The organism is Pseudomonas sp. TJI-51 (assembly GCF_000190455.2).
GTDB classification, from domain to species: Bacteria; Pseudomonadota; Gammaproteobacteria; order Pseudomonadales; family Pseudomonadaceae; genus Aquipseudomonas; species Aquipseudomonas juntendi.
Genome location: NZ_AEWE02000094.1, coordinates 16,922 through 59,633 on the forward strand (window position 1 = coordinate 16,922; position 42,712 = coordinate 59,633).

Genomic DNA, 42,712 nt, shown 5'->3' on the forward strand with positions numbered 1-42,712 from the left:
AGCCCCCCGCCAAGCCGGTGTTCCTGATTACCCACGACATCGAAGAAGCGGTATTCCTGGCCAGCGAACTGGTTCTGCTGGCACCCAACCCGGGGCGCGTGGTGGAACGCCTGCAACTGGACTTCGGCCAGCGTTATGCCGCTGGCGAATCGGCCCGGGCGATCAAGTCCGACCCGGCCTTCATCGAAACCCGCGAGCACGTACTGGCGCGGGTGTTTTCCCAACGCCAAAGCCTGCAGGAGCGCGCATGAGCAGCCTGGACCTGCCGGTTACCGGCAAACACGACGCCCAACCCCGGCCAGCCATCAAGCTGCGCCGCCCGCGTTCCACCCGCTGGATCAGCACCCTGACCCTCGCCAGCCTGTTGCTGGCGTGGTGGCTGGTGACTGCCGCCGGCTGGGTCGAGCCGCTGTTCCTGCCCTCGCCCGGCGACATCCTGGCCAAGGGCTGGACCTTGCTGACCCAGGGTTACATGGATGCCAGCCTGTGGCAGCACCTGGGCGCCAGCCTGGGGCGCATCGGCGTGGCCCTGCTGGCCGCCACGCTGACCGCCATCCCGGTGGGCATCGCCATCGGCTACAACCGCGTGGCACGCGGCATCCTCGACCCGCTGATCGAGTTCTACCGGCCGATCCCGCCGCTGGCCTACCTGCCCCTGATTGTCATTTGGTGCGGCATCGGCGAGCTGTCGAAGGTGTTGCTGATCTTCCTGGCGATCTTTGCGCCGATCGCCATTGCCACCGCCACCGGCGTACGTACCGTCGACCCGGCCAAGTTGCGTGCAGCGCAGTCGCTGGGCGCAAGCAAGGCTCAGCTGATCCGGCACGTGATCCTGCCGAGCGCGCTACCCGACATCCTCACCGGGATCCGCATCGGCCTGGGGGTTGGCTGGTCGACGCTGGTCGCCGCCGAGCTGATTGCCGCCACCAGTGGCCTGGGCTTCATGGTGCAGTCGGCGGCGCAGTTTCTGGTTACCGACGTAGTAGTGCTGGGCATCCTGCTGATCGCCTTGATCGCCTTCGCACTGGAAATGAGCCTGCGCGCCCTGCAACGCAAGCTGGTGCCCTGGCACGGGCAAAGCCACTGAACCCCATTGTCCACGCCAGCACACTGGCGCCTGATTGAAGAGACTGACATGAGCCTGACCATCACTCCCCTCAGCCCGGCGCTCGGCGCCCAGATCAGCGGCGTGGACATCAGCCGCGACATCACCGCAGCACAACGCGACGCCATTGAACAGGCGCTGCTGCAGCACCAGGTGCTGTTCTTCCGCGACCAGCCGATCAACCCGGAACAACAGGCGCGCTTTGCCGCCCGCTTCGGCGACCTTCACATTCACCCGATCTACCCCAACGTGCCGGACACCCCGCAGGTGCTGGTGCTCGACACGGCGGTCACTGATGTGCGCGACAACGCCGTGTGGCACACCGACGTGACCTTCCTGCCAACCCCGGCACTGGGTGCGGTGCTCAGTGCCAAGCAGTTGCCGGCCTACGGTGGCGATACCTTGTGGGCCAGCGGCATCGCTGCCTTTGAAGCCTTGTCGGCGCCGCTGCGGGGCATGCTCGACGGGCTGACCGCCACTCACGACTTCACCAAGTCGTTCCCGCTGGAACGCTTTGGCACCACCGCTGAAGACCTGGCGCGCTGGGAAGCCACGCGGCGCAACAACCCGCCCCTGTCGCACCCGGTGGTGCGTACGCATCCGGTGAGCGGGCGCAAGGCGTTGTTCGTCAATGAGGGGTTTACCACGCGCATCAATGAGCTGAGCGAGCTGGAGAGCGAGGCGTTGCTGAAGCTGCTGTTCGCCCATGCCACACGGCCGGAGTTCAGCATTCGCTGGCGCTGGCAGGAGCATGACGTGGCGTTCTGGGACAACCGCGTGACCCAGCATTTTGCCGTGGATGACTACCGGCCCAATCGGCGGGTGATGCACCGGGCGACGATCCTCGGGGATGTGCCCTTTTAGTTGTTGCCTGTTCTGGCCTCTTCGCGGGCACGCCCGCTCCCACAGGTCCGGCACCGGCTTCGAAACCTGTGATGAACCTGTGGGAGCGGGCCTACCCGCGAAGAGGCCAGAGCAGGAACGCCTGGTCAGCGGACCAGATGCAGGAACTGCATGTGCCGCTCGTACTGGTCGAGGATGTCGTTGATGATCTGCTCCTTGCTGTAGCCCACCAGGTCGTAGTTCTGGCTGCCTTCGCTCAGGTACACCTCCGCCCGGTAGTAGCGGCGGTTCTTCAACTCCTGCGTGCCCAGCCCACCCAGGGCGAACGATGGCGTGAAGTAGCCACGCATCTGCACCTGGTAAATGAACGGCTGTTCTTCACCATGCCCCACTTTCAGGCTGACGTTGTCGTGGCTTGGGTCATCCTGGGTAATCAGCACCAGGCCTTTTTGCTCGAACACCTCACGCACATCGGCAATCGCCGGGCGCACCACATCGTCCATGAAGCGGTACACCTCGTCACGCGACGGGAAGTGCACCGCCTGGCTCAAGCGCTGGCGCCAGCCGCCGCGGCCGCGGCGTGACTGGGCGAACGGTGCCAGCGAGTGCATTTGCGCGATCTGCCGTTGCGACTCCAGGTAGAACGCCTTGTGCAACCCCCACATCATGCACAGCAAGATCAACGAGAACGGCAGCGAGGTCAGTACCACCGCCGACTTCAGCGAATCGATGCTGCCCGCGAACAACAGCGCACTGGTGACCAGCGCGGTCATCGCGCCCCAGAAAATGCGCAGCCAGTTCGGCCCGTCCTCATCGGCATCCCCACCGGTGGCCGACAAGGTCGACAGCACCACGGTGCCAGAGTCGGCCGAGGTGACGAAGAACACGAAACTGATGAACACCGTGGTGGCGATCACCACCTTGCTCCAGGGGTAGGTTTCCAGCAGCAGGTACAGGCTCATGGACGGGTTGTCCAGGGCCGACTGGCCCAGCGCGGTCATGCCGTGGTTGATGACCTGGTCCAGGGCACTGTTGCCGAAGATCGACATCCACGCCAGGGTGAAGCCCAGCGGGATCAGCAGCACGCCAAAGACGAACTCGCGGATGGTACGGCCGCGGGAAATGCGCGCAATGAACAAGCCCACGAACGGCGCCCAGGCAATCCACCAGGCCCAGTAGAACACTGTCCAGCCACCCAGCCAGTCGCGGTTCTCACCGTAGGCATACACGTCGAAGCTCTTGCGCGGCAAGGCGCCCAGGTAATCGCCAAGGTTCTGGATGAGGGTGTTGAACAGGTGCTGGGTAGGCCCGGCGAACAGCACGAACAGCAGCAATGCGCAGGCCAGGAACAGGTTGATGTCGCTCATTACCCGCACGCCCTTCTCTACCCCGGCAACGGCTACGGCCACCGCCGCGCCCATCATCAGGGTGATGAGGATCACCTGCACCCACTGGCTGTGGCTGATGCCGAACAGGTAATCCAGGCCGGCATTCAGGTGCAGCACGCCAAAGCCCATGTCGGCGCCGAGGCCGAACACGGTGGCGATGATGCCGAAGCCGTCCACCGCATAACCGATCGGCCCGTTGATGCGCTTGCCGATCAGCGGGTACAGCGCCGAACGCAACGCCAGCGGCAGGTTATGGCGGTAGGCGAAGTAGGCCAGCGCCATGCCGACGAAGGCGAACACGCCCCAGCCATGCAACCCCCAGTGCAGGAACAGGATCTGCATGGCTTGGCGCCCGGCCTCGGCAGTGCCCGCTTCGCCTTGGGGCGGCTGCAGCATATGGGTCAGCGGTTCGGACACACAGAAGAAGAACAACGTAATGCTGATGCCAGCCGCAAACAGCATGCCGGCCCATGACAGGTAACTGAACTCGGGCTCGTCGTGGTCGGCACCGAGCTTGATCTTGCCGTAGCCGGACAAGGCGGTGACCACCACGAAGACCAGGTACAGGGTCATTGCCAACATGTAGTACCAGCCGACCGTATTGGCCGCCCAGTTCTGCGCCGCCAGCAACCAGTCGCCTGCGGTTTGCGGGTTGGAGATGACCACCAGGCCGAAGATAAGGATGAAGCTTGCCGCAAAGTAGAACACCGGCGGGTTCATGCGGATCTTGCTGGTGGAAAGGGATGGGGTCGGTGCACTCATGGGGCAGGCACCTCGTCAACAGACGTGAGGTTCGGAATGAACGGGTTCAGCAAAGGAATCCTCCTGTTGAACACCGGCAGCGGACCAGCGTTTTTTCATTGAACAAGCGTTCAAGTTAAACATGGATCGGTGTTCAATGCGAATTGGGGCGCCGACTGGCGCGCTTCTGGCCCGGCCTTTTCGCGGGCAAACCCGCGCCTGGCGCGCACATCGGTCGCTCGCTGTGCGGTCCTTGTAAGAGCCCGTTTCACCTTGAAAAGTGCCGGTGCACGCCAGGCAAATTTCAGGTCAATGCTTGTCTTGGCAATCCAGCTGCAAGTTGGCCTGGGTGATGTTGCTCTCGGCTGGCACACTGCGGGTCAGCCACACGTTGCCGCCAATGGTCGAGCCTTTACCGATGGTGATGCGCCCCAGTACCGTGGCGCCGGCATAGATCACCACATCGTCTTCGACGATTGGGTGGCGTGGCAGGCCTTTGTGCAAGGTGCCCGACTCGTCGCTTGGGAAACGCTTGGCGCCAAGGGTCACAGCCTGGTAGATACGCACGCGCTCGCCGATGATCGCGGTTTCGCCGATGACCACCCCCGTACCGTGGTCGATGAAGAAACCCGGCCCGATCTGCGCGCCAGGGTGAATGTCGATACCGGTGGCTGAATGCGCCAGTTCCGAACTGATGCGCGCCAGCAGTGGCAGACCTGCCCGGTACAGATGGTGCGCCAGGCGGTGATGGATGATCGCCAGCACGCCGGGGTAGCACAGCAGCACCTCATCGACGCTACGGGCCGCCGGGTCGCCGTGGTAGGCAGCCAGCACATCGGTGTCGAGCAACACCCGCAGCGCTGGCAAGGCTGCCGCGAAATCCTGTACCAGCCTCAGCGCGTGAGCATCCACACCGGCCAGCTCGGCCTGGCTTTGCCGGGCGGCGTAACGCAGCTCCAGTCGGGCCTGGGCCAGCAAGGCGGTCAGGGCGGCATCGAGGGTGTGGCCCACGTAGAAATCTTCACTTTCTTCGCGCAGGTCGACCGGGCCCAGGCGCATAGGGAACAGCGCACCACAGAGTTGCTCGAGTATCTGCCGCATCGCCTCGCGCGACGGCAGCTCGCGGCCACCCTGCTCGCCGCTGCTGCGGCCATTGCGGGTGCGCCACTGCTCACGCGCGCCGCGCAGGCCGGTTACGATGCTCTGCAACTGCCAGCGCCCGGATAATGGTTGTTCGCTCACGGTTTTCTCCTGCCGTATAGGCCATCGGGTTGTTTCGCCATGCCCGCGAAAGGGCCGGGCGTGCCTGCGTGCAATCCACTCTACGGCAAATCCGCCTCTTGGAAAAAACTACGCTTTATTCCATCCTGCGCCATGTCGGGCACACCCTGCGGTGACGGCGCAGGCAACCTCGCCTACCCTCAAAGCAATCACGCTCTGATAACGAACAAAATGGAAATAACAAAATAATTTTTTATTATTTCCAGGCCTAAAAAGCCAATTCTATAGTCGCCACCCTCTCCCTACACAACACGCGCGGGGCTCTGCCATGTCGAAGTTCGCCAAACCGCTACTCAATGCCAGCCTGGCCCTTGTGCTGGGTGCTGGTCTGCTCTGCCAGGCCTTCGCCGGCGAAGAGCTGAAAACCATTCAGGAAAAAGGCGTGATCAACGTCGGCCTCGAAGGCACCTACCCGCCGTTCAGCTTTCAGGATGAAAACGGCAAGCTGACCGGTTTTGAAGTCGAGCTATCCGAACTGCTGGCTAAAGAGCTGGGGGTCAAGGCCAAGATCCAGCCAACCAAGTGGGACGGTATTCTCGCCGCGCTGGAGTCCAAACGGCTGGACATCGTGGTCAACCAGGTGACCATTTCGGAAGAACGCAAGAAGAAGTATGACTTCTCCGAGCCTTACACCATCTCCGGCATCCAGGCGCTGATTCTCAAGAAGAAGGCCGAGCAGCTGAATATCAATGGTGCACAGGATCTGGCCGGCAAAAAAGTCGGCGTGGGTCTGGGCACCAACTACGAACAGTGGGTGAAACAAGACGTACCGAAAGCCGAGGTGCGCACTTATGAAGACGACCCGAGCAAATTCGCCGACCTGCGCAACGGCCGCATCGACGCCATCCTGATCGACCGCCTGGCGGCGCTGGAATACGCGCAAAAAGCCAAAGACACCGAACTGGCCGGCCCTGCCTTCTCGCGCCTGGAAAGCGGCGTGGCTCTGCGCAAGGGCGAGCCTGAACTGTTGGCGGCCATCAACAAGGCCATCGACAAGCTCAAGGCTGACGGCACGCTGGCCAAGCTGTCGGAAAAATATTTCGGTGCCGATGTCACTAAATGATCGCCGAAAGCCTGCAACTCGTAGCCGACTCCGCGCCCTTCCTGCTCAAGGGCGCGGGTTACACCGTACTGCTCAGCGTGGGCGGCATGTTCTTCGGCCTGGTGCTGGGCTTTGCCCTGGCGCTGATGCGGCTGTCGAAGGTATTGCCGCTCAACTGGCTGGCGCGGATCTATGTGTCGTTCTTTCGCGGCACGCCGCTGCTGGTGCAACTGTTCGTGATCTATTTCGGCATGCCGCAGATCGGGATCGAACTCGACCCTATCCCGGCCTCGCTGATTGGCCTGTCGCTGAACATGGCGGCTTACATCTGCGAAATCCTGCGCGCGGCGATTTCATCGATTGACCGTGGCCAATGGGAAGCCGCGGCCAGCATCGGCATGACCCGGGTGCAGGCCATGCGCCGGGCGATCCTGCCCCAGGCCCTGCGCACCGCCCTGCCACCGCTGGGCAACAGCTTCATTTCGCTGGTCAAGGACACCGCCCTGGCAGCCACCATCCAGGTACCCGAGCTGTTCCGCCAGGCCCAGCTGATTACTGCACGCACCTTCGAAGTGTTCACCATGTACGTGGCGGTGGCGGTTATCTACTGGGTGCTGTGCAGCATCCTCGCGCACTTCCAGAACCGTATGGAAGCGCGGGTCAACCAGCATGACCAGGAGCATTGAGCATGATTGAAGTCAAAGGCCTGACCAAGCGGTTCAAGGGCCAGACCGTGCTCAACGGCATTGACCTGACCGTACAGCCCGGCGAGGTGGTGGCCATCATCGGCCCCAGCGGCTCGGGCAAGACCACCTTCCTGCGCTGCCTGAACCTGCTGGAAACGCCCGACGCCGGGCAGATAAAGATCGGCGCCATCAGCATCGATGCCAACCACCCACTGGGGGGGCAGCAAAGTGCGATCCGCCGGTTGCGCCAGCAGGCCGGGTTCGTGTTCCAGAACTTCAACCTGTTCCCGCACCGCACAGCCTTGGAAAACGTGATCGAGGGGCCGGTGATCGTCAAGAAGACCCCGCGCGAACAGGCTGTCGAACTGGGCCGCCGCTTGCTGGCCAAGGTTGGCCTGGCGGGCAAGGAAGATGCCTACCCGCGTCGCCTGTCCGGTGGCCAGCAGCAGCGGGTGGCCATCGCCCGCGCCTTGGCCATGGAGCCCGAGGTGATTCTGTTCGACGAGCCGACCTCGGCGCTGGACCCGGAACTGGTGGGTGAAGTGCTGGCGACCATTCGCGGCCTGGCGGAAGAAAGGCGCACCATGGTCATCGTCACCCACGAAATGAGCTTTGCCCGTGACGTGGCTAACCGGGTGATCTTCTTCGACAAAGGCGTGATCGTGGAGCAAGGCGAGGCCAAAGCGCTGTTTGCTGCGCCGAAGGAAGAGCGTACCCGGCAGTTCTTGCGCAAGTTCCTTGGGACTGCTGCTTCCGAGTAGGCCTGCTCTGGGCCCTTCGCGGGTTCATCCGCGAAGAGGTCGGCGTAGCCGCGGAAATCTCTCCTTCTATATATATTCCAAAGAGTTAGTTCATTAAATTTTTATAAAGCATTAGGGTATATCAACCGGACCACCGGACCAGCACACGTTCGCCGCGACCAGCTGTAGCGGCTTTACTTTTCGCGAGGTCAGGAATGGTCAGCATCACAATTTCCCCAGTGCGTAACGCCAGGGCATTGAGTACAGCCAAGGAGCGGTACTGATGTCCAGCCAACCCAACAGCCTATTACACAGCGATCTCGACAGCGCTCCCCCGTTGCTGCCAGCCAAGGTGTTGCGCAACGACGCCGAAGCCTTGCAAGTGGCACGCGAACTGGCCGAGGTCGCCCGCAAGCATGCCGCCCGCCGCGACCAGCAACGCAAGCTGCCATGGGCCGAGGTCGAGCTGTTCACCCGCAGCGGGCTGGGTAGCATCAGCGTACCCAAGGCCCACGGTGGCCCCGATGTTTCGTTCGCCACCATCGCCGAAGTGTTCCGCCTGATCAGCGCCGCCGACCCGGCCCTGGGGCAGATCCCGCAGAACCAGTTCGGCATCCTGCAATTGCTGCGCCTGACGGCAAGCGAAGCGCAACAGGCGTTTGTTTTCCGCAGCGTGCTCGAAGGCTGGCGCATCGGCAATGCTGGGCCCGAACGCGGCACCAAGGACACCCTCACGCTCACCGCGCGTATCACCCGCAACGGCGACGGTTATCGCATCAGTGGCGAGAAGTTCTATTCCACCGGCGCCCTGTTCGCCCATTGGGTGGCGGTCAAAGCCCTGGACGACGACGGCCGTCAGCGCCTGGCGTTCGTACGTAGAGGCAGCTCGGGGTTGCGCATCGTCGATGACTGGTCCGGGTTTGGCCAGCGCACCACCGCCAGCGGCACGGTACTGCTGGACCAGGTGCCGGTGGAGGCGGCGCTGGTGATCGATAACTGGCGCCAGCGCGATATACCCAATACCCAGGGCGCGGTGTCGCAGTTGATCCAGGCAGCAATCGATGCAGGTATCGCTGAAGCGGCCATCGAAGATGCGATCAAGTTCGTTCGCGAGAAGTCGCGGCCTTGGGTCGACGCCAATGTCGAGCGCGCCAGCGACGATCCTTACGTGATCGCTGACGTCGGGCGCCTGAAGCTTGAACTGCATGCGGCGCAAGCGTTGCTGCGCAAGGCCGCGCAGGTGCTTGACGAGGTCAGCGCCGCGCCCGTGGATGCCGCGAGCGCTGCGCGCGCGTCCATTGCGGTGGCCGAAGCCAAGGTGCTGACCACTGAAATTGCCCTGCAGGCCAGCGAAAAGCTGTTCGAGCTGGCTGGCAGCCGCGCCACCCTTGCCGAATTCAACCTCGACCGCCACTGGCGCAACGCCCGGGTGCACACGCTGCATGACCCGGTGCGCTGGAAGTACCACGCGGTTGGGGCTTACCACCTTAACGGGACCTTGCCCGCGCGGCATTCCTGGATCTGAATTCAATGGCCTTGGGGGCTGCTTTGCAGCCCATCGCGACACAAGGCCGCTCCTACCCGTGGCGCGGACCGGCATGGAACCGCGTATCCCTGCAGGAGCGGCCTTGTGTCGCGATGGGCCGCATAGCGCTCCCAAGGCCCGGAGAAACCCATGACCATCAGAATCATCACCAGCGACACCCAAGCCCTGCATGTCGCCGACGAAATCGCCCAACAACTGCGCCGCGACAGCGCCCTGCGCGACCGCGAACGCCGGCTGCCGCACAGCGAACTGGACCTGTTCACCCGCTCCGGCCTGTGGGCCATCAGTGTGCCGAAGGCCTTCGGCGGCGCTGGCGTGTCCAACGTCACCCTGGCCAAGGTCATCGCCCGCATCGCCCAGGCCGACGGCTCGCTGGGGCAGATCCCACAGAATCATTTCTACAGCCTGGAAGTACTGCGGGTAAACGGCAGCCCCGAACAACAGAAGCGGCTGTATGGCGAAGTACTGGCCGGCCGCCGTTTCGGCAATGCCCTGGCCGAACTGGGTACCAAGACCGCCAACGAACGCACCACCCGCCTGAGCCGTGACGGTGACGGCTTTCGCATCAATGGCCGCAAGTTCTACGCGACTGGCGCCATCTACGCCCAGCGTATTCCTACGTCGGTGGTCGATGAACAGGGCGTGCAGCACCTGGTGTTCGTGCCGGCCGATAGCCAGGGCGTGCAGGTGATCGACGACTGGAGCGGCTTTGGTCAGCGCACCACCGGCAGTGGCTCGGTTCTGCTGGACAACGTTTACGTCAGCGCAGCGGACGTGGTGCCTTTCCAGAGTGCCTTCGAGCGCCCCACCCCGGTCGGCCCGCTGGCGCAGCTTCTTCACGCCGCCATCGACACCGGCATCGCCCGCGCCGCCTACGAGGATGCCCTGCACTTCGTGCGCACCCGCAGCCGACCATGGGTCGACGCAGGCCTGGACAAGGCAAGCGATGACCCACTGACGCTGAAAAGCTTCGGCCACCTGGCGATCCGCCTGCACGCGGCCGAAGCCCTGCTGGAACGCGCTGGCGAATACCTCGACCGCGCCCGCAACGACAGCACCGCCAACACCGTCGCCGCGGCGTCCATCGCCGTGGCCGAAGCGCGTGCCATCAGCACGGAAATCGCGCTTGCCGCCGGCACTGCCCTGTTTGAACTGAGTGGGAGCCAAGCGACGCTGGCCGAGCACAACCTCGACCGCCATTGGCGCAACGCCCGCGTGCACACCTTGCACGACCCGGTCCGCTGGAAATACCACGCCATCGGCAATTACTACCTCAACGACGTCAATCCGCCACGCCGGGGGACGCTCTGATGGCCAAGCAAATCCTGCTCAATGCCTTCAACATGAACTGTGTCGGGCACATCAACCACGGCCTGTGGACCCACCCACGGGACACTTCGACCCAGTACACCAGCCTGGAGTACTGGACCCAGCTCGCACGCCTGCTGGAGCGCGGCCTGTTCGATGGGCTGTTCATCGCCGATATCGTCGGTACCTACGATATCTATGGGCAATCGCTGGACGTCACCCTCAAGGAGGCCATCCAGTTGCCGGTCAATGACCCCTTGCTGCTGGTTTCGGCCATGGCCGCCGTCACTCGCCACCTGGGTTTTGGCCTTACCGCCAACCTGACCTACGAGGCGCCGTACCTGTTCGCCCGACGCCTATCCACCCTGGACCACCTGAGCCAGGGCCGGGTTGGATGGAACATCGTCACCGGTTACCTCGACAGTGCCGCCCGCGCCATGGGCCTGGCACAGCAACCCGAACATGACCGCCGCTACGACCAGGCCGACGAATACCTGCAGGTGCTGTACAAGCTGCTGGAGGGCAGCTGGGCTGACGACGCGGTGGTCGCTGACCGCGAGCAGCGCATCTATGCCCGCCCCGACAAGGTGCGCAAGGTGCAGCACCATGGCGAGTTCTACAAGGTCGACGGTTACCACCTGTGCGAGCCCTCGCCGCAGCGCACCCCGGTACTGTTCCAGGCAGGCAGTTCGCAACGCGGCCTGGGCTTCGCCGGGCAACATGCCGAATGTGTCTTCATCAGCGCTCAGGACAAGACCGCGGCCCGCGCCCAGGTCGAGCAGGTACGCGCGGCTGCCTCGGCTGCCGGGCGCGCCCCGCAGGCGGTCAAGGTCTTCATGGGCATCACGGTAATCGTCGCGGCGACCGAGCAACAGGCCCAGGCCAAGCATGCCGAGTATCTGCAGCACGCCAGCGCCGAGGCCGGCGTCGCACATTTTGCGGCCTCGACCGGCATTGACTTCGCGGCCTATGCACTGGACGAGCCGATCCCCTTCAGCCAGGGCAACGCCATTCAGTCAGCCACCCGCCAGTTGCAGGGCAACGCCTGGACCCGCCGGCGCCTGTTGCAACAGCACGCGCTGGGCGGGCGCTACGTGAAGGTGGTCGGCGACCCCGAGCAGGTCGCCGACCAGTTGATCGCCTGGCTCGACGAGACCGGCCTGGACGGCTTCAACCTGACCCGCACCGTCACCCCGGAGAGCTTTGAGGACTTCATCGACCTGGTCGTTCCTCAACTGCAACAACGCGGCCGCTACAAGACCGCGTACGCCGAGGGCACCCTGCGCCAGAAACTGTTCCAGGCCGACCACCCGCACTTGCCCGCCGACCACCCTGGTTCGGCTTACCGCTTTACCCGCACCCCTACCCCTGCACCGACTGGAGCCCTGCACCATGCTTGAAAAACTGTTCCGGCCCGTCGTGGCCATCGCCCTGTCCCTCGGCCTGTGCGCCACTGCCCAGGCCGCCGAACCCCTGAAGATCGGCACTACCTCGGCCTTTGCGATCCCGCTGGAAGCCGCCGTGGAAGAAGCCCACAAGCAAGGCCTGGAGGTGAAGCTGATCGAGTTCAGCGACTGGATCGCGCCCAATGTCAGCCTCAACAGCGGCGACATCGACGTGAACTACTTCCAGCACATCCCGTTCCTGGAGAATGCCAAGGCGGCTGCGGGCTTCGACCTGGTGCCCTATGCACCGGGCATCATCAACAACGTGGGCCTGTACGCGAAAAAGTACAAAAGCTTCGCCGACCTGCCTGAAGGGGCGAGCGTGGCCATCGCCAACGACCCGATCAACAGCGGCCGCGGCCTGCAACTGCTGGCCAAGGCCGGGTTGATCACGCTCAAGCCAGGGGTTGGCTACAAAGCCACCGAGGACGACATTGTCGCCAACCCGAAAAAGCTGAAGATCCTGCAAGTCGAAGCCGTGCAGCTGGTGCGTGCCTATGACGACGCCGACCTGGTGCAGGGGTACCCGGCATACATTCGCCTGGCCAACAGCTTCGATGCCAGTTCAGCGCTGCTGTTCGACGGTCTGGAAAACAAGGAGTACGTGATTCAATTCGTGATTCGCCCGCAGAGCAAAAACGACCCACGCCTGGCACAGTTCGTCGACATCTACCAACATTCGCCTGTCGTACGCGCAGCGTTGGACAAGGCTCACGGCAAGCTGTACCAGGCCGGTTGGGAAGGCTGACATGAGCCAGGCCAGCGCATTCAAGGCGCCCACCCCCCAACCGCGAGCGTCAACGGCCAGGGAGCACGCCCTGCACCCGGAAATCAATCAAGCCCATGTACGCTTCATCGGCCTGGGCAAGACCTACCCTGGGCAGGCGCAACCCGCTTTGCACGGCATTGACCTGAACATTCGCCAGGGCGAAGTGTTCGGCATCATCGGCCGCAGCGGCGCCGGCAAATCTTCGTTGCTACGCACCATCAACCGCCTGGAACGCCCCAGCCACGGCCGGGTACTGATCGACCAGGTGGACATCGCGGCGTTCGATGACGACCAGCTGGTGGCGCTGCGCCGGCGTATCGGCATGATCTTCCAGCATTTCAACCTGCTGTCGGCGAAGACAGTGTGGCAGAACGTCGAGCTGCCCTTGAAGGTGGCGGGCGTGGCCAAGGGCGAGCGACAACGCAAGGTCCGGGAGCTGCTGGCACTGGTCGGCCTGCAGGAGAAACACCACGTGTACCCCGCGCAATTGTCAGGCGGGCAGAAACAGCGCGTGGGCATTGCCCGGGCACTGGTGCATGACCCCGAGATCCTGCTGTGCGACGAAGCCACCTCCGCGCTGGACCCGGAGACCACGGCCTCGATCCTGGAACTGCTGCGCGATATCAACCGGCGCCTGGGCCTGACCATCGTGCTGATTACCCACGAGATGGCGGTCATCCGTGATATCTGCCACCGGGTGGTGGTGCTGGACCGCGGCGAGGTGGTTGAGCAGGGCGAAGTCTGGCGTGTCTTCGGCGCCCCTCACCACGAGGTCACCCGAACCCTGCTTGCGCCGCTGCAAGCGCGGCTGCCTGCGGCGCTGCAAGCCAGCCTGCAGGCCCACCCCTCAAGCCGTGACTGCGCCGTGGTATTGCAACTGAGTGTACTTGGCGAGCCTGAACTGTCTGCCCTGTTCCACGACCTGGGCGGTCGCGTGCGCTTGCTGCAGGGCGGCGTGGCGACCATTGGCGAGCACGCCCTGGGCCAGTTGATCCTGTCGGTGCAGCACGCACCGCACGATACCCAACAATTGCTGCAACGCGCCCGCCGTTGGGCGGACAACGTGGAGGTGCTGGGCCATGTGGTTTGATCGTCTGCTGGAAGGCTTGCTCGATACCCTGCTGATGGTTGGCGTGTCGTCGCTTATCGCCTTGCTGCTGGGGGTACCCCTGGCACTGCTGCTGGTCACCAGCGGCAGGGGTGGCATATTCGAGGCAGCCTTGCTGAACCGGGTACTGGGCGCCTTCGTCAACCTGTTCCGCTCGATCCCGTTCCTGATCCTGATGGTCGCGCTGATCCCGTTCACCCGGCTGGTGGTGGGTACGACCTATGGTGTGTGGGCGGCGGTTGTCCCGCTGACCATCGCCGCCACGCCGTTCTTTGCCCGGATCGCCGAGGTCAGCCTGCGCGAAGTCGACCATGGCTTGGTGGAAGCCGCGCAGGCCATGGGTTGCCGGCGCTGGCACATTGTCTGGCATGTGTTGTTGCCCGAAGCGTTGCCGGGTATTGTCGGCGGTTTCACCATCACCTTGGTGACCCTGATCAACTCCTCGGCCATGGCCGGGGCGATCGGTGCCGGAGGGCTGGGCGACATCGCCTACCGGTATGGCTACCAGCGCTTCGACAGCCAGATCATGCTGACCGTGATCGCCATGCTGGTGGCGCTGGTGGCGTTGATCCAGCTGGGTGGCGACCGATTGGCAAAAGGCTTGAACAAGCGTTGAGTTCTTCGCGGGCAAACCCGCGAAGAGGCACTCAATCCCAGTGCAAATCCGCAGCCGGCACCGGCCGCCCGAACCAGTAGCCCTGCCCCAGCTGGCACTGCTGCTGCAGCAGGAAGGCGGCCTGCTCTGCCTGCTCGATACCCTCGGCATGGACCTGCATGCCCATGCTGCGGGCCAGGGCGATGATCACCCGCACGATCGCGATGTCATCCTCATCCAGCGGCAACCCGGCAACGAAGCCCTGGTCGATTTTCAGCTTCTGAACGGGCAAACGCTTGAGCCGCAGCAGCGAAGAGTAGCCGGTGCCGAAGTCATCAATGGCCAGGGTCACGCCAAGCTCACGTAAGCGGTGAAGTTGCTCCAGCGCCACCTCCGGGTCTTCCATCACAGCGCTTTCGGTCACTTCCAGCTCCAGCAAGGCGGGGGCCAGGCCGGTGTCGTGCAGGACGTCGGCCACTTGCCGGTACAACTCATGTTGGCCAAACAGCCGGCTGGAGATGTTCACCGCCACGAACGCCAATTGCCGGCCTTGCGCCTGCCACTGCACCATTTGCCGGCAGGCCTGGCGCAGCACCCAGGCATCGATTTCGGCAATCAGGCCGGTACGCTCGGCGATCGGGATGAACTCGCCTGGCGGCACCAGGCCGCGCTGCGGATGCTGCCAGCGCACCAACGCTTCGACCCCGACCAGGCTGCCGGTCGCCAGGTCGTGTACCGGCTGGAAAAACACCCGCAGTTCGTCATGCTCCAGTGCGCGGCGCAACTCGCCCGCTGTTTCAACCCGGTGCTGGGCGTGGGCCGTCAGTTCTTCGGTGTACAGCGCATAGCAGGCTCGCCCATTGCCCTTGGCCTTGTACAAAGCCGAATCGGCGTTGCGCAGCAACTGTTCGGCACACAAGGCATCGCTGGGGAACAGGCTGATACCGGCACTGACACTGATGAACAACCGATGGCCATCGAACAGGAACGGCTCGCGCATGCGCTCGATGATGCCCTGCGCCAGTTTGCCTGCCTGGCCGACTTGCTGGCAGCCTTCGGCCAGCACGCCGAACTCGTCACCGCCCAGCCGGGCCAAGGTCACACCATTGCCCAGTATCTTGCCCAGGCGCTCCCCCACCAGCCTCAGCAACTGGTCACCGATGGTGTGGCCAAGGCCATCGTTGATGCTCTGGAAGTGGTCCAGGTCCAGCAGCAGCAGGGCGCACCCACGCTTGTTGGCCTGCGCCGCGGCCAGGGCCTGCTCGACGCGGTCGTTGAACAGCAAGCGGTTGGGCAGGCCGGTCAGCGGGTCGTGGTGGGCCAGGTAGGCCAGTTCCTGCTCCGAATGCTTGATCGCGCTGATGTCACTGAACACGGCCACGTAATGGCTCAGCTCACCCTCGTCATCGTGAATAGCGCAGATGGTCTGCCACTGCGGGTAGATTTCGCCGCTTTTGCGCCGGTTCCAGATTTCGCCGCTCCACTCGCCCTTTTCAGCCAGGGTGGCGTAGACCTGCTGGTAGAAGGCCTGGCCATGGCGGCCCGACTTGAACTTGCTCGGGCGCTGGCCGATCACCTCGTGCTGCTGGTAACCGGTAATGCGCATGAAGGCACGGTTGACGTGCACGATCAGGCCCTGGCGGTCGGTTACCAGCACCCCTTCCAGGGTACTGTCGAACACCGCGGCGGCCATGCGCAGGCGTTCCCGGTCTTCGCAGCGCAACCGCGCGCCATGGCCGATGAAATGCAGCAGCCGCACCCGGGACAGGTAAATCAGCAAGGCACTGCACAGCACCCACACCACCACGTTGATCTGCCGCCCCACGGTCAATGCCAGGGGGTCGTCGGTCATGCTCTGAAGCATCACCTCGGCCAGCACCAGCCAGAGGATCGAGAGCACCACATAGAGCGCGGCCATGCGCAAGGCGTCGCGAACGGAAACAGACATGTCGGGTGGGATAGCCCATTGAAAAGAAAGGGGCATTATAAAGGCTGAAACATGTCGTGACCTCCTGTCTGAACAGTTGACTGGTTTTATTTCCCCACCAAGGGATAATCGACCCTTCCCCCCCGCATTTCGAGGGCATTTACATCTATGTGGTACAACGGCCTGCTCGACTTGTCGGCCTGGCAACTGGTCGGCATCACCCTGTTGATGACCCACGTGACCATTGTCAGCGTCACGGTCTACCTGCATCGCTACTCTGCGCACCGGGCCCTTGAGCTCAACGGCGCGCTCAAGCATTTCTTCCGCTTCTGGCTGTGGCTGACCACGGCGCAGAACACCCGCGAGTGGACGGCGGTCCACCGTAAGCACCACGCCAAGTGCGAAACACCCGACGACCCGCACAGCCCCGTGCACAAAGGCCTGAGCACGGTGTTGCGCAAAGGCGCCGAGCTGTATCGCGAAGAGGCCCGCAACCCAGACACCCTGCGCATCTACGGCAAGAACTGCCCTGATGACTGGATCGAGCGCAACCTTTACTCGCGCTACAAACTGGGCGGCATCGCGTTGATGGCCGTGATCGACCTGCTGCTGTTCGGCACCCTCGGTATCACCATCTGGGCGGTCCAGATGATGTGGATCCCGTTCTGGGCTGCCGGTGTCGTCAACGGCCTGGGCCACGCGTTCGGCTACCGCAACTTCGAATGCCGTGACGCGGCCACCAACCTGGTGCCGTGGGGCATCGTGATCGGCGGTGAAGAGCTGCACAACAATCACCACACCTACCCCAATTCGGCCAAGCTGTCGGTCAAGCGCTGGGAGTTCGACATGGGCTGGGCGTGGATCCGCCTGTTCTGCCTGCTGCGCCTGGCCAAGGTGCAGCGTGTGGCGCCGATTGCCCATCGGGTGGAAGGCAAAGGTAGCCTGGACATGGACACCGCCATGGCGATCCTCAACAACCGCTTCCAGATCATGGCCCAGTACCGCAAATTGGTGATCGCCCCACTGGTCAAGCTGGAACTGGCGCGTGTCGACGCCTCGGTGCGCCACCACTTCCGCCGTGCCAAGCGCCTGCTATCCCGTGAAACCAGCCTGCTCGAAGACCGCCACCATGTGCGCATCGAATCGATGCTTGCGCACAGCCAGGCCTTGAAAACCATCTACGAAAAGCGCCTGGCCTTGCAGCAGATCTGGGCCCGCACCAGCGCCAACGGCCATGACATGCTGGCCGCCATCAAGGACTGGATACACGAAGCCGAAACCAGTGGTATTCAAGCCCTGCGCGACTTCGCGGCACAGCTGAAAACCTATTCCCTGCGCCCGACCGGCGCCTGATCGCCGTTGATCGGCACGCCCCAGCATGGGGCGTGCCAGCTGGAACTTCCCCACCTCGCCCCCACTCAAACCCCGCACATCGCCCGCGTGGCGGGCAGGATGCTGGCCGCACGCTTTCACGTCGAGACTCGCTACGTGCACATGGCCAAGAATATTCCAATGACATCGCCAGGCCCGGTACCACCGGGAGCCGCCCGCACTTTACTGGCGCTCCTTCATGCGCAAGGTGAAGTCGCCCGCCTGAGCGAACGCGAACAGCTGTTCAGCTCGTTGCTCGAGAGTGTCAACGCGGTGCTCTGGGCCTTCGATTGGGAAACACGCGAAGTGCTGTACGTAAGCCCCGCCTACGAGCGCATCTTCGGCCGCCCGGCCAGCCTGGTACTGGCCGACTTCAACGAGTGGCGCGACAGCATCTACCCCGACGACCTGGAATACGCCGAGCGCAGCCTGGCCCAGGTGCTGCTCAAAGGCGCGGTCGAGGACCGCGAGTACCGTATCATCAATGCCGACGGGCAAGTGCGCTGGTTGAGCGACAAGTGCTACATCAACCAGCAGCATGACGGCGACCGCGTGATCATCGTCGGCATTGCCGAAGACATCACCGAGAAAAAGCAGCTGGAAGGCGAGTTGCAGCGCCTGGCCACCATTGACGTGCTGACCCAAAGCAGCAACCGCCGGCACTTCTTCGAATGCGCCCAAGCGGCGTTTGACAGCGCCCGGGAAAACGGCACGCCGTTGGCCTTCCTGTTACTGGACATCGACGACTTCAAACAGATAAACGACAGCTATGGCCACCAGGAAGGCGACCAGGTGCTGCAGCACATCGCCGACAGCGGCAAGGCCGTGTTGCGCCGTGGCGACCTGTTCGGGCGTATTGGCGGCGAAGAGTTCGCGGCAGTCTTCCCAGGGTGCAGTGCCGAGCTGGCCGGGCAGATAGCCGAGCGGCTACAGCGGCAGATTCAGCGTTTGAGCTTCAGCCATGGGGCGCACACTTACGGGGTAACGGTGAGCCAGGGGCTTACCGGGTTGACCGCTGAAGATGTGGCGCTGGACAGCCTGTATGCCCGCGCCGATGCGGCGATGTACCAGGCCAAGCGGCAGGGCAAGAACCAGATCGTGCGCGGTTGAACCCCCTTACGCCTGCCCGGTTCAAGGAGCATCGTCGGCTTGTATCGGGCCTTCAGCCGCGGGCTGCGAACTGGTTTCGGGGTTCTCCACCTTGCGCAACCGGGTCAGCTCCGGCAAGCCCATCTTCAGCAAACGCGCCGTCTTGCCACTGGCAATCTTCGCCAGCCCCTGCCCAGCCGGTAGCCGCGCCAACTGCCCGGCCAGGTTCATGGCCAGAATATCGCGCGAGTACACCCCGCCACCGAGTTGATAGATCGCCGCGATCAGCTCGCGTAAAGCCAACGGCAAGCGCCAGCGGGTGCGCAGCGCCGAGCCGAATGCGGCACCGAACTCGTTGAGCGACAACTGGACCTTGTCTTCGTCCAGCTCGCCGCCCGCCAGGCGCCATTCCTGCAGGCAGCGCAGCACCGCCAGGTCGCCCAGGCAATGCAGCAACCCTGCGCAATAGCAAAGCCCTTCGTCCAGCGCCAGCAGGCGCGCCAGCGTACGGCCATATTCGGCGGTGTGCAGGGACAAATCCCAGTACTGCGCCGCATGCTGCGCCAGCAAGGGGTCGCTGAGGCGGGCACTGCGCTTGAGGGTCATGCCCAGAATCAGGTTCATGCTTTGCGTGCTGCCCAGCTTGTTCAGGGCTTGCAGCAGGGTTTGCACCGGTGCTTCACGGTGCAGCGCTGCGCTGTTGGCAGCCGCTATCAGCACCGCGGTCACTTGCGGGTCACGGCAGACTTCTTCTTCCAGCACTTTCAGGTTCAGGCCCTCAGGGTTCAGGGCTCGCTTGATCGCCACCTGCAAATCGGCCAGCAGCGGCCCGCCATCGGCAGTAGCCCGGCGCTGTTCGAGGTAAGCGCGCAGGCTGGCACCGGGCTGCAAGGGCGGCACCGGGCAGGCGATTTCTTCGCCCACGCCCAGCAGCAACTGTTCCAGGCGCTTGCGCAGGTTACCCAGGTTCAGGGGCTTGCTCAGGTACGCCGTGGGGTGCAGCGGCAGGGCTTCACGCACACTCGCACTGTCGCTGCGGTTGCTCATGAGGATGAACGGCAACCCCGACCCTTTGGCGCGTACTTTGCGCAGCAGGTCGAGGCCGTCGATGCCAGCCAGCTCACGTGCTGCAATGATCAGGTCCGGCTTGGCGGCCAGGGCGCTGAGCGCTTGCGAGCCGTCGGCGCAGACCTGAAGGCGGGCATCGCAGCGAACGCTCAGCAGCATCTCGCTGAGCATGTCGCGTACCCATGGGTCGCCTTCGACGATCAGTACGCTCGGTGGGGTGGGCTCTGCAGCGTTCATCGCCAACTACTCCTGTAAATCCTTGCCTCAGCCTTTTACAACGTGCTGGGCGCATCATCCAACAACCATAGCCTCCGACGCATCACCGGGCATAAAAAAACCCGCCGAGGCGGGTTTTTTCTGAAGCGCATCACATCAGGCAAGTTCAGCGAAGCACTCTTCGATGATGGCCAGGCCTTTGTCCAGCAGCGCGTCTTCGGCGGTCAGCGGAACCAGAATCCGCAGAACGTTGCCGTAGGTGCCGCAAGACAGCAGGATCAGGCCTTTTTCGCGGGCTTTGGCCACAACCTGGCCAACAGCAGCGGCGTCAGGAGTGTGGGTGCCTTTCTGGAAGACTTCGACGGCAATCATCGAGCCCAGACCACGAACGTCGCCAATGATCGGGTGCTTCTTCTGGATTTCACGCAGGCCGGTGGTCAGGCGCTCACCCACTGCCTTGCTGCGGTCCAGCAGTTTCTCTTCTTCGAACACTTCGATCACGGCCAGGGCTGCGGCGCAAGCGATCGGCGAGCCGGCGTAGGTGCCGCCCAGGCCACCCGGAGCGATAGCGTCCATGTACTCGGCCTTGCCACATACACCGGCCAGCGGGAAGCCGCCGGCGATGGACTTGGCAAAGGTGGTCAGGTCAGGCGCAACGCCCATCTGCTCCATGGCGAAGAAGGTGCCGGTGCGGCCAGCGCCGGTCTGAACTTCGTCGGCGATCAGCAGGATGCCGTGCTGGTCGCACAGGGCGCGCAGGCGCTTCATCAGCTCTTTAGGCGCTGGCAGGAAGCCGCCTTCGCCTTGTACAGGCTCCAGGATGATTGCAGCGATGTCGCGTGGCTCTGCGTCGTTCTTGAAGATGCGCTCGACCGAGGCGATGGCGTCGTCAACGCTGACACCGTGCAGCTCGCTCGGGAACAGGGCGCGGAAGATGCCGCCTGGCATCAGGCCCATGCCTGCGGAGTACGGCACGACCTTGCCGGTCAGGCCCAGGGTCATCATGGTGCGGCCGTGGTAGCCGCCGGTGAAGGCGATAACACCGGCACGGCCAGTGGCGGCACGGGCGATCTTCACGGCGTTTTCAACGGCTTCGGAGCCGGTGGTGACCAGCAGGGTCTTCTTGTCGAAGTCGCCTGGGACCAGCTTGTTGATCTTTTCGCACAGCTCGACGTAAGGCTCGTAGGCCAGCACCTGGAAGCAGGTGTGGCTGACCTTGGTCAGCTGCTCTTGCACGGCTGCAACCACTTTCGGGTGCAGGTGGCCGGTGTTCAGCACTGCGATGCCGCCGGCGAAGTCGATCAGTTCGCGGCCTTCAACGTCGATCACGGTCGAGTTCTTCGCGCTGTCGACGAAGATCGGGTGAATCTGGCCAACGCCACGCGGGACGGCAGCTACACGACGTTGCATCAAGGATTCGTTGGTCTTGCTCATAATGCCCTCATTGCGCCGACAGTAATGGCGCTTTTATTCGGGGGTGGCTGGGAGTGCTCGCGAACAGTATTCGTTGATCGACTGCCACAAGCGCCCTGGCCACCAGGTACTGCAATGTAAAAAAGGCCAGCGAGACGTCGCTCTCGCGCCCCGCTGGCAGAGGTAAAGCCGTTACCGTGCGATCAAACGCTGATGCACAGGTATTTGATTTCGAGGTAGTCCTCGATACCGTACTTGGAACCTTCGCGGCCCAGGCCAGAAGCCTTGATGCCACCGAATGGCGCCACTTCGTTGGAAATCAGGCCGGTGTTGATACCCACCATGCCGTACTCCAGGGCTTCGGCAACACGGAACACACGGCTCATGTCGCGGGCGTAGAAGTACGAAGCCAGGCCGAATTCGGTGTCGTTGGACATGGCGATGACTTCGGCTTCGTCCTGGAAGCGGAACAGCGGCGCCAGTGGGCCGAAGGTCTCTTCCTTGGCGACAGCAGCAGTTTTCGGTACATCAACCAGGATGGTCGGCTCGAAGAAGTTGCCTTCGATCAGCTTGCCGCCGGACAGTACCTTGGCGCCTTTGGAAACGGCGTCTTCGATGTGCTCCTGAACCTTGGCGACAGCCTTGCCGTCGATCAGCGGGCCAGTGGTGGTGCCATCTTCCAGGCCGTTACCGATCTTCAGCTTGGCCACCGCAGCCGCCAGCTTCTCGGCGAACGCGTCGTAGACGCCGTCCTGCACGTAGATACGGTTGGCGCAGACACAGGTCTGGCCGTTGTTACGGTACTTGGAGATGATCGCGCCCTCGACCGCCTTGTCCAGGTCGGCGTCGTCGAACACGATGAACGGGGCGTTGCCACCCAGCTCCAGGGAAACCTTCTTGATGTCCTTGGCGCATTCTTCCATCAGCTGGCGACCGATTTCGGTCGAGCCGGTGAAGGACAGCTTGCGTACCAGGGAGTTGCCGGTCAGTTCGCCGCCCACTTCACCAGCGCTGCCGGTAACCACGCTCAGCACGCCAGCCGGGATACCGGCACGGTGGGCCAGTTCGACCAGGGCAAGGGCGGAGTACGGGGTTTGCGAAGCAGGCTTGAGCACCATGGTGCAGCCAGCGGCCAGGGCCGGGCCGGCTTTACGGGTGATCATGGCAGCCGGGAAGTTCCACGGGGTGATGGCCGCGGTTACGCCGATTGGCTGCTTGATGACGATCAGGCGCTTGTCTGGCTGGTGGCCCGGAATGGTGTCGCCATAAACACGCTTGGCTTCTTCGGCGAACCACTCGATGAACGAGGCGGCGTAGGCGATTTCGCCCTTGGCTTCGGCCAGCGGCTTGCCTTGTTCGGTGGTCATCAGGCGAGCCAGGTCGTCCTGGTTCTCGATCATCAGTTCGAACCAGCGACGCAGCTTGGTCGAGCGCTCTTTGGCGGTCAGGGCACGCCAGGCCGGCAGGGCCTTGTCGGCAGCTTCGATGGCGCGGCGGGTTTCCGCGGTGCCCATCTTAGGCACGGTACCGATGACTTCACCGGTGGCCGGGTTGGTCACCTTGATGGTCTGGCCATTGTCCGCATCCAGCCACTCACCGTTGATGTAGGCTTGCTGGCGGAACAACTGAGCGTCTTTGAGCTGCATGTCGGCTTCCCGAATTGTTGATTGTTGAAAAGCGCCCAAGGCAGGGCATCGAGCGTTTGAAATCTCAAACGAATGCTAAGCGGCTGCTGGGGTGTTGGACAATAGGCTGTTCGAAAAAAAGAACGAATGGTTGAACAGCCTGGCGGAAAAGTCATCATTTGCGTACTGGCAACCGGCCCTTTCGCGGGCACGCCCGCTCCCACTGGGTGGAAGCGGCTTCAGCCGCGAACCGGCCGGCACAGGCAACCGGGAAAAAAGGCTACAGATCAAGGCGATGGACGCGACCGGCGCAGATGGGTATCATGCGTGCGCGTTGCACTCGTAGCTCAGCTGGATAGAGTACTGCCCTCCGAAGGCAGGGGTCGTGGGTTCGAATCCCGCCGAGTGCGCCATATCAAAAAGCCCTGGGCCTGTGCCCGGGGCTTTTTCATTTGTGCGACATGTCGCGTTTCTGGCACTCCCGTGCCACTGGCCATTGATGTTAGCGTGGGCGTCCTCCCGTTGCTCCAACGGGTACCCCATAACAATCCATGGCGAAGGAATGCGCGCAACCATGCACCTGAAAAAACTCACCGCCACCACCCTGTTGCTGGCCAGCATCGGCCTGTTCACCCAACCGGCCCAGGCCAACCTCACTCAGCAACAGGCCGCGGCAATCGTCAAAACCTTCGACGGCAGCGACCCGCGTGACTTCAAGCAGTTCCTCGGCAAGCTCAAAGGCAGTGACCTGGCCAAGGCCGATAACCTTGAGGCGACACTGCAGGCCTACCTGAACGGCAAACCGCTGGCCGCCGGGCAACAGGACGAGATCAACCGCCTGCTTGGCCTGTATACCCGCATCAAATACGGCAAGGCTGCCACTGAAACCCTGCGCGAACTGGTGGCTATTCCAACCTACAACGTCGAGGGTACGCCGCAGTACGAAAACCCGGCGTTCCTGAAAATCGCCGACAAGATCAAAGCACTGGCCGACAGTTTCGGCCTGGCGTTCCGCAACATCGATAACCGGGTTTACGAAATTTCGCTCGGCAGCGGCAAGGAAGTGATCGGCATCCATGCCCACGCCGATGTGGTGCCGGTCAATCCGGACAACTGGAAGCTGGCCGACGGCACCCGCCTGGACCCGTTCAAGGTCACCCTGGTTGGCGACCGCATGTATGGCCGCGGCACCGAAGACGACAAGAATGGCATCGTTGTCGCGATGTATGCGTTGAAAGTGGCCAAGGACGAAAACCTGCCACTGGCCCGCCAATTCAAGCTGCTGATCGACACGACGGAAGAAACCAGTGGGGATGCGATCCCCTATTACTTCGAGCGCAACCCCACGCCTGATTACAACCTGGCGCTGGATGGCGGCTACCCGGTGGTCATTGCCGAGAAGGGCTACGGTACGATCATGGCCAGCTTCAGCAAACGCCCGGCCACGGGTGAAGGTGCTGAAATCATCAACCTGACTGGCGGGCTGGCCACCAACCAGATCCCCACCACCTCGGTCGCAACCCTGGCCACCGACAACCCGGCAGCACTCGCCAAACAACTGCAGCAAGCCGGCGCCGGGTATGTAAAGCAGCACGGTGGTGACTTCAGCATCGACGCCAAGGCCGACGGCAAGCAGGTGGTGCTGACAGTAACCGGGGTTTCCGCGCATTCCTCGGAGCCGGAGTCCGGGGTAAACCCGGTTGCACGCATGCTCGACTTCCTTGCTGGCGTGGGCCAGCAAGTACCGCTCAAGCACAACCAATTCACCGACGCCGCCCGCTACGCTGCCGACAACTGGGGCCTGGACTACCTGGGCAACAAGCTGGGCGTGGCCTTCAAAGACCCGTTCATGGGCCCGCTGACCGCGTCGTTGACCTATGTAGGGGTGGCCGACAAAGGGTTGAAACTGGCGGTGAACCTGCGCATTCCCAAGGGCAAGCCGCTTGCCACCATCAAGGACGAACTGGCCACCAGACTGGACAAATGGACCCGGCAGAGCCGCACCTCGGTGGCCTTCGACTATAGCCTGGACGAACCGATGTATCGCAACCCCGAGGGCGAGTGGGTGAAGGCTCTGCTGGCGGTGGCCAGCGAGAACCTGGGCATGAAGCATGAGTTCGGCACCTCGGCGGGTGCCACGTCGGTACACGACCTGCCCAATGGCGTGCAGTTCGGCCTGGCCATGCCAGACGTGAAGTACACCGGGCACAACGACAACGAGTTCAAGACGGTAGAGCAGTTCATGCTGGACCTGCAGGTCGTCAGCGAAATGGTCGCGCGGATCGGGCAAATGCCGAACCTCTGATCGGCTGCACCGGTAAAGCCGCTCCCATAGGGTGCATCACAGGCTCTGAGGCCAATGACACACCTGTGGGAGCGGCTTTAGCCGCGAAGAGGCCCGCATAGGCGCACACCGATGACGTTTTTCAATCGACTCCATGCCGTTTCCTGCATTGCCGTGCAGAGCGCCGTACCGGATGCTTTAGTTACACCGAGACAGCGCTTTTCCACCCGCAGAGGCCCGTATGAAGACCGTCGAACAAATCCTCAAGACCAAGTCCCAGCACCAGACCGTGTACACCATCGGCCCGGATGACTCGGTGCTCGACGCCCTGAAAATGCTGGCGGAGAAAAACATCGGTGCACTGCCGGTAGTCGAGGGCAAGCAGGTGGTGGGTATCGTCAGTGAGCGCGACTATGCACGCAAGCTGGTGCTCAAGGGCCGCTCTTCTGCCGCCACCCCGGTACGGGAAATCATGAGTGCACCAGTGGTCACGGTCGAGCCCAGGCAGAACCTCGAGTACTGCATGAACCTGATGACCGACCGCCACCTGCGCCACTTGCCGGTCGTGAGCAATGGCGAGCTGCTAGGGCTGTTGTCGATCGGCGACCTGGTGAAGGAAACCATTGCCGAGCAAGCCAGCCTGATCAAGCAGCTGGAGCAATACATACGCGGCGAATAAGCGCTTTCAGTGGTAGCCGCGCTCCAGTTCGTCCAGCTGGTGGTCAAAACTGCGCAGGCGCGCCGACCAGGTGTAGACCAGCACTTCGAGGTCGCGATTGAGCACAGCGGTATTGCCATGCCCGCTTTGCGTGGGTTCGCCCAGGTCCAGCTGGTAGCGCTCGCGGGCCATGGCCTGGGCCACGCTGGACAGGTCGCGGGCGTTGGCCAGCCAATGATGATGGTGGTCGTGGATTTCGCGGTCGAGCACCCGGCACTGGCGCTTCAGCGCATCAAGGCTTTGCTCCAGCGGGGTGCCCTTGAGTTCGCCCATGACCTCTTCGAAAGTGCGCCCCGAATGCCAGTAGCTCCCCCAGAAATAACGATCGAAGACCGTTTCGACGCGGCGTAGCGCAACTTTGGTGTTCCAGATGGTCAGCAACGTGCGCCCCTGGATCACTTCGCGCTTGTTCAGGTGCAACTGCTGCCAGGCGACCCAGGCCAGCGCCACCACGGCGACAGCCACGGTGACCGCGGCGGCGGCGTAGAGGAACTGCACCGCCTGGTTCAGTTGATGCGCCTGCCTGATGCCGTAGAAGTAACTGGCCGTCAGAATGCCCAGGATGGAAACGGAGCACCAGAAACCTGATACGTAGGGATCTTTCATCGCGCTATCCCCGGTTGTTTTCCTGAGCATAGCAACGGCCATTCACTCGTCAGGTGCCGCTCGGCGCTTTATTTTTTCAGGGGGTGAAGCGCCTCGTTGAGTTGGTCGATCATCGGGATCCAGTCGTCATCGGCGATGTATTTTTCTTTCAGGAACGCGCGCTGCGAGTCGCTCCAGAAAGGCGCATCTACCAGTTTCACATCGTCCTCGAGCGGTGAGTGTGTCGTGATAAAGCGGTCGATTTCGACCGGGTCGTCAGACAGCCCCAACTGTTTGAAGATTTCCGACAAAGGATGAATCGGCTTGTCCATGTTTCCTCCTCGGTGCCGGGGCGTGCATCGAAGCTGCCGGCCCGGCATGGGTTGAGAGCACCAGTTGCAAGTTCGGCTCCATGCTCATGTGAAACGGATGATCGTGATCATCCGCCCCCTGATAGACAGCACCCCGACGGACAAGACTCGATCGAACCTGCATTTATCGCAGCGCGCCTGTCAGACGGGTGCGCGGCGCAAGGTCGCCAGGAACGCCGCCGCACCGATGAACAACCCGGCAAACGTGCGGTTCAAGCGCTTCTGCTGCCTGGGAGTACGCAACAGGCGCAATACCCGTGCGGCCAAGCCGGTGTAGCCCGCCATTACCAACAGGTCGACACTGACCATGGTCAGGGTGATTGCCACATACTGCGGCAGCAGCGGTGCATGCGGGTTGATGAACTGCGGCAGCACCGCAAGCATGAACACCAGCGCCTTGGGGTTGCTGACGTTGACCAGGAAACCGCGGAACATCAGGCTCAACGGCCTGCCGATGGGGCGCACGCCCGACTCATCGGTCATGGCCATTGGCAGCGCACGCCATTGCTTGTACGCCAGGTAAACGAGGTAAGCGACGCCAAACCACTTGATGAACTGGAACGCCGTGGCCGAGGCGGCCAACACGGCGCCCACGCCGGCGGCGATGATGGCGATTTGCAAAATCAGGCCCAGTTGCAGGCCCAGGGCATTCCAGTAACCGCGCCAGAAGCCGTATTGCAGGCCACTGGACATCGAGGCAATCGCCCCGGCGCCAGGGGAAAGGCTGATCACCCAGCAGGCGGCAAAAAAGCCCAACCATACTTCCATCGACATCACACACCTCGCTCGCACTAATGTTGCAAAAGATTAAGCTAAGGTGTTGGTGAAAATATGACCAGCAAATTTTGCAGAATTTAGCGTGCTTGTGCGGGCTGTGTCAGTCCGCCTCGAGCAACACGTCCTTGTGCATGGCCTGCACTTCGGCCCCCCGCCAGCGCCGCACCGACTTCTGGAAGAACTGGCTGTTCGGCACCTGCACCAATGCCCCGCCTGCCTCGGGCACTTCCAGCAGGGTAGTGAACAGCAGGTTGATGGCGATTACCCGGCCCTTTACGCCCGGCTTGTCGAGGGTGTCGACCAGCTCGACCACATCACCAATACGAAACGGCCCGACCGTGAAGATCAGCACCGCGCACAGCAGGTTGGACAGTACGCTCCACATGGCGAAGAACGCCACCGCCGCCACCGCCACGAAACCGGACAGGGCCGTCCACAGCACCGTTGCCGAAACCCCCAGGCGCTCCAGCACGAACAGCAGCGCGCTGCCCATGATCAACCAGCGCAGGCCACCGCGCACGGGCACCAGCAACTCCGGTGGCAAGGGGTAGCGCTGGCCCAGGCGGCTGAGGCCACGGGCCACGATGCGCTGCAGGACAAAAGCCACCGCCAGGATAAGGAGGATCTGCAAGCCCAGCCATAAGGTGTCCATCCACTGCCCAGGCAGCAACCCACGCAGCTCCTCCATCAGGACAGCGCCTCAAGCTCGGCTTGCATGCTTTCGAGGGTTTCCAGCGCTTCCATCCAGCCCTCTTCCAGCTCCCCTTCACGTTGCTTGAGCTTGGTCTGGCGCGCCAGCAGGTCACGCAATTGATCCTTGCGCGCCGCATCGTAAAGGCCGGCGTCGCCCAGCGCCGTCTCGATTTCGGCCAACTGCGCGTGCACCTGATTGAGCTCGGCTTCCAACTTGTCAGCGGCCTTCTTGTGAGGGGCCAATTGCTGGCGCAAGGCCGCGGCGGCCTGGCGCTGGGCTTTCTTGTCGGTCTTGTCCGGGTTGACCGGCGCAGTACTGGCCGGCGCGCTGCGCTGGCGATACTCGACCAGCCAACGGCTGTAGTCGTCCAGGTCACCGTCGAAGGTGTCGACCTTGCCGTCAGCGACCAGCAGGAAGTCGTCGGTGGTGCTCTTGAGCAGGTGACGGTCGTGGGATACCACTACCACGGCGCCGGCGAACTCCTGCAAGGCCATGGTCAGCGCCAGGCGCATTTCCAGGTCGAGGTGGTTGGTGGGTTCGTCGAGCAGCAGCAGGTTCGGCCGTTCCCAGGCGATCAGCGCCAGCGCCAGCCGTGCCTTCTCGCCACCGGAGAAGTTCACCACCGGCTCGTCGCAACGGGCGCCATGGAAATCGAAGCCTCCCAGGAAGTCGCGCAGGGTCTGCTCGCGCTCGGCGGGGGCAATGCGCTGCAAGTGCAGCAGCGGGCTGGCCTTGTCGTCCAGCGAGTCCAGCTGGTGCTGGGCAAAATAACCCACGGCCAGGTTCTCGCCGCGGACCAGCCGGCCGGACAACGGCGCCAGCTCACCGGCAAGGTTCTTGATCAGCGTCGACTTGCCTGCGCCATTCGGGCCGAGCAGGCCAATACGCGCGCCCGGGGTGAGTTGCAGCTTGACCTTGTCGAGGATGGCTTTGTCGCCATACCCCAGGCGGCCTTCGGACATGCTCAACAGCGGGCTGGAAATTTTCTGCGACTCGCGGAAGACGAAGTCAAATGGCGAATCGACGTGCGCCGCCGACAGCTCCTCCATGCGCTCCAGGGCTTTGATCCGGCTCTGCGCCTGGCGCGCCTTGGTGGCCTGGGCCTTGAAGCGGGCGATGTACTTTTCCATGTGCGCGCGCTGCGCCTGCTGCTTCTCGTAGGCCTGTTGCTGTTGCGCCAGGCGTTCGGCACGGGTGCGCTCGAAGGCGGTATAGCCGCCCTTGTAGAGGTTCAGCTTGCGCTGCTCTACATGCAGCACATGGTCGACCACGGCATCGAGGAAGTCACGATCGTGGGAAATCAGCAGCAGCGTGCCAGGGTAGCCCTTGAGCCAGTCTTCCAGCCACAGAATGGCGTCGAGGTCCAGGTGGTTGGTGGGCTCGTCGAGCAGCAGCAGGTCGGACGGGCACATCAGCGCCTGGGCCAGGTTGAGGCGCATACGCCAGCCGCCAGAGAAGTCACCGACTCGGCGGTCCATCTGCTCGTTGGTAAAGCCCAGGCCGGCCAGCAGCTTGCGGGCGCGAGCGTCGGCGGTGTAGCCGTCAGCGCTTTCCAGCTCACTGTGCAGGCGCGCCAGGGCGGTGCCGTCGTGCGCTTGCTCGGCAGCCGCCAATTCGGCCTGGACCTTGCGCAGGCGCACGTCACCGTCGAGCACATAGTCCACGGCCAGGCGATCGAGGGTATCAACCTCCTGGCGCATGTGGGCGATGCGCCAGTCGCCGGGCAGCTGGCAGTCGCCGGCATCGGGCGACAGCTCACCGCGCAGCAAGGCGAACAGGCTGGATTTGCCGGCACCGTTGGCGCCGATAAGACCGGCCTTGTGACCGGCGTGCAGGGTCATCTCGGCGCCTTCTAGCAAGCGCTGCGGACCACGCTGTAAAGTGAGGTTGGATAGTCTGATCATGATGGTCGCGGAGTCTACCAGCTTCCTCGGCCCATAGCGCGAGTGGAACCATGCACACCGACCTGTGGAATCACGCCCTGGCCTTGTACGCCAGGCCTGGCGTAGAAGCCGCCTGCCTTGAACTGCAAACACTGGGTGGCGATGTCTGCCTGCTGCTGTGCGCCACGTGGTTGCAGGCGCGTGGGGTTGCCGTGACGGACCAGCGCGCGCAGGCATTGCACGGCATTGCCGACCCCTGGCAACGGACAGTGGTCACCCCGCTACGCGACCTGCGCCAGCAATGGCGCGCGGCAGCACAGCTGGATAGCCGGCTGGCACTTGTGCGCGAGCAAGTGAAAGGGTTGGAATTACAGGCAGAAAGAGCGTTGCTGGAACGCTTGCAAGAACGTGCCCAGCAGTGGCCCGCGGACTCTGCTGAGCCCACGGGCGACTGGCTGGCCCGGCTGGTGCCGGACCAGGGCCGACAACATGACGCGTTGCTGCAGCTACGCGCCGCGGCTGCAGCGCTTCAGGACGCCGAAGACGGTGCCTGAGCAGGCGTGCTGGCCGGCGCCGATGGCGCTACCGAAGTGGCCGAGTTGGCATCAGCGGCCGGAGTGCTGGGGGCAGGTGTAGCCGGTTTGGCAGCGGCTGGCTTGCTGGCGGCAGGCTTGGCAGCCGGTTTCGCTGCGGTACGTGCTGGCGACTTGGCTGCAGCTGGCTTGGGCGCAGGTTTAGCGGCGGCTGTTGCTTTGGCGACTGGCTTGGCTGCGGGTTTTGCGGCGGCAGTGGCCTTGGCGGCTGGCTTGGACGCAGGTTTTGCGGCGGCAGTGGCCTTGGCGGCTGGCTTGGCCGCAGGTTTAGCGGCGGCAGTGGCCTTGGCGGCTGGCTTGGCCACAGGTTTCGCGGCAGCAGTGGCCTTGGTGGCTGGCTTGGGCGCAGGTTTTGCGGCGGCGGTGGCCTTGGCGGCTGGCTTAGACGCAGGTTTTGCGGCGGCGGTGGCTTTAGCTGCTGGCTTGGCTGCGGTAGTGGCTCGACCGGCTGGCTTGGTCGCCGGCTTGGCAACAGCTGGCTTGGCCGTTTTGGCTGCACGCTGGTCAAGGGCCTTGGTCGCGGCTTCACGCACTTTGCCTACACCTTGGGCCAACTTGATGCTGTCTTGGGCATCGCGCTTGAGTTGCTGAATGTAGGCGCGCGTCTGGGTTTGACGCTCCTTGAGGGAGTCCAGCAGTTCTTCAAGTTCAGCGCTGGCTTTTTGCGCTTTGGTCTGTGCCTTGGCTTTACCGGCCTTGGCTGCACCTTGCAGTTTCAAGCGAGCGTTGTGCAGTTTTTCCTGCGCTTTGCCACGCTGCTTTTCCAACTTTGCCAGCAGTTTTTCCGCATCAGCCAGCGCTTGCGAGCAGGCTTCTTCCAAATGTTCGAGCAAGCTACCCGAAAGTTGCTGGAGCAGGTGTAACGGCGTACTTACTGGCTTCTTTTTGGCCGACATGGTTTACCTCCTGGCTGACGAGAGTGCGGCTCATACTATGCTTCTGCTGCTACAGCCGCTAGGGCATGTTGACCGTAATAGTTACGCCGCGTTGCATGCCTGGGCAACGTTGTAAGCTTGCAGCTGCGGGTAAGTGTAGATGCTGGACAAAGCCTTGCCGCGCCGCTGCCCTGTTGCGACTCAAAGCCGCGCCCACGCAAAGCCGCGAAAAAGCCAATACACCTATTCAACACTGGCATACTTCCACGCTCATTGGCGCAGGAACTGACCATGCCTCGATTTCTTGTTTTAGGTTTATGCCTGCTGGCGCCCCTCGCCCTGGCCGACAGTGATGAACGCGATCTCGCCTACAGCCTTGGGGCCAGCCTGGGCGAGCGGCTGCGCCAGGACATGCCGGGCCTGCAACTGGATGCCTTGGTCGATGGCTTGCGCCAGGCCTACCAAGGGCAGCCGCTGAAGCTCGACAAGGCACGCATGCAGGCCGTGCTGCAGCAGCATGATGCACAGGAAAGCGATGACCAGGCGCAAAAGCAGCAAGCGGCGGAAAAACGCTTCATGGCTAATGAGCGGGGGCGTTTTGGCGTGCATGAGTTGCCAGAGGGCGTGCATTACAACGAGCTGCAGGCAGGAAGTGGCGCGCAGCCGAAAGCCGGTGGCAAAGTGCAGGTGCGCTACGTAGGCAGGTTGCCGGACGGCTCGGTATTCGACCAGAACCAGACGCCACAGTGGTTCAGCCTGGGTTCGGTGATCGAGGGGTGGCAGGTAGCGTTGCCGCAGATGCACGTCGGCGCCAAGTGGCGCCTTGTCATTCCATCCGCACAAGCCTATGGGGCCGAGGGCGCAGGCGACTTGATTCCACCCTATACCCCCTTGGTATTCGAGATCGAACTGCTGGGGGTTGGCGACTGACGCCAACCATCAGGCCTGTACCGCGCCCTCTTCCTTGTGCGCGTTGTGCAGCACTTCGATCAGGCAGTCTTCCAGTTCGAAGCGCTCATGCAGCAGGCCACCGAGCTTGCCCAGTTTTTCGCCAAAGCGCTCTGTGTCCTTGCACTCAGCTTTCGCACAATGGTCGTTGAAAGCCAACGCGATCTGCGTGATGTCATTGATGCGTGGGTTGATCTCTTCGGCCAGCTTCAGTGCCTTCTCGTCACCGAAAGCCTTGGCTTCCCTGACCAGCTGCTCGCAGACCTCGAAGTGCCACGCCGAACAGTAGTCCACAAGCAGGCCACAGAAATCCCCGTTCGTATCCTTGTCGGCGAAGGCCAGCTCTTTGGCGCGCAACGCGCGGAAAGACTGCACCAATTCCTTGCGCTCCTCCAGCCAACGATCAATAAGTTCGTGAACCCCACCCCAGCGTTCCTGAGCGTTCTGACAACTATCGAGCATGGCGATCTCTTCCCTTCTGGGTAGATGCCGCTGCACCTCGCGCTGCGAAGGCGCGCACAAAGGTGATATCAGCAGGACGGCATCGAGCAGTTGTGTTTTGAGTATCCGTGCTGCGAGATTATTCCCGCACGTGTTGCCCTTCAAGGTACGCAGTGGACAAACTTCATACAAGTGTTTAATACCGTGTTACATGGCCATTGGTCATTCTGATGACTCAACCTTGCGCCAGGTCAAGCGCCTGCCAGCGTGCGGAAACGATACGCCAGCAGGCAACTCGCGGGCAGCGCCGCCAGCAGCAGGAAAGCCAACAGGCTCCACTCGGGAAGGGTCAGGTCGAGAAAACTCCAGCTCAGCGCGCTGCACTCCGGGCCGCCGAATAGCAGTTGCCGGGCCGCCTCCACCCAACCCTGCTCGAATACACGCCCGATCGGCAGCGGGCATGCATCTACAACCCTTTCAGCACCCTGCAGCCAGACCTGCCGCGCGGCCAGCGCCGCCCCGCCCAGCGAGCAGGCCAACGTCGCCCATGCGTAACGCCGCAGGCCACGTGCACGCGGTGCCTGCAGCACGCTGGCCAGGCTCAGCAGGGCATACAGGGCTAGCAGCAACCGCTGGCTCAAGCGCAACGGGCATGGCACCAGCCCAAGCATGTTATCCAATTGGAAGGACGCAGCCAGCACTGCCAGTGCGGCCAGGCAAGCAGGAAGAAACAAGGTGCGCAAACGGGCCAGCAGCATGGGTGGTGAAGGTCCCGGGATGAGAGTGTGGCCTGGAACGGTAGAGGAAAGACGGGCTTTGTTTCAAGGCGCTACAGCAACGACAAGTCGCTGAAACGCGTAAGAAATTTCCGTCTATTCAATAGGAGGCGACTGAGGACTGGGAATGCAGATTCAGCATGCAACGGAAGATAAATCACCAGCCCCCATAGCCCGCGCCTTGCCGCGGGCTATGGGGTAGGTCAGGCGCGTACGCCTTCTGGCAGCGGCAACGCCAGCAGGCGTTCGTCGAGCAGGCCAAGGCCCTCCTGGAACAGTTGGTTGCTGCGCTCCGTCTCACCCAGGCCGGCGAGCAGGCGCGCCAGTTCGGCGCAGGCCTCGGGGTTGCGCTCCATGCGCAGGCTGCTTTCCAGGTAATCGCGCGCCTTGCCCCACAGACGGTTCTGCAGGCTGAGGCGGCCAAGGGTGAGCAACAGGCTGGCATCTTGTGGGTGGTCTTTGAGCCAGCCTTCGGCGGTTTGCAACTGGCGCACCGGGTCATCGCCACGCACCAGGCCATACAGGCGAGCCAGATGGCTTTCGTAGTTCCGCTTGAGAGCCGTGCGCAATGCCTGTTCGGCATCACTCTCGGCACCTACCTGGCGTAGCTGTTCAGCGTAGGCCAGCACGAGTTGCGGCTCCTGACGCTGGGCGGCAGTCAGTTGCTGCCAGGCGCGCTCCAGGGCCTGCCGTGCACTTTGCGCGTCCTCGCCACGGGTTGTCGCCAGGCTCAGGTTCTGGCCCCAGGCGCGCTGCTCGAGGGCAGCAAGCTCGGCGGCCGGTAGAACCTTGCCCTTGCGCAGGTCGGGCAACAGGCGAATCAAGGCGGACCAGTCACCGCGCTCCAGGTACAGGCGCTGCAACAGCCGCAGGACCTGGCTGTTGTGCGGGTGGCGCTCCTGCATGGCCAGCAAGGTCTCCAGCGCGCCATCGCTTTCACCCCGGTCCATCTGCAGTTGGGCATGGGTCAGGGCAATGGCCAGTTCTGCCTGTGGCTGGCGCTCCAGGGCACGCTCCAGCAAGTTGTCGCTGTCTTGGCTGCGACCTTGCTCGTTGGCGGCACGCGCTGCACCGAGGTAGTACAGCAGGGGATGGCGCTCGGCCTCCGCGGCACGATGCAAATGGCGCTGGGCGCTGGCCCAGCGACCCTCGGCCAGGTCCAGCTGGCCCTGTTCGATTGCCAGGCGAATACGCCGGCGGCGGTTGCGCCGCGACCAAGGGTTGACCACGCCGCTGGAGGTCAGCAACAGCCCCACCAGGTAGCGCAGCAACCACAACACCAGAACGACCGCCAGCAGCCCACCCAACGCCGCCCACAGCCCCGATTGATAACGGAAACCACCGTAGGAAACCAGTACGTAACCGCTGTGCTTGGCGACGGCGACACCCAGCGCAGCAGCGACCACGATGGCCAGTACGGCCAGCAGGTAGACCCGCTTCATGGCTTGCCCCCCTCGGCCTCAGCCGGCAGATGGCGGCGCTGAATGTAGGCCTGCACGGCTGCCAGGCTCTCGCTGAGGTCAGGGGTGACCACCGACACTGGCTGCTCGGCCAAGGCATTCAGGCTGTCGAGCATGGCCTTGCTTTGCGGGTTGTCGGCATTGAAGTTGGCCAGCAGCACGCTGCGGGCATCATCCAGCGCCTGGGTATAGACCTTCGCGTCGCCATTGAGCGCCGCCCACTGGGCCTGCTCGATGGTCAGGCTCAATGCCAGGCGCAACTGGTTGAGTTGCTGCCCGGCCAGCAATGGGCGCACGTTTTCGTCGGCATTGAAGTCAACCTGGAAATACTTGGAGATTTCCGCCCACCACTGCGACAGGCGGCTGACACCGTCGCCATCGGCGGTCAAGGCGCCGAGGGCATCGGCATTGCTGTCGAACTCCGGCGACTGCGCGCTCAGTTGCTGGACCAAGTCACGCTGCGCAGCCAGCTTCAGGAACAGGCCCGTGCGGTCTGGTTGCTGGGTGCTGTTGAGCGTGGCCAGGCTGCGGTTCAGTTGCTCGCGAGCGGCAAAGGCACCTGGGTCGCTCTGCTCGCGCAGGATCTCGTCGGCACCTTCGACCAGGGCCTTGGCGCTGGTGATGTCCTGCAAGGCCGACAGGCGCAGGGTAGCCAGGCGCAGCAGGTGCTCGGCTTCTGCCAGGCGCCACTCCTTGCGGCTTTCGCCGAGCACGGTTTCCAGGCGCTGGCTGAGGCGCTGCTGGTCGCCCTGCAATTGCGCTACCAGCCGCCGGCGGTCTTCCAGTTCGCTGGCGGCTGGCAGGCTGGCCAGTTGCGCACTGATCTGCTGCTCACGCTGTTGCAAGGCCTCGGCGCGCTGGTTAAGCGCCTCGATGTGCTGGCCCTGGTCGAACTCGCTGCCTTGCAGTTGACGCACCTGCCAGGCACCCCAGCCACCTACCGCCACCCCGGCCGCGCCGAGCAGCAAGGCCAGCGCAGCAAGGCCATTGCCGGAGCGCTTGGCAGGCGGGGTGGTAACGGGATCCGCCGGCGTTTGCGCCGACGGCTGATCGTTATTGGACAAGACAGTCTCGCTCACGTATCCATCCTTTGCATGGGGGCGCATCGCGTTCAGCTTAGCGCCTTAAGAGGCAGGTGCAGTGCAAGACTGCACAGCTGCCAGCAAGGCCGCGGCACTGGCGCCACGGCAATCCACAACCTGTTGGGCCCCAGCGGCCCTGGCCTGCCCGGCTACCCGCGGGCTCGGCACGAACAACGGCAACCGGGCCAGCTGTGGCCAATCGGCGCCAGCCAGTTGCTGCAAATGTTCCAAACCCTGCCCACTGCTGACCACCAGGCCATTGAGGCGTTCCGCTTCGATGCGGCGCATCAGCGTGCCTGCGGGATAAACCGGCAGGCAGCGACGATACAGTTCCAGATAATCGACACTAGCACCTTGCTCTGCAAGACGCTCTGCCAGCAGTTCGCGACCTCCAACGCCGCGAACGATCAATACCCGCGCTGCTGGCACGGCAACCGCCTGGCGCAGTGCCGGCAGCATCAGCAGTGCTTCGCTGTCGTCGCCACGCGGCGGGCAATTCACCCTCAGACCCGCCTGCTGCAACACTGCGGCAGTGGCCTCGCCTACGGTGAACCAGCCTTGAACGGGCGGCTGCAGGCTGGCGTTGGCCAACTGTTCCAGCAACAGCCGTGCAGCTGGCTTGCTGACCACGATGATCGCCTGGAAGCCACCAAGGCCCTGCAGCAACGCGCGCTGCCCAGCCTGGATTTGCACGGGTTCGATCTCCAGCAACGGCAGGCAGTGGCTGGCCACCCCCGCTGCCGCCAGGCTTTGCGCCAGCGCCGCACAGTCCTCGGCAGGCCGGGTCAGCAACAGGCGCCATTGGCTCACGGGTGGCCGGCCTCGCCATAGACCTCTTTGAGGATGGCCTCGGCACCCTGCCCCAGCAGATGTTCGGCGACCTCTACACCAAGGGCCTCGGCAGTTGCACGGGGGGCCCGGGCATCGGCCACCAGCAGGGTGCCGCCACTCGGTTGGCCGACCAGGCCGCGCAACCACAGTTGGTCGCCTTCCAGCACCGCGTAGCAAGCGATCGGCACCTGACAACCGCCGTTCAGGCGCTTGTTCATGGCGCGTTCGGCCACCACCCGGTCAGCCGTGTCATGGTGGTGCAGCGGCGCCAGCAAGGCATGGATCGCGTGGTCGGCGCTACGGCATTCGATGCCTACCGCCCCCTGGCCACCGGCAGGCAGGCTGTCGTCGACACTGATGGTGGCGGTGATGCGGTCTTCGAAACCGAGGCGGATAAGGCCGGCGGCCGCGAGGATGATGGCGTCGTATTCGCCGGCGTCGAGCTTGGCCAGGCGGGTGTTGACGTTGCCGCGCAGGAAGCGGATCTGCAGGTCGGGGCGACGCGCCAGCAGTTGGGCCTGGCGGCGCAGGCTGGAGGTGCCGACCACGCTGCCGGCAGGCAACGCTTCAAGGCTGGCAAAATGGTTGGAGACAAAGGCGTCACGTGGGTCTTCCCGCTCGCAGATGCAGTACAGGCCCAGCCCCTCGGGGAAGTCCATGGGCACATCCTTCATCGAATGCACGGCGATGTCGGCTTCGTTGTCCAGCAGGGCGGTTTCCAGCTCCTTGACGAACAACCCCTTGCCACCGATTTTTGCCAGCGGCGCGTCGAGCAGCTTGTCCCCGCGGCTGACCATGGGCACCAGGGTCACCCGCAGCTCAGGGTGGGCCTGCTCAAGGCGGGCTTTGACGTATTCGGCCTGCCACAGGGCCAAGGCGCTTTTACGGGTGGCAATGCGGATTTCGCGAGTGGACATGAAACGCCCCGATCCAGAGAAATGCCGTGGATCATAACAGCATCGCAAGGATCGCTAGCAGATGTGGATCAGCTAAGGGCCCCTTCAGGGCTGCCCTGCACCCTGACGGTGGGGCCGACCTGCCGGCCAGCAAGGGCCCAGCCCTTGCCATGCGGGCACCGGTTCAGAGGGCCTGCATCATCTTGCGCACACCGGCCACATGACGCCGGCTTACGGTAAGGGCATCGCCGTTCAGGCCTTTTAGGAACAGTTGGAAGTGGCCCAGGGGCGTGCGCTGAAGGCGTTCGATGCGTTCCCGGGCAACCAAGGCATTGCGGTGAATACGTACAAAGCGGTCGCCAAACTCGTCTTCCAGCGCCTTGAGCGGCTCGTCGAGCAGTACTTCCCCACCGTCGTGGCGCAAGGTTACGTACTTGTGGTCGGCAATGAAGTAGACCACCTGGTCCAACGGAATCAGCTCGATACCTTTGCGGGTGCGGGCGCTGATATGACTGCGCGGGCCACCGCCTTCATTGGCCGGCCGCGTCAGTGCCGCCAGTTGCGCCCGGTTGGGTTTATCGGCCTTGCGCAGTGCATCCCGCAGGGCCTGAGGGTGAACAGGTTTGGCGACATGGCTGAGGGTACTGTCCTTGAATGCCTCGGCACTGTATTGGTCATCCCCGGTGCAAAACACCACCGCTGGCGGCGCCTCGCGCTCGCACAGGCGGGCCGCGACCTGCAAGCCGTCCAGGCCTGGCATGGCGATGTCCAGCAGCACCACGTCGGGCTTGAGGCTGTCGATCAGGGTCAGGGCCTCTTCCCCGTTGGTAGCGCTGGGCTCCAACACGGTGTAACCCTCCAGTTCGCCGAGCAGCCGGCTAAGGCGGTCACGGCCTTGGGGTTCGTCATCAACGATCAGGACATTCATAATTGCGCTGGATTCCTGAATGAGTCTCGCACAGGTATAGCGTAGACAGGTGTGGTTCGAGCGACACTGCGGTCACGCTCTAGACCGGTGCGATGGCCAAAGATTCACTCGGACGGCAGATTCACTGCCAGTCTTCTGTCCAACTGTAGACGGTCCGTGGAACACTGCCGTTCATTCCTTCAAATGATTCACTGCCATTTTCCGGGCATTTCTGTCGACCGGCGCCCTGCGGCAGCCGTCCCAACCCTGTTATTATCGGCGCCACTTTTTCGTTCACGCCTGCAATGAGTGAATCCATGAGCACCGACAAGACCAATCAGTCCTGGGGCGGCCGCTTCAGTGAGCCCGTCGACGCCTTCGTCGCCCGCTTCACCGCCTCGGTCGATTTCGACAAGCGCCTGTACCGCCACGACATCATGGGTTCGATCGCCCATGCCACCATGCTGGCGCAAGTCGGCGTGCTCAGCGATGCCGAGCGCGACACCATTATTGATGGTTTGAAAACCATCCAGGCCGAGATCGAGGCCGGCAACTTCGACTGGCGCGTCGACCTTGAAGACGTGCACATGAACATCGAGGCACGCCTGACCGACCGCATTGGCATCACCGGCAAGAAGCTGCACACCGGCCGTAGCCGCAACGACCAGGTGGCAACCGATATCCGCTTGTGGCTGCGCGATGAAATCGACCTTATCCTGGCCGAAATCACCCGCCTGCAGCAGGGCCTGCTGGAGCAGGCCGAGCGCGAAGCCGAAACCATCATGCCGGGCTTCACCCACCTGCAGACCGCGCAGCCGGTCACCTTCGGCCACCACCTGCTGGCCTGGTTCGAAATGCTCAGCCGCGACTACGAGCGCCTGGTCGATTGCCGCAAGCGCACCAACCGCATGCCGCTGGGCAGCGCCGCACTGGCCGGTACCACCTACCCGATCGACCGCGAACTGACCTGCAAGCTGCTGGGCTTCGAGGCCGTGGGCGGCAACTCGCTGGACGGCGTTTCGGACCGTGACTTCGCCATCGAATTCTGCGCTGCAGCCAGCGTGGCGATGATGCACCTCTCGCGCTTCTCCGAAGAGCTGGTGCTGTGGACCAGCGCGCAGTTCCAGTTCATCGACCTGCCGGACCGCTTCTGCACCGGCAGCTCGATCATGCCGCAGAAAAAGAACCCCGACGTGCCAGAGCTGGTACGTGGCAAGACCGGCCGCGTGTTCGGCGCCTTGACCGGCCTGCTGACCCTGATGAAAGGCCAGCCGCTGGCCTACAACAAGGACAATCAGGAAGACAAGGAGCCGCTGTTCGACGCTGCCGATACCCTGCGCGACTCGCTGCGTGCCTTTGCCGACATGATCCCGGCGATCAAGCCCAAGCACGCCATCATGCGTGAAGCGGCGCTGCGTGGCTTCTCCACGGCTACCGACCTGGCCGACTACCTGGTACGCCGTGGCCTGCCGTTCCGCGACTGCCACGAAATCGTTGGCCATGCGGTGAAGTATGGGGTGGATACCGGCAAGGACCTGGCCGAGATGAGCCTGGACGAACTGCGCCAGTTCAGCGACCAGATCGAGCAGGATGTGTTTGCCGTACTGACCCTGGAAGGGTCGGTGAATGCGCGTGACCATATTGGTGGTACGGCGCCGGCGCAGGTGCGAGCTGCCGTTGTTCGTGGCAAAGCCCTGTTGGCGTCTCGCTAAGCCTCAAGGCGAGGGCTTCGCCCTCGTTTGTGGGCACGCCCGCTCCCACAGTGGGAGCGGGCGTGCCCACGAACGGCTCAACACCAGGCTCAGCGCTTACCGCTGCGAATCATCTCCATGAAGGCCGGCATCGCTGCCTCCTTGTCTGCCACGATCCGCGCCATGTGCGGGTTCTCTCCCATCAGCTGGAGCAACGCCTTGGCTTGCGGAAAGTCCGCCAGCAGGTCGATGTTCAGCACCTTCTTACCCACCGCATAAGCCAGATCGACCGAGAAGCAGAACATCAGGTCTGCCAGCGTCAGTTGCTCACCCGCTACATACGGCGCAAAGCGCCCGTTACGCTTGAGCGTGGCGAAGCCGGCCAGCAGGTCGGTACGTGCCTTATCCTTGACCAGTGGCTCTACCGCCATGCCAAAGAAGGACTCGGCGTAGCAGGTACGGGCTGGCAGCTCGATGTAAAGTTCAATTTCCTTGAGCAACTCGCGTACCTTGGCCTGCTGGAACGGGTCGGCCGGCAGCAGCGCCTTGCCGCCCTGAGTCTGCTCGATGTAGTCAAGGATCACGCTGGTTTCGCTGAGAAAACCGTGTTCGGTTTCCAGCACCGGCACCTTGCCCCGCGGGCTCACTTCCAGCGCCTTTGGCGCCTGGCCGCCGTAAAAGGTGACCTCTTCGAAAGGCAGGCCTTTTTCCAGCAGCGCCAGCTTGACCATGTTGTAGTAGTTGCTGACCGAGAATCCATGAAGCTTGAGCATGAGGTAACAGCCTCCGGGCCGTAAGGGGTTTGGCTCGGCTTTTATAGACCGTAAGCCTGTTCCTGACCAGCGTCATGCACCTCGTCTATGACCGGGCATTGCCGCTACAGGCGTGGCACACTGTGCATCCCACCACAGGAGTACCGCCAATGAGCGAGCCCACCGACATCGACAATGACGACGAAGCCCTCGCCGAGGCAACGCTGACCCAAGCCATCGAGAACCAGATCGAAAGCGGCGAGCCGCCGGCGGCCAAGGCCACTTTCAACAAGCTGACCCTGGTTGGTTGGGAACGTGAAGACATTCTCAATGTGATGGCCCATGTGCTGGCCTACGAGATTGACAACATGCTGGCAGAAGACCGCGCGTTCAACGGCGAGTGGTACGAAAAGGCCCTGCGTGCGCTGCCCGAGCTGCCACCTGAGATGGATCAAGGCGAGGACGAATAACCCGGCTACACTCGAAGATCAGGCACCGTAGAAAGTGCCGTAATCCTCGTCTGGAAGTCAGGAGTTACCATGCCTTTTACCCCCGATCTTATCGATGAAATGGAAGTACTCGCGCTGTTCAAGCACGACAGCAGCCAGGAAGGCATCAAGATAACCAGCACTGCATCCCCCGCCCTGGTCGCCGCTGCGCAGCGCCTGCATGAAAAGGGGCTGACCGACCAACCGGATGGCGGCTACCTGACCAGCCTGGGTCATGACGCGGTTGAAAGTGTGCAGTTGCTGCAGAATATCCTCAAGGCGCCGCAGCCTGCCTGATCCGATAACGCAAGGGGCTGCGCTGCAGCCCATCGCCGGCAAGCCAGCTCCCACCGG

General features: G+C 63.0%; 40 protein-coding genes, 1 tRNA gene and 1 pseudogene. 22 read left to right on the top strand and 20 right to left on the bottom strand.

The genetic code is table 11. The features are described from left to right. From tauB to tauD, 3 genes and pseudogenes are all read left to right on the top strand, one after another. Positions 1-251, top strand: a pseudogene (gene tauB, locus G1E_RS29720) (taurine ABC transporter ATP-binding subunit); the annotation flags it as partial. Further along, positions 248-1,087 (top strand): taurine ABC transporter permease TauC, encoded by an 840-nt coding sequence (tauC, locus tag G1E_RS19690; protein WP_047150042.1) that lies wholly within the window; start codon positions 248-250, stop codon positions 1,085-1,087. The pseudogene tauB and the gene tauC, both read left to right, overlap by 4 nt. A gap of 48 nt (positions 1,088-1,135) precedes the next feature. Further along, positions 1,136-1,969, top strand: coding sequence for a taurine dioxygenase (gene tauD / locus G1E_RS19695; RefSeq protein WP_009682233.1), 834 nt, complete (start codon positions 1,136-1,138; stop codon positions 1,967-1,969). 125 nt (positions 1,970-2,094) lie between these two features. On the opposite strand, the gene betT is transcribed toward tauD, so the two are convergent. After that, entirely contained in the window at positions 2,095-4,098 is a 2,004-nt protein-coding gene (gene betT / locus G1E_RS19700) for a choline transporter BetT (protein WP_009682232.1), read from the bottom strand. A 288-nt stretch (positions 4,099-4,386) separates the two neighbouring features. Beyond that, positions 4,387-5,319: a serine O-acetyltransferase EpsC gene (gene epsC, locus G1E_RS19705; protein WP_009682231.1), complete on the bottom strand. Its 933-nt coding sequence runs from the start codon at positions 5,317-5,319 to the stop codon at positions 4,387-4,389. Positions 5,320-5,626: 307 nt separating this feature from the next. Here epsC and tcyJ point away from each other — a divergent pair, with 307 nt between their 5' ends. From tcyJ to G1E_RS19750, 9 genes are all read left to right on the top strand, one after another. After that, positions 5,627-6,421: a cystine ABC transporter substrate-binding protein gene (gene tcyJ, locus G1E_RS19710; protein WP_009682230.1), complete on the top strand. Its 795-nt coding sequence runs from the start codon at positions 5,627-5,629 to the stop codon at positions 6,419-6,421. Then, positions 6,418-7,086, top strand: a complete 669-nt coding sequence (tcyL, locus tag G1E_RS19715; RefSeq protein ID WP_009682229.1) for a cystine ABC transporter permease — start codon at positions 6,418-6,420, stop codon at positions 7,084-7,086. The genes tcyJ and tcyL overlap by 4 nt, the downstream gene beginning before the upstream one ends. 2 nt (positions 7,087-7,088) lie before the next feature. After that, positions 7,089-7,847, top strand: coding sequence for an L-cystine ABC transporter ATP-binding protein TcyN (gene tcyN / locus G1E_RS19720; RefSeq protein ID WP_009682228.1), 759 nt, complete (start codon positions 7,089-7,091; stop codon positions 7,845-7,847). Between the two features lie 262 nt (positions 7,848-8,109). Further along, complete coding sequence (locus G1E_RS19725) at positions 8,110-9,351, top strand: SfnB family sulfur acquisition oxidoreductase (RefSeq protein ID WP_009682227.1); 1,242 nt, start codon at positions 8,110-8,112, stop codon at positions 9,349-9,351. A gap of 150 nt (positions 9,352-9,501) precedes the next feature. Continuing rightward, positions 9,502-10,683: an SfnB family sulfur acquisition oxidoreductase gene (locus tag G1E_RS19730; protein WP_009682226.1), complete on the top strand. Its 1,182-nt coding sequence runs from the start codon at positions 9,502-9,504 to the stop codon at positions 10,681-10,683. After that, on the top strand, positions 10,683-12,080 hold the full coding sequence (locus G1E_RS19735) for an LLM class flavin-dependent oxidoreductase (RefSeq protein ID WP_009682225.1): 1,398 nt from the start codon (positions 10,683-10,685) through the stop codon (positions 12,078-12,080). Before G1E_RS19730 ends, G1E_RS19735 begins: the two co-directional genes overlap by 1 nt. After that, complete coding sequence (locus G1E_RS19740; RefSeq protein ID WP_009682224.1) at positions 12,073-12,873, top strand: MetQ/NlpA family ABC transporter substrate-binding protein; 801 nt, start codon at positions 12,073-12,075, stop codon at positions 12,871-12,873. The genes G1E_RS19735 and G1E_RS19740 overlap by 8 nt, the downstream gene beginning before the upstream one ends. Before the next feature lies 1 nt (position 12,874). Then, on the top strand, positions 12,875-13,984 hold the full coding sequence (locus tag G1E_RS19745; protein WP_009682223.1) for a methionine ABC transporter ATP-binding protein: 1,110 nt from the start codon (positions 12,875-12,877) through the stop codon (positions 13,982-13,984). Beyond that, complete coding sequence (locus G1E_RS19750) at positions 13,974-14,618, top strand: methionine ABC transporter permease (RefSeq protein WP_009682222.1); 645 nt, start codon at positions 13,974-13,976, stop codon at positions 14,616-14,618. Before G1E_RS19745 ends, G1E_RS19750 begins: the two co-directional genes overlap by 11 nt. A gap of 31 nt (positions 14,619-14,649) precedes the next feature. Here G1E_RS19750 and dibA read toward each other — a convergent pair whose 3' ends face one another. Then, positions 14,650-16,545 (bottom strand): phosphodiesterase DibA, encoded by a 1,896-nt coding sequence (dibA, locus tag G1E_RS19755; RefSeq protein WP_033690290.1) that lies wholly within the window; start codon positions 16,543-16,545, stop codon positions 14,650-14,652. A 147-nt stretch (positions 16,546-16,692) separates the two neighbouring features. Here dibA and desA point away from each other — a divergent pair, with 147 nt between their 5' ends. Both desA and G1E_RS19765 read left to right on the top strand, forming a co-directional pair. Next, positions 16,693-17,877 carry a delta-9 fatty acid desaturase DesA gene (desA, locus tag G1E_RS19760; protein WP_009682220.1) on the top strand — a complete coding sequence of 395 codons (1,185 nt, stop codon included), beginning with the start codon at positions 16,693-16,695 and terminating at the stop codon, positions 17,875-17,877. A 99-nt stretch (positions 17,878-17,976) separates the two neighbouring features. Further along, the gene (locus tag G1E_RS19765; RefSeq protein WP_029884782.1) at positions 17,977-19,005 is read left to right on the top strand and encodes a sensor domain-containing diguanylate cyclase; all 1,029 of its coding nucleotides are present in this window, start codon (positions 17,977-17,979) and stop codon (positions 19,003-19,005) included. Positions 19,006-19,026: 21 nt separating this feature from the next. Here the strand turns inward: G1E_RS19765 and G1E_RS19770 are convergent, their stop codons facing one another. From G1E_RS19770 to gabD, 3 genes are all read right to left on the bottom strand, one after another. Next, positions 19,027-20,289: a response regulator gene (locus tag G1E_RS19770; RefSeq protein ID WP_009682218.1), complete on the bottom strand. Its 1,263-nt coding sequence runs from the start codon at positions 20,287-20,289 to the stop codon at positions 19,027-19,029. 135 nt (positions 20,290-20,424) lie between these two features. Beyond that, complete coding sequence (gabT, locus tag G1E_RS19775) at positions 20,425-21,702, bottom strand: 4-aminobutyrate--2-oxoglutarate transaminase (protein WP_029884784.1); 1,278 nt, start codon at positions 21,700-21,702, stop codon at positions 20,425-20,427. A 182-nt stretch (positions 21,703-21,884) separates the two neighbouring features. Then, positions 21,885-23,327, bottom strand: coding sequence for an NADP-dependent succinate-semialdehyde dehydrogenase (gabD, locus tag G1E_RS19780; protein ID WP_009682215.1), 1,443 nt, complete (start codon positions 23,325-23,327; stop codon positions 21,885-21,887). 315 nt (positions 23,328-23,642) lie between these two features. Between gabD and G1E_RS19785 the strand changes: the two genes are divergently transcribed. The 3 genes from G1E_RS19785 to G1E_RS19795 all read left to right on the top strand — a co-directional run bounded on the left by G1E_RS19785 (position 23,643) and on the right by G1E_RS19795 (position 26,269). After that, positions 23,643-23,719 (top strand) — tRNA-Arg (locus G1E_RS19785). 161 nt (positions 23,720-23,880) lie between these two features. Beyond that, entirely contained in the window at positions 23,881-25,611 is a 1,731-nt protein-coding gene (locus G1E_RS19790; protein ID WP_009682214.1) for a dipeptidase, read from the top strand. Between the two features lie 220 nt (positions 25,612-25,831). Next, positions 25,832-26,269 carry a CBS domain-containing protein gene (locus G1E_RS19795; RefSeq protein ID WP_009682213.1) on the top strand — a complete coding sequence of 146 codons (438 nt, stop codon included), beginning with the start codon at positions 25,832-25,834 and terminating at the stop codon, positions 26,267-26,269. Between the two features lie 6 nt (positions 26,270-26,275). Here the strand turns inward: G1E_RS19795 and G1E_RS19800 are convergent, their stop codons facing one another. From G1E_RS19800 to G1E_RS19820, 5 genes are all read right to left on the bottom strand, one after another. After that, on the bottom strand, positions 26,276-26,914 hold the full coding sequence (locus tag G1E_RS19800; protein ID WP_009682212.1) for a hypothetical protein: 639 nt from the start codon (positions 26,912-26,914) through the stop codon (positions 26,276-26,278). Positions 26,915-26,982: 68 nt separating this feature from the next. Next, positions 26,983-27,225: a DUF2789 domain-containing protein gene (locus G1E_RS19805; protein ID WP_009682211.1), complete on the bottom strand. Its 243-nt coding sequence runs from the start codon at positions 27,223-27,225 to the stop codon at positions 26,983-26,985. Between the two features lie 180 nt (positions 27,226-27,405). Continuing rightward, on the bottom strand, positions 27,406-28,038 hold the full coding sequence (locus G1E_RS19810; RefSeq protein ID WP_009682210.1) for a LysE family transporter: 633 nt from the start codon (positions 28,036-28,038) through the stop codon (positions 27,406-27,408). Positions 28,039-28,141: 103 nt separating this feature from the next. Further along, the gene (locus G1E_RS19815; RefSeq protein ID WP_009682209.1) at positions 28,142-28,729 is read right to left on the bottom strand and encodes a mechanosensitive ion channel family protein; all 588 of its coding nucleotides are present in this window, start codon (positions 28,727-28,729) and stop codon (positions 28,142-28,144) included. Further along, positions 28,729-30,639: an ATP-binding cassette domain-containing protein gene (locus tag G1E_RS19820; RefSeq protein ID WP_009682208.1), complete on the bottom strand. Its 1,911-nt coding sequence runs from the start codon at positions 30,637-30,639 to the stop codon at positions 28,729-28,731. The genes G1E_RS19815 and G1E_RS19820 overlap by 1 nt, the downstream gene beginning before the upstream one ends. Positions 30,640-30,689: 50 nt before the next feature. On the opposite strand from G1E_RS19820, the gene G1E_RS19825 reads away from it, so the two are divergent. Next, positions 30,690-31,172, top strand: a complete 483-nt coding sequence (locus tag G1E_RS19825; RefSeq protein ID WP_009682207.1) for a TIGR02444 family protein — start codon at positions 30,690-30,692, stop codon at positions 31,170-31,172. Here G1E_RS19825 and G1E_RS27100 read toward each other — a convergent pair. Beyond that, positions 31,148-32,107, bottom strand: a complete 960-nt coding sequence (locus tag G1E_RS27100) for an AlgP family protein (RefSeq protein ID WP_052960515.1) — start codon at positions 32,105-32,107, stop codon at positions 31,148-31,150. The two genes, G1E_RS19825 and G1E_RS27100, sit on opposite strands and share 25 nt — an antisense overlap. Before the next feature lie 270 nt (positions 32,108-32,377). Here G1E_RS27100 and G1E_RS19840 point away from each other — a divergent pair, with 270 nt between their 5' ends. After that, positions 32,378-33,016, top strand: coding sequence for an FKBP-type peptidyl-prolyl cis-trans isomerase (locus tag G1E_RS19840; RefSeq protein WP_009682204.1), 639 nt, complete (start codon positions 32,378-32,380; stop codon positions 33,014-33,016). Positions 33,017-33,025: 9 nt separating this feature from the next. Here G1E_RS19840 and G1E_RS19845 read toward each other — a convergent pair whose 3' ends face one another. From G1E_RS19845 to G1E_RS19875, 7 genes are all read right to left on the bottom strand, one after another. Next, positions 33,026-33,496 carry an Rsd/AlgQ family anti-sigma factor gene (locus G1E_RS19845; RefSeq protein ID WP_009682203.1) on the bottom strand — a complete coding sequence of 157 codons (471 nt, stop codon included), beginning with the start codon at positions 33,494-33,496 and terminating at the stop codon, positions 33,026-33,028. A gap of 230 nt (positions 33,497-33,726) precedes the next feature. Continuing rightward, complete coding sequence (locus tag G1E_RS19850) at positions 33,727-34,233, bottom strand: disulfide bond formation protein B (protein WP_009682202.1); 507 nt, start codon at positions 34,231-34,233, stop codon at positions 33,727-33,729. Positions 34,234-34,454: 221 nt separating this feature from the next. Then, positions 34,455-35,693, bottom strand: a complete 1,239-nt coding sequence (locus G1E_RS19855; RefSeq protein ID WP_029887267.1) for a heme biosynthesis HemY N-terminal domain-containing protein — start codon at positions 35,691-35,693, stop codon at positions 34,455-34,457. Beyond that, the gene (locus G1E_RS29725; protein ID WP_047150044.1) at positions 35,690-36,790 is read right to left on the bottom strand and encodes a uroporphyrinogen-III C-methyltransferase; all 1,101 of its coding nucleotides are present in this window, start codon (positions 36,788-36,790) and stop codon (positions 35,690-35,692) included. The genes G1E_RS19855 and G1E_RS29725 overlap by 4 nt, the downstream gene beginning before the upstream one ends. Positions 36,791-36,835: 45 nt before the next feature. Further along, positions 36,836-37,603, bottom strand: a complete 768-nt coding sequence (locus G1E_RS29730) for a uroporphyrinogen-III synthase (protein WP_009682197.1) — start codon at positions 37,601-37,603, stop codon at positions 36,836-36,838. Further along, positions 37,600-38,541 (bottom strand): hydroxymethylbilane synthase, encoded by a 942-nt coding sequence (gene hemC / locus G1E_RS19870; protein WP_009682196.1) that lies wholly within the window; start codon positions 38,539-38,541, stop codon positions 37,600-37,602. Before hemC ends, G1E_RS29730 begins: the two co-directional genes overlap by 4 nt. A gap of 163 nt (positions 38,542-38,704) precedes the next feature. After that, positions 38,705-39,448, bottom strand: a complete 744-nt coding sequence (locus tag G1E_RS19875; RefSeq protein ID WP_009682195.1) for a LytTR family DNA-binding domain-containing protein — start codon at positions 39,446-39,448, stop codon at positions 38,705-38,707. Positions 39,449-39,744: 296 nt separating this feature from the next. Here G1E_RS19875 and argH point away from each other — a divergent pair, with 296 nt between their 5' ends. Further along, the gene (argH, locus tag G1E_RS19880; protein WP_029887272.1) at positions 39,745-41,139 is read left to right on the top strand and encodes an argininosuccinate lyase; all 1,395 of its coding nucleotides are present in this window, start codon (positions 39,745-39,747) and stop codon (positions 41,137-41,139) included. An 89-nt stretch (positions 41,140-41,228) separates the two neighbouring features. Here the strand turns inward: argH and G1E_RS19885 are convergent, their stop codons facing one another. Then, complete coding sequence (locus G1E_RS19885) at positions 41,229-41,891, bottom strand: glutathione S-transferase (RefSeq protein ID WP_009682192.1); 663 nt, start codon at positions 41,889-41,891, stop codon at positions 41,229-41,231. A 149-nt stretch (positions 41,892-42,040) separates the two neighbouring features. On the opposite strand from G1E_RS19885, the gene G1E_RS19890 reads away from it, so the two are divergent. Both G1E_RS19890 and G1E_RS19895 read left to right on the top strand, forming a co-directional pair. Next, positions 42,041-42,340, top strand: coding sequence for a hypothetical protein (locus G1E_RS19890; protein WP_009682191.1), 300 nt, complete (start codon positions 42,041-42,043; stop codon positions 42,338-42,340). A gap of 69 nt (positions 42,341-42,409) precedes the next feature. Then, positions 42,410-42,655, top strand: a complete 246-nt coding sequence (locus G1E_RS19895; protein WP_009682190.1) for a TIGR02647 family protein — start codon at positions 42,410-42,412, stop codon at positions 42,653-42,655. Positions 42,656-42,712: the final 57 nt, after the last annotated feature.

Bases quoted from the DNA above. Each gene is read 5' to 3' on its own strand.
- tauC (WP_047150042.1), top strand. From the start codon at position 248: ATGAGCAGCCTGGACCTGCCGGTTACCGGCAAACACGACGCCCAACCC.
- tauD (WP_009682233.1), top strand. From the start codon at position 1,136: ATGAGCCTGACCATCACTCCCCTCAGCCCGGCGCTCGGCGCCCAGATC.
- betT (WP_009682232.1), bottom strand. From the start codon at position 4,098: ATGAGTGCACCGACCCCATCCCTTTCCACCAGCAAGATCCGCATGAAC.
- tcyJ (WP_009682230.1), top strand. From the start codon at position 5,627: ATGTCGAAGTTCGCCAAACCGCTACTCAATGCCAGCCTGGCCCTTGTG.
- tcyL (WP_009682229.1), top strand. From the start codon at position 6,418: ATGATCGCCGAAAGCCTGCAACTCGTAGCCGACTCCGCGCCCTTCCTG.
- tcyN (WP_009682228.1), top strand. From the start codon at position 7,089: ATGATTGAAGTCAAAGGCCTGACCAAGCGGTTCAAGGGCCAGACCGTG.
- G1E_RS19725 (WP_009682227.1), top strand. From the start codon at position 8,110: ATGTCCAGCCAACCCAACAGCCTATTACACAGCGATCTCGACAGCGCT.
- G1E_RS19730 (WP_009682226.1), top strand. From the start codon at position 9,502: ATGACCATCAGAATCATCACCAGCGACACCCAAGCCCTGCATGTCGCC.
- G1E_RS19735 (WP_009682225.1), top strand. From the start codon at position 10,683: ATGGCCAAGCAAATCCTGCTCAATGCCTTCAACATGAACTGTGTCGGG.
- G1E_RS19740 (WP_009682224.1), top strand. From the start codon at position 12,073: ATGCTTGAAAAACTGTTCCGGCCCGTCGTGGCCATCGCCCTGTCCCTC.
- G1E_RS19745 (WP_009682223.1), top strand. From the start codon at position 12,875: ATGAGCCAGGCCAGCGCATTCAAGGCGCCCACCCCCCAACCGCGAGCG.
- G1E_RS19750 (WP_009682222.1), top strand. From the start codon at position 13,974: ATGTGGTTTGATCGTCTGCTGGAAGGCTTGCTCGATACCCTGCTGATG.
- dibA (WP_033690290.1), bottom strand. From the start codon at position 16,545: ATGTCTGTTTCCGTTCGCGACGCCTTGCGCATGGCCGCGCTCTATGTG.
- desA (WP_009682220.1), top strand. From the start codon at position 16,693: ATGTGGTACAACGGCCTGCTCGACTTGTCGGCCTGGCAACTGGTCGGC.
- G1E_RS19765 (WP_029884782.1), top strand. From the start codon at position 17,977: ATGCTGGCCGCACGCTTTCACGTCGAGACTCGCTACGTGCACATGGCC.
- G1E_RS19770 (WP_009682218.1), bottom strand. From the start codon at position 20,289: ATGAACGCTGCAGAGCCCACCCCACCGAGCGTACTGATCGTCGAAGGC.
- gabT (WP_029884784.1), bottom strand. From the start codon at position 21,702: ATGAGCAAGACCAACGAATCCTTGATGCAACGTCGTGTAGCTGCCGTC.
- gabD (WP_009682215.1), bottom strand. From the start codon at position 23,327: ATGCAGCTCAAAGACGCTCAGTTGTTCCGCCAGCAAGCCTACATCAAC.
- G1E_RS19790 (WP_009682214.1), top strand. From the start codon at position 23,881: ATGCACCTGAAAAAACTCACCGCCACCACCCTGTTGCTGGCCAGCATC.
- G1E_RS19795 (WP_009682213.1), top strand. From the start codon at position 25,832: ATGAAGACCGTCGAACAAATCCTCAAGACCAAGTCCCAGCACCAGACC.
- G1E_RS19800 (WP_009682212.1), bottom strand. From the start codon at position 26,914: ATGAAAGATCCCTACGTATCAGGTTTCTGGTGCTCCGTTTCCATCCTG.
- G1E_RS19805 (WP_009682211.1), bottom strand. From the start codon at position 27,225: ATGGACAAGCCGATTCATCCTTTGTCGGAAATCTTCAAACAGTTGGGG.
- G1E_RS19810 (WP_009682210.1), bottom strand. From the start codon at position 28,038: ATGTCGATGGAAGTATGGTTGGGCTTTTTTGCCGCCTGCTGGGTGATC.
- G1E_RS19815 (WP_009682209.1), bottom strand. From the start codon at position 28,729: ATGGAGGAGCTGCGTGGGTTGCTGCCTGGGCAGTGGATGGACACCTTA.
- G1E_RS19820 (WP_009682208.1), bottom strand. From the start codon at position 30,639: ATGATCAGACTATCCAACCTCACTTTACAGCGTGGTCCGCAGCGCTTG.
- G1E_RS19825 (WP_009682207.1), top strand. From the start codon at position 30,690: ATGCACACCGACCTGTGGAATCACGCCCTGGCCTTGTACGCCAGGCCT.
- G1E_RS27100 (WP_052960515.1), bottom strand. From the start codon at position 32,107: ATGTCGGCCAAAAAGAAGCCAGTAAGTACGCCGTTACACCTGCTCCAG.
- G1E_RS19840 (WP_009682204.1), top strand. From the start codon at position 32,378: ATGCCTCGATTTCTTGTTTTAGGTTTATGCCTGCTGGCGCCCCTCGCC.
- G1E_RS19845 (WP_009682203.1), bottom strand. From the start codon at position 33,496: ATGCTCGATAGTTGTCAGAACGCTCAGGAACGCTGGGGTGGGGTTCAC.
- G1E_RS19850 (WP_009682202.1), bottom strand. From the start codon at position 34,233: ATGCTGCTGGCCCGTTTGCGCACCTTGTTTCTTCCTGCTTGCCTGGCC.
- G1E_RS19855 (WP_029887267.1), bottom strand. From the start codon at position 35,693: ATGAAGCGGGTCTACCTGCTGGCCGTACTGGCCATCGTGGTCGCTGCT.
- hemC (WP_009682196.1), bottom strand. From the start codon at position 38,541: ATGTCCACTCGCGAAATCCGCATTGCCACCCGTAAAAGCGCCTTGGCC.
- G1E_RS19875 (WP_009682195.1), bottom strand. From the start codon at position 39,448: ATGAATGTCCTGATCGTTGATGACGAACCCCAAGGCCGTGACCGCCTT.
- argH (WP_029887272.1), top strand. From the start codon at position 39,745: ATGAGCACCGACAAGACCAATCAGTCCTGGGGCGGCCGCTTCAGTGAG.
- G1E_RS19885 (WP_009682192.1), bottom strand. From the start codon at position 41,891: ATGCTCAAGCTTCATGGATTCTCGGTCAGCAACTACTACAACATGGTC.
- G1E_RS19890 (WP_009682191.1), top strand. From the start codon at position 42,041: ATGAGCGAGCCCACCGACATCGACAATGACGACGAAGCCCTCGCCGAG.
- G1E_RS19895 (WP_009682190.1), top strand. From the start codon at position 42,410: ATGCCTTTTACCCCCGATCTTATCGATGAAATGGAAGTACTCGCGCTG.